Origin of the sequence: Microbacterium sp. T2.11-28, from assembly GCF_950097975.1 — a bacterium.
In the GTDB taxonomy this organism is placed as follows: domain Bacteria; phylum Actinomycetota; class Actinomycetes; order Actinomycetales; family Microbacteriaceae; genus Microbacterium.
In genome coordinates this window covers 228,003-284,667 of the sequence record NZ_CATNHF010000023.1, presented here as the reverse complement: position 1 = coordinate 284,667, position 56,665 = coordinate 228,003, and the positions used below count along the sequence as shown (strand labels likewise).

General features: G+C 72.1%; 50 protein-coding genes (2 of these 50 only partly in view). 17 read left to right on the top strand and 33 right to left on the bottom strand.

Annotated elements, in window-relative coordinates:
* Window positions 1-583, bottom strand: partial view of a LacI family DNA-binding transcriptional regulator gene (locus QQZ13_RS10915; protein ID WP_284529178.1) — the 5' portion only. The gene continues 389 nt to the left of window position 1, outside the view; only the first 583 of its 972 coding nucleotides appear in the window; its start codon is at window positions 581-583; its stop codon lies off the left edge, out of view.
* A gap of 137 nt (window positions 584-720) precedes the next feature.
* Between QQZ13_RS10915 and galT the strand changes: the two genes are divergently transcribed.
* The 4 genes from galT to QQZ13_RS10895 all read left to right on the top strand — a co-directional run bounded on the left by galT (window position 721) and on the right by QQZ13_RS10895 (window position 4,761).
* Window positions 721-1,896 carry a galactose-1-phosphate uridylyltransferase gene (gene galT / locus QQZ13_RS10910; RefSeq protein ID WP_284529176.1) on the top strand — a complete coding sequence of 392 codons (1,176 nt, stop codon included), beginning with the start codon at window positions 721-723 and terminating at the stop codon, window positions 1,894-1,896.
* Window positions 1,893-3,077 carry a galactokinase gene (gene galK / locus QQZ13_RS10905; protein WP_284529119.1) on the top strand — a complete coding sequence of 395 codons (1,185 nt, stop codon included), beginning with the start codon at window positions 1,893-1,895 and terminating at the stop codon, window positions 3,075-3,077. The genes galT and galK overlap by 4 nt, the downstream gene beginning before the upstream one ends.
* A 150-nt stretch (window positions 3,078-3,227) precedes the next feature.
* Window positions 3,228-4,076, top strand: a complete 849-nt coding sequence (locus tag QQZ13_RS10900; protein ID WP_284529118.1) for an alpha/beta fold hydrolase — start codon at window positions 3,228-3,230, stop codon at window positions 4,074-4,076.
* A gap of 4 nt (window positions 4,077-4,080) precedes the next feature.
* Entirely contained in the window at window positions 4,081-4,761 is a 681-nt protein-coding gene (locus tag QQZ13_RS10895; protein ID WP_284529117.1) for a YdcF family protein, read from the top strand.
* A gap of 89 nt (window positions 4,762-4,850) precedes the next feature.
* On the opposite strand, the gene QQZ13_RS10890 is transcribed toward QQZ13_RS10895, so the two are convergent.
* From QQZ13_RS10890 to QQZ13_RS10880, 3 genes are read right to left on the bottom strand one after another with little or no spacing between them, the layout of a single operon-like run.
* A complete protein-coding gene (locus tag QQZ13_RS10890; protein WP_284529174.1) occupies window positions 4,851-5,864 on the bottom strand; it encodes a site-specific DNA-methyltransferase in 1,014 nt (337 codons plus the stop codon).
* The gene (locus QQZ13_RS10885; RefSeq protein WP_284529116.1) at window positions 5,864-6,913 is read right to left on the bottom strand and encodes a biotin/lipoate A/B protein ligase family protein; all 1,050 of its coding nucleotides are present in this window, start codon (window positions 6,911-6,913) and stop codon (window positions 5,864-5,866) included. The genes QQZ13_RS10890 and QQZ13_RS10885 overlap by 1 nt, the downstream gene beginning before the upstream one ends.
* Window positions 6,914-6,959: 46 nt before the next feature.
* Complete coding sequence (locus QQZ13_RS10880; RefSeq protein ID WP_284529115.1) at window positions 6,960-7,826, bottom strand: alpha/beta hydrolase; 867 nt, start codon at window positions 7,824-7,826, stop codon at window positions 6,960-6,962.
* Window positions 7,827-7,917: 91 nt separating this feature from the next.
* Here QQZ13_RS10880 and QQZ13_RS10875 point away from each other — a divergent pair, with 91 nt between their 5' ends.
* The 5 genes from QQZ13_RS10875 to QQZ13_RS10855 all read left to right on the top strand — a co-directional run bounded on the left by QQZ13_RS10875 (window position 7,918) and on the right by QQZ13_RS10855 (window position 14,160).
* Window positions 7,918-8,382: a MarR family winged helix-turn-helix transcriptional regulator gene (locus QQZ13_RS10875; protein WP_284529113.1), complete on the top strand. Its 465-nt coding sequence runs from the start codon at window positions 7,918-7,920 to the stop codon at window positions 8,380-8,382.
* Window positions 8,379-9,719: an MFS transporter gene (locus QQZ13_RS10870; protein ID WP_284529112.1), complete on the top strand. Its 1,341-nt coding sequence runs from the start codon at window positions 8,379-8,381 to the stop codon at window positions 9,717-9,719. Before QQZ13_RS10875 ends, QQZ13_RS10870 begins: the two co-directional genes overlap by 4 nt.
* A gap of 237 nt (window positions 9,720-9,956) precedes the next feature.
* Window positions 9,957-11,564, top strand: a complete 1,608-nt coding sequence (locus tag QQZ13_RS10865) for a carboxyl transferase domain-containing protein (protein ID WP_284529111.1) — start codon at window positions 9,957-9,959, stop codon at window positions 11,562-11,564.
* A 5-nt stretch (window positions 11,565-11,569) separates the two neighbouring features.
* Entirely contained in the window at window positions 11,570-13,660 is a 2,091-nt protein-coding gene (locus QQZ13_RS10860) for a biotin carboxylase N-terminal domain-containing protein (protein ID WP_284529110.1), read from the top strand.
* Complete coding sequence (locus tag QQZ13_RS10855) at window positions 13,657-14,160, top strand: MaoC family dehydratase (protein WP_284529109.1); 504 nt, start codon at window positions 13,657-13,659, stop codon at window positions 14,158-14,160. The genes QQZ13_RS10860 and QQZ13_RS10855 overlap by 4 nt, the downstream gene beginning before the upstream one ends.
* A 125-nt stretch (window positions 14,161-14,285) precedes the next feature.
* On the opposite strand, the gene QQZ13_RS10850 is transcribed toward QQZ13_RS10855, so the two are convergent.
* Window positions 14,286-14,867 (bottom strand): TetR/AcrR family transcriptional regulator, encoded by a 582-nt coding sequence (locus QQZ13_RS10850; RefSeq protein ID WP_284529106.1) that lies wholly within the window; start codon window positions 14,865-14,867, stop codon window positions 14,286-14,288.
* 103 nt (window positions 14,868-14,970) lie between these two features.
* On the opposite strand from QQZ13_RS10850, the gene QQZ13_RS10845 reads away from it, so the two are divergent.
* On the top strand, window positions 14,971-15,120 hold the full coding sequence (locus QQZ13_RS10845; RefSeq protein WP_284529101.1) for a hypothetical protein: 150 nt from the start codon (window positions 14,971-14,973) through the stop codon (window positions 15,118-15,120).
* Window positions 15,121-15,250: 130 nt separating this feature from the next.
* Here QQZ13_RS10845 and QQZ13_RS10840 read toward each other — a convergent pair whose 3' ends face one another.
* The 8 genes from QQZ13_RS10840 to QQZ13_RS10805 form a co-directional block, all read right to left on the bottom strand.
* Window positions 15,251-16,132, bottom strand: a complete 882-nt coding sequence (locus QQZ13_RS10840; RefSeq protein WP_284529097.1) for a transglutaminase family protein — start codon at window positions 16,130-16,132, stop codon at window positions 15,251-15,253.
* The gene (locus tag QQZ13_RS10835; RefSeq protein WP_284529096.1) at window positions 16,129-17,061 is read right to left on the bottom strand and encodes an alpha-E domain-containing protein; all 933 of its coding nucleotides are present in this window, start codon (window positions 17,059-17,061) and stop codon (window positions 16,129-16,131) included. Before QQZ13_RS10835 ends, QQZ13_RS10840 begins: the two co-directional genes overlap by 4 nt.
* Window positions 17,055-18,782, bottom strand: coding sequence for a circularly permuted type 2 ATP-grasp protein (locus QQZ13_RS10830; protein WP_284529095.1), 1,728 nt, complete (start codon window positions 18,780-18,782; stop codon window positions 17,055-17,057). Before QQZ13_RS10830 ends, QQZ13_RS10835 begins: the two co-directional genes overlap by 7 nt.
* A 143-nt stretch (window positions 18,783-18,925) precedes the next feature.
* Entirely contained in the window at window positions 18,926-20,146 is a 1,221-nt protein-coding gene (gene rocD / locus QQZ13_RS10825) for an ornithine--oxo-acid transaminase (protein ID WP_284529094.1), read from the bottom strand.
* Window positions 20,143-21,045, bottom strand: coding sequence for a dimethylargininase (gene ddaH, locus QQZ13_RS10820; RefSeq protein WP_342395266.1), 903 nt, complete (start codon window positions 21,043-21,045; stop codon window positions 20,143-20,145). Before ddaH ends, rocD begins: the two co-directional genes overlap by 4 nt.
* Before the next feature lie 157 nt (window positions 21,046-21,202).
* A complete protein-coding gene (locus QQZ13_RS10815) occupies window positions 21,203-22,198 on the bottom strand; it encodes an NAD(P)-dependent alcohol dehydrogenase (protein ID WP_284529093.1) in 996 nt (331 codons plus the stop codon).
* Window positions 22,195-22,422: a helix-turn-helix transcriptional regulator gene (locus tag QQZ13_RS10810; RefSeq protein ID WP_284529092.1), complete on the bottom strand. Its 228-nt coding sequence runs from the start codon at window positions 22,420-22,422 to the stop codon at window positions 22,195-22,197. The genes QQZ13_RS10815 and QQZ13_RS10810 overlap by 4 nt, the downstream gene beginning before the upstream one ends.
* Entirely contained in the window at window positions 22,422-22,868 is a 447-nt protein-coding gene (locus tag QQZ13_RS10805) for a hypothetical protein (RefSeq protein WP_284529090.1), read from the bottom strand. Before QQZ13_RS10805 ends, QQZ13_RS10810 begins: the two co-directional genes overlap by 1 nt.
* Window positions 22,869-23,005: 137 nt before the next feature.
* On the opposite strand from QQZ13_RS10805, the gene QQZ13_RS10800 reads away from it, so the two are divergent.
* Window positions 23,006-23,746, top strand: a complete 741-nt coding sequence (locus QQZ13_RS10800; RefSeq protein ID WP_284529088.1) for a hypothetical protein — start codon at window positions 23,006-23,008, stop codon at window positions 23,744-23,746.
* 184 nt (window positions 23,747-23,930) lie between these two features.
* On the opposite strand, the gene QQZ13_RS10795 is transcribed toward QQZ13_RS10800, so the two are convergent.
* The gene (locus QQZ13_RS10795; protein ID WP_284529087.1) at window positions 23,931-25,172 is read right to left on the bottom strand and encodes an FAD-binding protein; all 1,242 of its coding nucleotides are present in this window, start codon (window positions 25,170-25,172) and stop codon (window positions 23,931-23,933) included.
* A gap of 187 nt (window positions 25,173-25,359) precedes the next feature.
* Complete coding sequence (locus tag QQZ13_RS10790) at window positions 25,360-29,052, bottom strand: bifunctional proline dehydrogenase/L-glutamate gamma-semialdehyde dehydrogenase (protein ID WP_284529086.1); 3,693 nt, start codon at window positions 29,050-29,052, stop codon at window positions 25,360-25,362.
* Window positions 29,053-29,184: 132 nt separating this feature from the next.
* On the opposite strand from QQZ13_RS10790, the gene QQZ13_RS10785 reads away from it, so the two are divergent.
* Genes QQZ13_RS10785 through QQZ13_RS10775 form a run of 3 tightly spaced genes read left to right on the top strand, consistent with a single transcriptional unit; the run spans window position 29,185 to window position 31,369 of the window.
* Window positions 29,185-30,069: a LysR family transcriptional regulator gene (locus tag QQZ13_RS10785; RefSeq protein ID WP_284529085.1), complete on the top strand. Its 885-nt coding sequence runs from the start codon at window positions 29,185-29,187 to the stop codon at window positions 30,067-30,069.
* 53 nt (window positions 30,070-30,122) lie between these two features.
* Entirely contained in the window at window positions 30,123-30,776 is a 654-nt protein-coding gene (locus tag QQZ13_RS10780; protein ID WP_284529084.1) for a hypothetical protein, read from the top strand.
* Window positions 30,773-31,369: a hypothetical protein gene (locus tag QQZ13_RS10775; protein WP_284529083.1), complete on the top strand. Its 597-nt coding sequence runs from the start codon at window positions 30,773-30,775 to the stop codon at window positions 31,367-31,369. The genes QQZ13_RS10780 and QQZ13_RS10775 overlap by 4 nt, the downstream gene beginning before the upstream one ends.
* Window positions 31,370-31,740: 371 nt before the next feature.
* On the opposite strand, the gene QQZ13_RS10770 is transcribed toward QQZ13_RS10775, so the two are convergent.
* Both QQZ13_RS10770 and QQZ13_RS10765 read right to left on the bottom strand, forming a co-directional pair.
* Window positions 31,741-33,078: a hypothetical protein gene (locus QQZ13_RS10770; RefSeq protein ID WP_284529082.1), complete on the bottom strand. Its 1,338-nt coding sequence runs from the start codon at window positions 33,076-33,078 to the stop codon at window positions 31,741-31,743.
* Window positions 33,079-33,209: 131 nt separating this feature from the next.
* Complete coding sequence (locus tag QQZ13_RS10765) at window positions 33,210-33,770, bottom strand: thioesterase family protein (protein WP_284529080.1); 561 nt, start codon at window positions 33,768-33,770, stop codon at window positions 33,210-33,212.
* Between the two features lie 132 nt (window positions 33,771-33,902).
* Between QQZ13_RS10765 and QQZ13_RS10760 the strand changes: the two genes are divergently transcribed.
* On the top strand, window positions 33,903-34,406 hold the full coding sequence (locus tag QQZ13_RS10760; RefSeq protein WP_284529078.1) for a GNAT family N-acetyltransferase: 504 nt from the start codon (window positions 33,903-33,905) through the stop codon (window positions 34,404-34,406).
* Between the two features lie 70 nt (window positions 34,407-34,476).
* Here the strand turns inward: QQZ13_RS10760 and QQZ13_RS10755 are convergent, their stop codons facing one another.
* The 5 genes from QQZ13_RS10755 to QQZ13_RS10735 form a co-directional block, all read right to left on the bottom strand.
* Window positions 34,477-35,883 carry an amidase gene (locus QQZ13_RS10755; RefSeq protein ID WP_284529076.1) on the bottom strand — a complete coding sequence of 469 codons (1,407 nt, stop codon included), beginning with the start codon at window positions 35,881-35,883 and terminating at the stop codon, window positions 34,477-34,479.
* A 118-nt stretch (window positions 35,884-36,001) separates the two neighbouring features.
* Window positions 36,002-36,589, bottom strand: a complete 588-nt coding sequence (locus QQZ13_RS10750; protein ID WP_284529075.1) for a TetR/AcrR family transcriptional regulator — start codon at window positions 36,587-36,589, stop codon at window positions 36,002-36,004.
* Between the two features lie 93 nt (window positions 36,590-36,682).
* Window positions 36,683-38,449, bottom strand: coding sequence for a cytochrome b/b6 domain-containing protein (locus tag QQZ13_RS10745; protein WP_284529073.1), 1,767 nt, complete (start codon window positions 38,447-38,449; stop codon window positions 36,683-36,685).
* Window positions 38,449-39,420 carry an electron transfer flavoprotein subunit alpha/FixB family protein gene (locus tag QQZ13_RS10740; RefSeq protein ID WP_284529071.1) on the bottom strand — a complete coding sequence of 324 codons (972 nt, stop codon included), beginning with the start codon at window positions 39,418-39,420 and terminating at the stop codon, window positions 38,449-38,451. The genes QQZ13_RS10745 and QQZ13_RS10740 overlap by 1 nt, the downstream gene beginning before the upstream one ends.
* Window positions 39,421-39,430: 10 nt before the next feature.
* A complete protein-coding gene (locus QQZ13_RS10735; RefSeq protein ID WP_284529070.1) occupies window positions 39,431-40,207 on the bottom strand; it encodes an electron transfer flavoprotein subunit beta/FixA family protein in 777 nt (258 codons plus the stop codon).
* 108 nt (window positions 40,208-40,315) lie between these two features.
* On the opposite strand from QQZ13_RS10735, the gene QQZ13_RS10730 reads away from it, so the two are divergent.
* Window positions 40,316-40,825, top strand: coding sequence for a MarR family winged helix-turn-helix transcriptional regulator (locus QQZ13_RS10730; protein WP_284529069.1), 510 nt, complete (start codon window positions 40,316-40,318; stop codon window positions 40,823-40,825).
* On the opposite strand, the gene QQZ13_RS10725 is transcribed toward QQZ13_RS10730, so the two are convergent.
* The 8 genes from QQZ13_RS10725 to QQZ13_RS10690 all read right to left on the bottom strand — a co-directional run bounded on the left by QQZ13_RS10725 (window position 40,812) and on the right by QQZ13_RS10690 (window position 54,883).
* Complete coding sequence (locus tag QQZ13_RS10725) at window positions 40,812-41,588, bottom strand: enoyl-CoA hydratase-related protein (RefSeq protein WP_284529068.1); 777 nt, start codon at window positions 41,586-41,588, stop codon at window positions 40,812-40,814. The genes QQZ13_RS10730 and QQZ13_RS10725 overlap by 14 nt on opposite strands.
* A gap of 42 nt (window positions 41,589-41,630) precedes the next feature.
* Window positions 41,631-42,830, bottom strand: a complete 1,200-nt coding sequence (locus QQZ13_RS10720; RefSeq protein WP_284529067.1) for an acyl-CoA dehydrogenase family protein — start codon at window positions 42,828-42,830, stop codon at window positions 41,631-41,633.
* Between the two features lie 190 nt (window positions 42,831-43,020).
* Complete coding sequence (gene pulA, locus QQZ13_RS10715; protein ID WP_284529066.1) at window positions 43,021-48,999, bottom strand: pullulanase-type alpha-1,6-glucosidase; 5,979 nt, start codon at window positions 48,997-48,999, stop codon at window positions 43,021-43,023.
* 177 nt (window positions 49,000-49,176) lie between these two features.
* Window positions 49,177-50,349: a thiolase family protein gene (locus QQZ13_RS10710; protein ID WP_284529064.1), complete on the bottom strand. Its 1,173-nt coding sequence runs from the start codon at window positions 50,347-50,349 to the stop codon at window positions 49,177-49,179.
* A 122-nt stretch (window positions 50,350-50,471) separates the two neighbouring features.
* A complete protein-coding gene (locus QQZ13_RS10705; protein WP_284529062.1) occupies window positions 50,472-51,662 on the bottom strand; it encodes a bifunctional 2-methylcitrate synthase/citrate synthase in 1,191 nt (396 codons plus the stop codon).
* Complete coding sequence (gene prpB, locus QQZ13_RS10700) at window positions 51,659-52,585, bottom strand: methylisocitrate lyase (RefSeq protein WP_284529061.1); 927 nt, start codon at window positions 52,583-52,585, stop codon at window positions 51,659-51,661. The genes QQZ13_RS10705 and prpB overlap by 4 nt, the downstream gene beginning before the upstream one ends.
* Before the next feature lie 130 nt (window positions 52,586-52,715).
* Window positions 52,716-54,257, bottom strand: a complete 1,542-nt coding sequence (locus QQZ13_RS10695) for an MmgE/PrpD family protein (RefSeq protein ID WP_284529060.1) — start codon at window positions 54,255-54,257, stop codon at window positions 52,716-52,718.
* Window positions 54,254-54,883 carry a GntR family transcriptional regulator gene (locus tag QQZ13_RS10690; RefSeq protein ID WP_284529058.1) on the bottom strand — a complete coding sequence of 210 codons (630 nt, stop codon included), beginning with the start codon at window positions 54,881-54,883 and terminating at the stop codon, window positions 54,254-54,256. The genes QQZ13_RS10695 and QQZ13_RS10690 overlap by 4 nt, the downstream gene beginning before the upstream one ends.
* 177 nt (window positions 54,884-55,060) lie before the next feature.
* Between QQZ13_RS10690 and QQZ13_RS10685 the strand changes: the two genes are divergently transcribed.
* Window positions 55,061-55,594 carry a ribonuclease H gene (locus tag QQZ13_RS10685; protein ID WP_284529057.1) on the top strand — a complete coding sequence of 178 codons (534 nt, stop codon included), beginning with the start codon at window positions 55,061-55,063 and terminating at the stop codon, window positions 55,592-55,594.
* Window positions 55,595-55,609: 15 nt separating this feature from the next.
* On the opposite strand, the gene QQZ13_RS10680 is transcribed toward QQZ13_RS10685, so the two are convergent.
* The 3 genes in view from QQZ13_RS10680 to QQZ13_RS10670 are tightly spaced (at most 37 nt apart) and all read right to left on the bottom strand, a layout consistent with a single transcriptional unit that may run on beyond the window.
* Window positions 55,610-55,972, bottom strand: coding sequence for a VOC family protein (locus QQZ13_RS10680; RefSeq protein WP_284529056.1), 363 nt, complete (start codon window positions 55,970-55,972; stop codon window positions 55,610-55,612).
* Window positions 55,973-56,009: 37 nt separating this feature from the next.
* Window positions 56,010-56,489, bottom strand: a complete 480-nt coding sequence (locus QQZ13_RS10675; protein ID WP_284529054.1) for an NUDIX domain-containing protein — start codon at window positions 56,487-56,489, stop codon at window positions 56,010-56,012.
* 20 nt (window positions 56,490-56,509) lie between these two features.
* Window positions 56,510-56,665 carry the final stretch of an aldo/keto reductase family protein gene (locus QQZ13_RS10670; RefSeq protein WP_284529053.1) on the bottom strand. It continues 858 nt past the right edge of the window, so 156 of the gene's 1,014 nt are visible here — the last part of the coding sequence; the start codon falls outside the window, past its right edge; its stop codon occupies window positions 56,510-56,512.

Below are 56,665 nucleotides of genomic sequence, written 5' to 3'. Positions count from 1 at the left end.
GCTCGCGCTCTCCCGCGGCGAACGAGGTCTCGGGCCCGGCCAGATGCCACACGGTGTCGTGCCCGCGAGCGAGCAGGTGCGAGGTCGCCGCGGCGGCGCCGCCGCGATGGTCGGACTGTACGGTCGCGAACGCGGGCGCGGCGGCCGGGGCGGGTCGCGGCGAGTCGACCGCGACGATCCGCAGGCCCTGCGGCAGGGCCGCCTCGCCGGCGATCGCGGTCGCCTCGTTCAGCACGATGGCGCCGTCGACACCCTGCTCCCGCAGCTGGGCGAAGGCGCCTGCCACGCCCTCCCGCCCGGCGAGGGTGACGACGGTGAGAGCGAATCCGCGACGGGCCGCGGACGAGGCGACGGCCTCGAGCATCCGCGAGTTGCCGACGGTGGCGAGGGTCGCCACGACGACCCCGATGGTGTGGAAGCGGCCGGTCCGCAGCGCCCGCGCCGTGCGGTTGAGCTGGTACCCGAGCTGAGCCATCGCATCCTCGACACGCGCCCGGGTGGCGGGATCGACGCGGGGGCTGTCGTTGACGACGCGCGACACCGTCTGCGCCGAGACGCCCGCGACCGCGGCGACGTCTCCCATCGAGACCCGACGTTCCATCGCCCCTCCTCTGCCTCGGCCGTGCCGGCACCTGTCGCCGCTCCGGATCGGCTCCCGACTCCGGAAGAACCGGCCGTGTTGACGATAACACGCCGAGCGGCTACCGTGTTATCGTGAACATGCCGGAGATGCGCCCAACCGACACCACCGTTGAGACCCTCGGCGCCGGAGTGGTGAAGCGCACGACCCGCCTCGCCGACGGCCGCGAGCTCCTCTACTTCGACGATCCCGGCACCTCGCTCGGACCGGAGCGCGCCGTCGACGCCCGCGACCTCGGGCCGCGCCCCGAGACGGCGACCATGCGTCAGGACGTGCTGACCGGCGACTGGATCTCCGTCGCCGCCGCTCGCCAGAACCGCGCCTTCCTGCCGCCTGCCGAGCTCGATCCGCTCGCGCCGCAGTCCCCGACGAACCCGTCGGAGGTGCCCTCGCTCTACGACGTCGCCGTCTTCGAGAACAAGTCGCCGTCGTTCGGTCCCGCCCTGGCCGCCGCCACCGGCGACGCCCCCGCGGCCGCCGACCCGCCGCGCGGGCTCGACGACCTCGCCCACCTCGGGCTCGGCCGCACCCGCACGAGCGTCGGCCGGTGCGAGGTCGTGTGCTTCTCGCCGGATCACGCCGGCTCCTTCGGCACCCAGACGGTCACCCGCGCCCGCACCGTCATCGAGGCCTGGGCCGACCGCACCGCCGCACTGTCGGCCCTCCCGGGCGTGGAGCAGGTGTTCCCGTTCGAGAACCGCGGCGAGGCCATCGGGGTCACCCTTCATCACCCCCATGGGCAGATCTACTCCTACCCGTACATCACCCCGCGGACCACGCGGCTGCTCGAGTCCATCGATCGCACCGCCCCCGACCTGTTCGCGCGCATCCTCGCGTTCGAGCAGGACGGCCCCCGCGTGGTGCTCCAGGGCGAGCACTGGACCGCCTTCGTGCCGTTCGCGGCCCGCTGGCCGATCGAGGTGCATCTGCTCCCCCACCGCCAGGTGCCCGACTTCGCCGCCCTCGACGAGGCGGAGCGCGACGAGCTCGCGCCCCTGTACCTGCGTCTGCTCCGCGGCATCGACGCCCTCTACGACAGCCCGACCCCGTACATCGCGGCCTGGCACCAGGCCCCCGTCCACGTCGGACGCGACACCGTGCGTCTCAACCTGCAGATCACGAGCCCCCGCCGCGCGGCCGACAAGCTCAAGTTCCTCGCCGGCTCCGAGTCGGCGATGGGCGCCTGGATCGGCGACGTGCCGCCCGAGGTCGCCGCCGACCGACTCCGCACCGCCATCGAAGGGATCGTGCTGTGACCTCCGCCACCGACCTGTTCCGGGAGCTCACCGGCTCCGAGCCGCTCGGCGTGTGGTCCGCGCCCGGGCGCGTCAACCTCATCGGCGAGCACACCGACTACAACGGCGGCTTCGTGTTCCCCTTCGCGATCGAGCACCGCACCTCGGTCGCGCTCGGTCTGCGCGACGACGGGCGCATCCGCGTCGTCTCGACATTCGATCCGGTCCCTGTCGAGGTGGCGCTCGCCGACCTCGACGCGCTCTTCCCGGCCCGCCGCGACGAGATCGTCGAGTGGGCGCGCTATCCGCTGGGCGTGGCGTGGGCCCTCCTGCGCGACCGGGTGCTGCTGAAGGACGCCGACGGCGGGACCGGCGTCACGGGCGTGGACCTGGCCTTCGCGTCCGACGTGCCGGTGGGCGCCGGGCTGTCGTCGTCCGCCGCCATCGAAGGGGCCACGGCATCCGCGCTCGACGAGATCTGGAACCTCGGCAACGACCGCGTGAGCCTGGCCCGGGCGGGGCGCCTGGCCGAGAACGAGGCCGTCGGAGCCCCCACGGGGATCATGGACCAGATGGCGTCGATGCTCGGCCGGGCCGACGCCGGCATCTTCCTGGACTGCCGCTCGCTCGAGGCTCAGGTCGTCGAGCTCGGCTTCGCCCCCGCGGGGCTGGAGCTGCTCGTGATGGACACCGGGGTGAAGCACGCCCACTCCACCGGCGGCTACGGCGAGCGCCGTGCGTCGTGCGAGAAGGGCGCGGCCCTCATGGGCGTCCCCGCGCTGCGCGATCTGTCGGTCGACGACCTCGCCCGCGCCGAGGAGCTGATGGACGACGTCACGTTCCGCCGCGTCCGCCACGTCGTCACCGAGGACCAGCGCGTGCTCGACGCCGTCGCGACCCTCCGCTCGGAGGGCCCCCGCGCCATCGGCCCGCTGCTCGACGCCTCGCACGCGTCGATGCGCGACGACTTCGAGATCTCGGTGCCCGAGCTCGACCTCGCCGTCGACACCGCCCGCGCGGCCGGCGCCGTGGGCGCCCGCATGACCGGGGGCGGCTTCGGCGGCGCCGCGATCGCGCTCGTCGACCAAGGCCTCGTGGCCTCGGTCGCCCTCGCCGTCGAGCGCGCCTTCGCCGACGCCGGCTTCGCGCCGCCGCACATCTTCGGCGTGCGCCCGGCGGACGGCGCCCGCCGGGACGCCTGACCCCGGCGCCCGAGCGAGGGCTCCCGCCGATCGCGGGTGGTGCGCCGGTGAACGCGGGATGACAGGACTGTCAAGGCCTGGATGCCGTCGCGCCCGCGTCGTAACGTCGGTGATGGCGGCGGAACCCGTCCGCGGCTGGAAGGAGCCATCGTGGCGTTCATCACCGTAGGAACCGAGAACTCGGCCGACGTGGAGCTGTTCTACACCGATCAGGGCGAGGGACCCACCGTCGTGCTCATCCACGGCTTCCCCCTCGACGGCGAGTCGTGGGGCAAGCAGCAGGCGGCGCTCCTGGATGCCGGCTATCGCGTGATCGCCTACGACCGGCGCGGCTTCGGGGCGTCGTCGAAGGCCGGATCGGGCTACGACTACGACACGTTCGCGGCCGACCTCCACGCCCTCATGGAAGACCTCGACCTGACCGACGTCACCCTGGTCGGCTTCTCGATGGGAACCGGCGAGATCGCCCGCTACCTGTCCCGCTACGGCGCCACCCGCGTCGCGCGCGCGGCGTTCCTCGGCTCCCTCGAGCCGTTCCTGCTCATCACCGACGACAACCCCGACGGCGCCGGCGACCAGGCCTTCTTCGACGGCACGTCGCAGGCCGTGCGCGACGACCGCCACGCCTTCCTCACCGGGTTCTTCCACGACTTCTACAACCTCGACGACACCCTCGGCAGCCGCATCTCGCAGGAGGCGCTCGACGCCTCGGTGGCCACCGCCCGTCAGGCCGGGAACACCGCGATCGCCGCGGCGCCGCTCACCTGGGCGACCGACTTCCGCGGGGACATCCCCGCCATCACGGTGCCCACCCTGATCCTCCACGGCACGGCCGACAACATCCTGCCGATCGACAAGACCGCCCGGAAGTTCCGCGAGCTGCTCCCCGAGGCGACCTACGTGGAGATCGAGAACGCGCCGCACGGACTCCTCTGGACCCACGGCGACGAGGTCAACGCCGCGCTGCTCGAATTCCTCGGAGCGTCGCCCGCCGAGTGACCGCGTGAACCGCGCGCCCGAGATGCAGGTGGCGCGGCGCGCGGCGGCCGTCGCGATCGCCGCGGCGGCCGTCGCCGCCTGCGCCGGCGTGGCCGCGGAGGTGCACGCGTGGGCTGCGTCGCGGAGCCGCTATCCGCGCGTCGCGGAGCACGGCCCCGCGGCGGGGCGCGACGTCGTGCTCGTGCTCGGCTACCGCTCGCGCGACGACGGCCGGATCAACGCGCTGCAGGCCTGGCGGGTGCGGATCGCCCTGCGGTCCGCACCGGCCGGAGGGCTCTTCGTCGTCTCGGGCGGCGCCGTCCACGGGGAGCACGCCGAGGCCGACGTCATGGCGGACTACGCGATCGTGCGCGGCGGCATCGCGGCGTCGGACATCGTCCGCGAGCGGACCGCGCGATCGACGCGCGAGAACATCGCGCGGTCGCTCCCCTGGCTCCGCGAGGCCCGGACGATCCGCATCGCCTCGAACACGCTCCACGCGCGGCGCGCGCGAGGCTATCTGCGCGAGATCGCCCCGGACCTGTACGCCCGCCTGCGGCCGACCCGCGACTTCGTGCCCTTCGAGATCGGGCCGCTGCGCCTGCCCCTCACCGCCTACGACGCGGTGGCGTCTCTCGGCGCCGCCCGCGCCGGTCGGCGCGAGCGCCGGCGCTTCTCGGCCGGACCGGGGGCGAAAGCAGGCTGAACCGGCCCGATCCGGCCCCGACACTCTCCTCGCGCCGGTTCGGCCTGCTTTTGCCACGCCGGCGGCGGTTGACGGCCGGCGGCGGTCGGTCAGTCGAGGCGGACGACGGCGGCGGGCATCCGCTTCCGCATGACGGCGAGCGCCTCGGGGTTGTCGTCGACGAGCACCGCGTGCCGGCCGAGGGCGGCGGCCACCGAGCCGGTGGTGCCGCTGCCGGCGAACAGGTCGAGCACCCGGTCGCCGGGCCGACTGGAGGCCTGGACGATCCGGCGCAGGATTCCCTCCGGCTTCTGCGTGGGGTAGCCGGTCTTCTCCCGTCCGCCGGTGGGGACGATCGTGTGCCACCAGACGTCGGTCGGGAGCTTGCCGCGGGCGGCCTTCTCGGGCGTCACGAGTCCGGGCGCCATGTACGGCTCGCGGTCGACGGCGTCGGAGTCGAACCAGTAGCGCGCCGGATCCTTCACGTACACGAGGATCGTGTCGTGCTTGGTGGGCCAGCGGCGCCGGCTCTTCGCGCCGTAGTCGTAGGCCCAGATGAGCTCGTTGAGGAAGCTCTCCCGCCCGAACAGGGCGTCCAGCAGCACCTTCGCGTAGTGGGCCTCGCGGTAGTCGAGGTGCAGGTAGAGCGTGCCGTCGTCGGCGAGGAGACGCCAGGCCTCGCGCAGCCGCGGCTCGAGGAAGTCCCAGTAGTCGTCGAACCTGTCGTCATAGGCGCGCAGGTCGCCGCGGAGCCGCGCGTAGGTCGTGCCTCGGAATCCGGCCTTCACGGGCGCGTCGCCCGTCTCGGTCCCCGAGCCGACGGACGGGCGGCCATAACTCCGGTGATCCGTGGGGTCGCCGTGGCGGGTTGCGCGGGATTCCGCGGGCGGAGGCCCGCCAGCCTCCGGTTCTGCCGGAGTTGTGTGCACGCCCCGGACGGCACTCTCGACGGCCTTGCCCTGCACGCGGCCCGTGTTGAACGGGGGATCCAGGTAGATCAGCGTGAACGACGCGGCCGGCAGCGTGCGTGCGACCGCGAGGTTGTCGCCGTGATGGATGGTGACGGACCCCTCGACGGGCTCGGACCCCGGCGCGGGCTCGGGGACCGGGACGGCGTCGGGGATCACGGGACGCGGTGCAGCCACGCGTCGGTCGAGAACTTCGACGCGACCAGGGCCTCGGCCTCGGCGTACTCCTCGTCGGAGATCGTCCCCGGCTCGGCGGCGTAGAGCTTCGTGAACGTCTCGATGAACCGCTCGATGATCGCCTCGCGCGGCAGACCGGTCTGGCTGCGGAGCGGATCGACGCGCTTGGCCGCCGAGACCGTGCCCTTGTCGCTGAGCTTCTCCCGCCCGATGCGCAGCACCTCGGTCAGGACCTGGCCGTCCATGTCGTACGACAGCGTCGCGTGGTGGAGCACACCGCCGTTCGCGAGCCGCTTCTGGGCGGCGCCGCCGATCTTGCCCTGTGGCGAGGCGATGTCGTTGAGCGGCTGGTACACCGCGTCGATGCCGAGCGACCGCAGCGCCTGCAGCACCCAGTCGTCGAGGAAGGCGTAGGAGTCGGCGAACGTCATCCCCGCGACGAGGGATGCCGGGACGTACAGCGAGTAGGTGACGATCGAGCCGGCGGCCATGAGCATCGCGCCGCCGCCGGAGATGCGGCGGACGACGTCGAACCCGTGACGGGCGGCGCCCTCGGGGTCGACCTCGTTGCGGTACGACTGGAACGAGCCGATGACGACGGCGGACTCGTCCCACTCCCAGATGCGGAGGGTGGGGCGGCGCCGGCCGTCGCCGACGCGCGTGGTGAGCACCTCGTCGAGGGCGAGGTTCATCCGGGGCGACACCGCGCGCTCGTGGACGACCTCCCACTCGAAGTCCCGCCAGCCGGGCGCGGTCACGAGGGCCCGGCGCACGGCCGTGCCCACCGACTCCGGCGTGAAGCCGAGCAGCTGCGCCCCCTCGGGCAGGGCGGCGCGGACGGCGGCGGCGATCGTCGCGACGTCGGACTCGACCGGCATCCCGTTCACGGCGGCATCGATGTCGAGGAGCGCGTCGTCGGGCTCGAGGAAGAAGTCGCCGGCGAGGTGGAAGTCGGCGATGCGACCGTCCCGGACCTCGAGATCGACGACGACGAGCTTGCCGCCCGGAACCTTGTACTCACCGTGCATGATCACAGCCTACGAGCCGCGGGGAGCCGCGGCGCGGGGACCCGCGTCAGCGGCGGGCGAAGCGCGCGTCGAGCCAGGCGAGCAGGTCGGCACGGACGTCGGCCTGCATGGTCTCGTTGAAGATCTCGTGACGGGCGCCGGGATAGACGAGCGTGGTCACATCGGTCAGGCCCGAGCGGGTGCGGTAGGCGTCGGCGAGCTTGTGGACGCTGCGGGGGCCGCCGACGGTGTCGTCCTGGCCGACCATGAGGAGCGCGGGCAGGTCGCGCCCGAGGTTGCGTCGCGGACGCCCGTACAGCCGCGCGGCGTCGATCACACCGAAGAGCTTCAGCAGCGGCTCGGACGTCGTCAGCGGGTCCGCCAGGAACGCGGGACCGACCTCGGGATCGCTCGAGAGCCATTCCGCGCCGTGGGCTCCGGGCGTCTTCCACGGGGCGTTGAGGTCGCCGGCGTTGAGCGTGCCGGGCCAGCGCAGCGCCGACCCCGACAGCACGAACGCGTCGTAGGCCTCGGGCCGGTCGTCGACGAGCATCTGGGTGAGGAACGACCCCCACGAGTGCCCGATGACGATGAGCGGCAGATCGGGATGGTCGGCGCGGATGATGTCGGTCAGCTGTCGGCACGCGGCCAGCGTGGCCGGCATCCCGCCCGCCCCGAGCCGGCCGAGCCGGCCGGCGTCGCCGCCGTGCTGCGCCATTCCGGTGCGGCCGTGGCCGCGGTGGTCGTCGGCGTAGACGGTGAATCCGTCGCCGGCCAGCGCGTCGATGAGTGCGCGGTAGCGTCCGGCGTGCTCGCCCACGCCGTGCAGCAGCTGCACGACGCCCCGCGGGGTGCCCGCCGCGGGACGCACGTCGTAGTAGATGACGACGCCGTGGGCGTCGGTGAAGGTCCGCTCTTCGGCGAGTTCGGGCATGCCGCAGAGTCTACGGCGGGAAGCCGCGCGCCCGGCGAAATCGCTTAGCAAGGGTAATGAGCCTGGATAATGAGCTAAGCTAATGAATTGAATGAGCACCACGACCCCCTCCCCCTCGTCCCCACCCGCGCCGTCGTCGACCGAGGCCTCTCTGGCCTCCGATTTCCGCATGGCCACCTTCCGCCTGGCCCGGCGACTGCGCTCCGAGCGCGCCGTCGACTCCATGAGCGACGGGCAGTTCGCCGTCCTCGCCGCGCTCAAGGTCCACGGCCCCCACACGCTGGGCGAGCTGGCCGACCGCGAGCGCGTCACGGCGCCCTCGATGAACCGCACCGTGAACGCCCTCGAGGAGTCGGGCTACCTCAGCCGCACCGCCGACGCCGACGACCGCCGCAAGGTCAACATCCAGCTGACCGAGGCCGGTCTCGCGGTGGTCGAGGAGACGGTGCGCCGCCGCGACTCGTGGCTGGAGCACGCCCTCGACGAGCTGACGCCCGAGGAGCGCGATGTCCTCGCCCATGCGGCCGCCATCATGCGGGAGGTGGCAGGCCGATGAGCGCCATGTTCCGCTCCTTCTCGGTCTTCAACTACCGCGTCTGGTTCATCGGCGCGCTCGTCTCGAACGTCGGCGCGTGGATGCAGGCGACCGCCCTCAGCTGGGTCGTCCTCACCGAGCTCACCGACAACGACGCCGGCGCGATGGGCGTCACCATGGCATTGCAGTTCGCCCCGCCGCTCCTGCTCGTCGGGGTCACCGGCTGGGTCGCCGACCGCTTCGACCGCCGGCGACTGCTGATGATCACGCAGTCCGTGCTCCTGCTCCTCGGGGCGGCCATCGGCGTCCTCATCCTGTCGGGCGTCATGACCCTCCCCCTCATGTACACGTTCGCGCTGGCGCTCGGCGTGGTCGCCGCCTTCGACAACCCCGCACGGCAGGCCTTCGTCTCCGACCTCGTGTCGCGCGAGACCGCCTCGAACGCCGTCGCGCTGAACGCGGCGTCGTTCAACGGCGCGCGGATGATCGGGCCCGCCGTCGCGGGCGTCGTGATCGTCGCGGTGGGCACCGGCTGGGTCTTCCTCGTCAACGCGGTGACCTTCCTCGCCATGATCGTGGCGCTCGCGATGATCCGGATCGACGAGCTCATCCCGCGGGTGAAGGCCTCGGGAGCGGCGCGCCTCGCCGACGGCGTCCGCTACGTGGCACGACGGCCCGACCTCGTGGTCGCCTTCTCGATGGTGTTCCTCCTCGGAGCCTTCGGCATGAACTTCCCGATCTTCGCGTCGACGATGGCGCTGGAGTTCGGGCAGGAGGCCGACGGCTACGGCCTGCTCAGCTCGATCCTCGCGATCGGCTCCCTCGCCGGCGCGCTGCTGGCTGCCCGCCGCGACCGGGCGCAGATCCGCTTCGTCATCGCCGGCGCCGGGATGTTCGCCGCGGCCGCCCTGGTGTCGGCGTTCATGCCGACGTACTGGCTGTACGCGGTGACGCTGATGTTCACCGGCTTCGCCGTGGTGACGACGCTCACCACCGCCAACGGCTACGTGCAGACCACCACCGATCCCGCCCTGCGCGGTCGCGTGCTCGCCCTGTACATGGCGATCCTCATGGGCGGCACCCCGATCGGCGCCCCGATCGTGGGCTGGGTGGCGGCGCAGTTCGGTCCGCGGGCCGCGATCCTGCTCGGCGCCGTGGCGGCCCTCGTGGCGTTCGGCATCGGCCTCACCTGGCTGCTCGTGTCGGGTCGCCTCCACCGCCACGCGTCGCGGCGGTTCGCGCTGTCGCTCGACGAGACGCGCCCGATCACGGTCGTCGCCCCCGAGGAGTTCAGCGACGAGGTGGCCTCGACCACCCCGATCCGCATGCCCGGCGACCTCCCCCGCGCCCCGCGCTGATCCCACCTCCGCTGACCCCACCTCCGCCGATCCCACCTCCGCCGAGCCGACACGCTTCGTGCGAGCCGACACGCGAGATGCGGTGCGAATCGTGTCGGCTCGCACAAAGGGTGTCGGCTCGCGAAGGCAGGAAGGGAGGCAGGGAGGCAGGGCGGGCGGCGTCCGCGCCCTCGACAATCCGGTTAGCGAGCGATAACCTGAATCGAGTTATCCACCGATAACCGAAGCGAGGATGCCGTGTCGACGACGACCGCCCCGGACTACCGCGCCCTGGTCGACGACCTGCGCGAGAGGCTCGACCGCGCCGCCCGCGGCGGCCCCGAGTCCTCCCGCGCACGCCACGTCGAGCGCGGCAAGCTGCTCGTACGCGAACGCATCGACGAGCTGCTGGACCGCGGCAGCCCCTTCCTCGAGATCGCCCCGCTCGCGGCCTGCGACCTCGACGCGCCGGACGCCGAGCCCACCTGGCCCGCCGCGGGCGTCGTCGCCGGCATCGGTCTCGTCCACGGGCGGCCGGTCATGGTCGTCGCGAACGATGCGACCGTCAAGGGCGGCACCTACCATCCGCTCACGGTGAAGAAGCATCTGCGCGCACAGGAGATCGCCGCCGAGAACCGCCTCCCCTGCATCTCGCTGGTCGACTCCGGCGGGGCCTTCCTGCCGATGCAGGACGAGGTCTTCCCCGACCGCGACCACTTCGGGCGGATCTTCTACAACCAGGCGCGGATGTCGCGCGACGGCATCGCGCAGATCGCCGCCGTGCTCGGCTCGTCCACCGCCGGCGGCGCCTACGTCCCGGCGATGAGCGATCAGACCGTGATCGTGCGGAAGCAGGGCACCATCTTCCTCGGCGGGCCGCCCCTCGTGAAGGCCGCGACGGGCGAGGTCGTCTCGGCCGAGGAGCTCGGCGGCGGCGACACCCACTCGAGGATCTCCGGCGTCACCGACCACCTCGCCGACGACGACGCGCACGCGCTGCAGATCGTCCGCGACATCGTCGCGACCCTCCCGGCACCCGCACTGTCCGGCGTGCTCGAGACGGTGGTCGGCGCAGGCCCGGTCGATCCGCCCGAGTTCGCACCGGAGACGCTCTACGACGTCGTCCCGGTCGACCTCACGACCCCCTACGACGCCCGCGAGATCATCCGCCGCCTCGTCGACGGCAGCCGGTTCGACGAGTTCAAGCGCGAGTACGGGGAGACCCTCGTCACCGGCTTCGCGCGCATCCACGGGCATCTCGTGGGCATCCTCGCCAACAACGGCGTGCTGTTCTCCGAGTCGGCGCTCAAGGGCGCCCACTTCATCCAGCTGTGCGATCAGCGCGGCATCCCCCTCCTGTTCCTCCAGAACATCACCGGGTTCATGGTCGGGCGCGAGTACGAGGCGGGCGGGATCGCCAAGCACGGCGCGAAGATGGTCAACGCCGTCGCCTGCGCCCGCGTGCCGAAGCTCACCGTCGTGGTCGGCGGATCCTTCGGAGCCGGCACCTACTCGATGTGCGGACGCGCGTACTCGCCCCGCTTCCTGTGGCTGTGGCCGGGCGCGCGGGTCTCGGTCATGGGCGGACCGCAGGCCGCGTCGGTGCTCTCGACGGTGCGCCGAGACCAGCTCGAGGCGGCCGGCGCGACGTGGTCGGCCGAGGAGCAGGCCGCTTTCGAGGCGCCGATCCGCGAGCAGTACGAACGCCAGGGCAGCCCCTACTACTCGACGTCGCGCCTGTGGGACGACGGCGTCATCGACCCCGCGCAGACCCGCGACGTGCTCGGACTGGCGCTCGGCGTCGTGGCCGCCGGTGCGGCAGCGCCCGCCCCCGACCCCGCCGGCTACGGCGTCTTCCGGATGTGAGCCCCATGCCGCCCCTGAGCCCCATGCCGCCTCTGAGCCCCCTGCCGCCTCTGTTCGAGACCGTGCTCATCGCCAACCGCGGTGAGATCGCGGTGCGCATCATCCGCACCCTCCGGCGCCTCGGCATCCGCTCGGTCGCCGTCTACAGCGACGCGGATGCCGGCGCGCTCCATGTGCGCCTCGCCGACGCCGCGGTGCGGCTGGGACCCTCTCCCGCCGCGCAGAGCTACCTCGGCATCGACCGCGTGATCGACGCCGCCCGGCGCACCGGCGCGCAGGCGATCCACCCCGGGTTCGGGTTCCTCGCCGAGAACGCCGACTTCGCCCGGGCGTGCGCCGCAGCCGGGATCGTATTCATCGGACCGAGCCCCGAGGCCATCGCGGTGATGGGCGACAAGATCTCCGCCAAGCAGACGGTCGAGGCCCGGGGCGTGCCGACCGTGCCCGGCCTCGCCCGCCCCGGTCTCTCCGACGACGAGCTCGCCGCGGCGGCGCCCGGTATCGGGTTCCCGGTGCTGATCAAGCCGTCGGCAGGCGGCGGCGGCAAGGGCATGCACGTGGTGACGGATGCGGCGGACCTCCGCCCCGCCCTCGCGGCGGCGCGCCGGGAGGCGGCGGCGAGCTTCGGCGACGACAGCCTCTTCCTCGAGCGCTACGTCGCCTCCCCGCGCCACATCGAGGTGCAGGTCGTCGCCGACGCCGAGGGACGCGTGATCCACCTCGGCGAGCGCGAGTGCTCGCTGCAGCGGCGGCACCAGAAGGTGATCGAGGAGGCGCCCTCCCCGCTGCTGGAAGGTCTTCCCGACGGCGCCGAGATCCGCCGGCGACTGGGCGAGGCGGCGTGCGAGACCGCCCGCAGCGTCGGCTACGCGGGCGCCGGCACCGTCGAGTTCATCGTGTCGGCCGATGCCTCGGGCGAGTTCTTCTTCATGGAGATGAACACGCGCCTGCAGGTGGAGCATCCCGTCACCGAGCAGATCACCGGGATCGACCTCGTCGAGCTGCAGCTGCGGATCGCCGCGGGGATGCCGCTGCCGCTCGCTCAGGACGACGTCGTCCTGTCCGGGCACAGCATCGAGGCCCGGGTCTACGCCGAGGACCCGCGCGCCGGCTTCCTTCCTACTGGCGGCCGCGTCGACCGGGTCGTGCACCCCGGGGGAGAGGGCGGGGGCATCCGCGTCGACACCGCACTGGAGGACGGCCTCGACGTCGCGATCGACTACGACCCGATGCTCGCGAAGATCATCGCGTGGGCGCCCGATCGCGATGCCGCCCGCCGCCGCCTCGTGCGCGCCCTCGCGGACACCGCCGTGCTCGGGTTCGAGACGAACCTCGAGTTCCTGCGTCTGCTGCTCGAGCATCCCGACGTCGTCTCGGGCGATCTCGACACCGGCCTCATCGCCCGCGTCTTCGACGCCCTGCCCTTCGCCGACGCCGACGCCCGCGTCTTCGCCGAGGCGGCGCTCATCCGCGATGCCCGCCGGACGCCGTCCCCCGGCGGGCATCCCTGGGTCCGCGGCGACGGCTGGCGACTGGGCGACGCCCCCGGCGTCCCGCGCGCGGCACCGCGCCGCTACGACCTCGTCGCGGGGGCGGCGACCGCCGCCGTGCGGATCTGGGGCACCCCGGAGGCCGCTCTCGTGAAGGTCGACGGCGGGGCGACCCAGACGGCATCCGCCGTCCTCCACGGCGACGCCGCGACCATCGTGCTCGACGACGCCGGACGCACCGTCCTCGCCCGGGGCGATGCGCTCAGCGCCGACGGGGCGACGTTCCGGGTGACCGAGCGGCGCGCCGAGCGGGCGGATCGCGATGCCGCGAGCGCGTCGCCGCAGCTGGTGTCGCCCATGCCCGGCACCGTCGTCGTGGTCACGGCGGCGGACGGCGCGCACGTCGAGCCCGGCGACCCGGTCGTCGTCGTCGAGGCGATGAAGATGGAGCACGTGCTGCGCGCCGGGGTCGCCGGTACGGTACGGATACGGGTGGCCGTCGGAGACCAGGTCTCCCGCGGCGGGGTCGTCGCGACGGTCGATCCCGACGGCGGCGACACCGAGGACGGCGACGCCCAGACGCAGGGCCGACAGGAGGACCGATGAGCGACGACCGCCGCATCACGCAGCGCGGCCTCTACTTCGACGAGCTGGAGGAGGGCGTCGTGTACGCCCACAGTCCCGGCCGGACCGTCACCGAGGCCGACAACGTGCTGTTCTCGACCCTCACGATGAACCCGCAGGCGCTCCACCTCGACCAGGCATGGGCGGAGGGCACGGAGTTCGGCGAGCGGCTCGTCAACAGCATGTTCACGCTGTCGACCCTCGTGGGACTGTCGGTGGCCCAGCTGACCCAGGGCACGATCGTCGCCAACCTCGGCTTCACCGACGTCCGGTTCCCCGCCCCCGTGCGCGTGGGCGACACCCTGTACGCCGAGACGCGCGTGGTCGGCAAGCGCCTCTCGCGGTCGCGGCCCGAGCAGGGCGTCGTCGACTTCGCCCACACGGCCCGCAACCAGCACGGCGAGGTGGTCGCCGAGGCCACCCGCACGACCCTGATGCGGCTGTCGCCCGGCGCGGCGGTGCCGCCGGCCGCAGGTTCGTAACTCCGGACACGCGTCGGGCCGCCGGTCATGCGGGGCCGGATCGGCGCGGCCGACGCACCGCGGGGCTCCGGATTTCCGGAGTTGTGCGCAGCGAGGTGGGCGCACCTCGCCCGGGAGGCGGGCGCTCAGCCGAGCAGCGCGCGCTCGGCCATGCCGGCGAGGATCGCCGCGGCGTCGGCACCCGACGCGGCGGCGCTGTGGGGCGTGGAGTTGAGGATGCCGAAGGCTCCGAGCAGGCGGGTCTCCCGCTCCGCCGCCGTCAGATCCGGCCGTGCGGCGGCGAGCACCGCATCCCACTCCGACACGTAGGTGCGCTGCAGCGTGCGCACCCGGCGGCCGACGTCGGCGGGAAGCCCGGCGAGTTCCCGGTCCTGGATGCGGATCACGTCGGGAGCGGCCACCGCGAAGCCGACGTGGAAGGCGACGAGCTCGCGCAGCACCTCCGCCGGGTCGGACGCCGCGCCGGTTCCGAGGATGCGGCGTCCTCCGGCGAGCAGTCGCTCACTGGCATCCACCAGCAGTTCGGCGAGGATCGCGTCCTTGCTGGCGAAGTGCTTGTAGAGCGCCGGGCCCGACATCCCGACCGCTTCGCCGAGCTCGGCCGTGGTGACGGCGGCGAAGCCGCGCTGGGCGAAGAGGGCGGCGGCCCGCTCCAGCAGCAGGGCGCGGCGGTTCGCCTTCTGGGTCTCGCGCCACGTCGCCGTCACGCGCCCATCGTAGCGTTCGGTGAACGCTCATTCACCGGATTCCGCGTCGGGGCACCTGTCAAGGCCCCTGACCGGCACGTCGCACGGGCGTAGCGTCGCGATCATGGCACACGAGACACCGTCCGACGACGCATCCACCGAGCAGCAGGCCCCGGTCGGGGGCGACGAGACCACCGAGGACGAACTCCAGGCCGACAACGCCGTGGAGGCCGACACCCTGAAGACCCTCGACCCCGACGACGCCCCGGCCTGACCCTCCGCCGAGCCGACACGATCCGCGCGAACCGACATCATCCGCACCGCGCGGACCGTGTCGGCTCGGCGGAATCTTGTCGGCTCGGCGAAGGAGAAGGGCAAAAGGAGGGGAGAGGGACCCGGCGGGGTCACGCCTCGCGCGTGATGGTCACCTTCACGTGCAGATCGCTCTTGAAGGGGCCCGCGTACACGCCGCGCAGCGGCGGGACGTCGTTGTAGTCCCGCCCGCGCCCGACGAGCACGTGGCGGTCGCCGATCTCGACGCCGTTGGTGGGATCGAATCCCTGCCAGTCGCCGGCGAACCACTCCACCCAGGCGTGCGACTCGCCCGACACGGGCACGCCGATCTCGGGGTTCGCCTGCGGGTGCAGGTAGCCGGAGACGTAGCGTGCCGGGATGCCGACGTGACGGAGTGCACCGAGGGTGATGTGCGTGATGTCCTGGCAGACGCCCTTGCGCTCCACCCACGCATCGGCCGCGGTCGAGTGGACGCCGGTGATGCCGTGCATGTACTCGACGGCGTCGCCGATGGCGCGCGCGATCGCCAGGGCGGCGTCGGCGGGCCGGTCGTGCTGGTCGGCGATCGAGCGGGCGATGCCGGCGACCTCGGGGTGCGGCGCCGTGCGCGAGGTCTGGCCGAGCATCTCGACCGTCGCGATCTGACGCTCGGCCTCCTGGGCCAGCTGCGCCCAGTCCATCCCGCTCGGCTCGAAGGGCCGCGGGCGCACCTCGACCAGCGAGCGCGCCGTGATGTTGAGCGCCGAGTGCGCGGCGAGCACGTCGAACGCGGCGACCCGCGTGCCGAAGTAGTCGACGTACTGGTTGACGCTCGTCGACGGCTCGATGTCGAGCTGCGAGCTCAGCACGAACTGGCTGTCGGTCGAGCTCGGCAGCATGCGCGCCTCGTTGTACGACGCCCCGACCTCGCCCTGGTAGGTGAAGCCGGTGGCGTGCTCGATCCGCAGCCGGCGCGGCCCCTGCACGGACTCGGGTCCCAGGCGGAAGGTCATGAGGTCTCTCCGATCCAGCTCGGCTCGGCGTGCGTCGGGAAGAAGCGCCCACGGATGGCCTCCGAGGCCTCCCGCGTGACCTTCTGCACCTGCTCCATGTGGGCGGGAAGCTCGTCCAGGACCTCTCCGATCGGCCGGTACTCCAGGTCGTTGCGGATGCGTCCGAGGGCTCGCAGGACCGTGTTGGAGTGACCGACGCGGTCGGCGACCGGGTCGATCGCCCGCATGCAGTCCTCGGCGCGCTGGATGGAGTGGATGATCGAGCGCGGGAACAGCCGGTCCAGCAGCAGGAACTCGGCCGCGTTGCGCGCGCTCGGCATGCCGCGGTAGGTGCGCAGGTACGCCTCGTACGCGCCGCAGGAGCGGAGGATCGTCGTCCACGACGGCCCCGACGCCTCGGTGAGGGAGCGGGTGGCCAGCAGGCGCGCCGTCATGTCGGTGCGCTCGATCGAGCGGCCGAGGGTGAAGAACTGCCAGGCCTCGTCGCGGCTCGTCGACGAGTCCGAGATGCCCACGGCGAGCGCCGCGCGCTCGCGCACCCACTGGAAGAACTCGTGCACCTTCTCGTCGTTGAGCCGCCGCGGCATCCGCGAGTACGTGGTGTTGAGCGTCTCCCACAGCTCGGTGGAGACGATCTCCCGCGCGCGGCGCGCATTCTCGCGCGCCGACTGGAGCGCGTAGGCGATGCTCGACGGGTTCTGCCGGTCGACGGCGAGCCGGGTGAGCACGTCGCCGCGCGTCACGCGCTCCACGTCGTCGGGCGTGGGCGATCCCATCACGCCCATGAGCGAACGGCACGCGGTGTCCTCGTCGATCCACGGGTCCTCCAGCAGCAGCTGCAGGTGGACGTCGAGAATGCGGGCGGTGCCGTCGGAGCGCTCGATGTAGCGCCCGATCCAGAACAGGCTCTCGGCGATGCGGCTCAGCATGGCGTCACCCCCGTTGCGTCTCGCTGCGCTCGCTCGACGACCGGGAGGTCCGCGCCCCCGGTCTGCTGCTGCTGTTGCTGCTGCTCCTGCTGCTCGCCGGTGGTCGCCGGGCGGTCCTGCGGGGAGTGGTCCGGCTCGTGCTGCGGGTCGTAGACGATCGAGATCGCCTCGGTGATCGAGGCCTGCTCGGCCACGAGGCCGGCGAGGTTCTGCCGCTGCCCGTACTCCGTCGTGCGGGGCGCGTCGCCGCCGACGATCCACGTGTCCTTCGACCCGCCGCCCTGGCTGGAGTTGACGACCAGCTGGCCCTCCGGGAGCGCCACGCGGGTGAGGCCGCCCGGGAGCACCCACACCTCGTCGCCGTTGTTCACCGCGAACGGACGCAGGTCCGCGTGGCGGGGGCGCATGCCGTCCTCGACGAGCGTCGGGATCGTGGAGAGCATGACCACCGGCTGGGCGATCCACCCGCGCGGATCCTTCTGGAGCTTCTTGCGGAGCTTGTCGAGCTCGGCGGGGCTCGCGTCGGGGCCGACGACCAGTCCCTTGCCGCCGGACCCGTCGACCGGCTTGACGACCAGCTCGTCGAGCCTGTCGAGCACCTCCTCGAGGGCGCCGGGATCCTCCAGGCGCCAGGTGTCGACGTTCTTGAGGATGGGCTCCTCGGCCAGGTAGTAGCGGATGAGATCGGGCACGTACGTGTAGAGGAGCTTGTCGTCGGCGACGCCGTTGCCGACCGCGTTGGCGATCGTGACGTTGCCGAGCCGGGCGGCGAGCATGAGACCCGGCGCCCCGAGCATGGAGTCGGCGCGGAACTGCAGCGGGTCGAGAAAGTCGTCGTCGACCCGCCGGTAGATGACGTCGACGCGCTTGGGGCCTCGCGTGGTGCGCATGAAGACCTTGCCGCCCATGCACTGCAGGTCGCGTCCCTCGACGAGCTCCACGCCCATGAGGCGCGCGAGCAGCGTGTGCTCGAAGTAGGCCGAGTTGTACACGCCGGGGGTGAGGACGACGACGTTCGGATCCTCGATCCCGGGAGGCGCGGCGGCCTGCAGCGCCTGCAGGAGCTTGTTCGGGTAGTCGCCCACGGGGCGCACCCGCATCGAGACGAACAGCTCCGGGAGGGTCTGGGCCATCACCCGGCGGTTGGAGATGACGTAGCTGACGCCCGAGGGCACGCGCACGTTGTCCTCGAGCACGCGCATCTCGCCGTTCTCGTCGCGGATCAGGTCGATCCCCGAGACCTGGATGCGCACGCCGTTGGCCGAGCGGATGCCCGCCGCCTGACGGTAGTAGTACTGCGACGACGCGATCAGCGCCGCGGGGAGCACGCCGTCGCGGACGCAGTGCTGGTGGCCGTAGGCGTCGTCGAGGAAGGCCTCGAGCGCGCGGACCCGCTGCTGCACGCCCTTCTCGATGCGCGACCACTCGTCGAACGCGATGATCCGCGGCACGGCATCGAGCGGGAACGGACGCTCCTCGCCCGCGAAGTCGAAGGTGACCCCCTGGGCGAGATAGGAGCTGGCCAGCGAGTCGGTGCGTCCGCGCAGCTCCTCCTGCGTCATCTGCGCGAGGGCCTGGTACAGCTCGCGGTAGGCCGTGCGCGACTCCGCCGTCTCGCCCGGATGCCGGGGCTGCCCGAACATCTCGTCGAAGGCGGGCACGCCCGACGCGGTCTTGCGCGGCGCCAGCGTGGAGCCGTATCCGTCGAACAGGTCACCCATGTCACGAGCCTAGTCCGGGGCGTGTTTCATGAGTGTGTCGGCCCGGCCCGGCGCCGCATGTCCCACTTTCGGTCGTTCCGAAGCGCCCCCATCAACCGAATGTGGGACATGCGTCACGGAAAGTGGGACACACCCCGGTGGCGTCAGCCGGCGAGGACCACCCTCAGCTGCTCGACGGCCCAGTCGAGCTCGGTCGCGCGGACCACGAGCGGCGGCGCGATGCGGATCGTGTGCCCGTGGGTGTCCTTGACGAGCACGCCGCGGGCGATCAGCCGCTCCGCGACCTCGCGGCCCGTGCCCACGGCGGGGTCGATGTCGATGCCCGCCCACAGGCCCGCGACGCGGACGGCCGTGACGCCGTGCCCGACCAGGCCGGCGAGCTTCTCCTCCAGGTGGGCGCCCAGCGCGACGGCCCGCGACTGGAACTCGCCGGACGCGAGCATGTCCACGACCTGGCGGCCCACGGCGCACGCCAGCGGGTTGCCGCCGAAGGTCGACCCGTGCTCCCCCGGACGGATGACGCCCAGCACGTCGCGATCGGCGACGACCGCCGACAGGGGCACGATGCCGCCACCGAGCGCCTTGCCGAGGAGATAGATGTCGGGGACGACGTCCTCGCGGTCGCACGCGAACGTGGTCCCGACGCGGGCGAGTCCGGACTGGATCTCGTCGGCGATGAACAGCACGCGGTGCCGGTCGCAGATCTCGCGGACGGCGCGCAGGTAGCCCTCCGGCGGGATGATGACACCGCCCTCGCCCTGGATGGGCTCGATGAGCACCGCGGCCGTGTCGGCGGTGATCGCCGCCTCGATCGCGGCGGCGTCGCCGTACGGCACCGAGACGAAGCCGGGGGTGAAGGGCCCGAAGTCGTCCCGGGCCTGCGGGTCGTCGCTGAAGCTCACGATCGTCGTCGTGCGGCCGTGGAAGTTGCCGTCCGCGACGATGACCGTCGCGGCGTCCTCCGTCACGCCCTTGACGCGATAGGCCCACGCGCGCGCGACCTTGATGCCCGTCTCGACGGCCTCGGCCCCGGTGTTCATCGGGAGCACGAGGTCCTTGCCGCACAGGTCGGCCAGCGCCGCCGCGAAGCCGCCGAGCTGGTCGTTGTGGAACGCGCGGCTGGTGAGCGTCACCCGTCCGAGCTGCTCGGTCGCCGCGGCGACGAGGGCGGGATGCCGGTGGCCGAAGTTCAGCGCCGAGTAGGCCGACAGCAGGTCGAGATACCGCTTGCCCTCGACGTCGGTCACCCAGGCGCCCTCGCCGCGGGAGACGACCACCGGGAGCGGGTGGTAGTTGTGGGCGACGTGCGCGTCCTCGGACTCGATGAGGTGGGCGGTGGTCGCATCGACGGTGGGCGTGGTCATCGGGATCCTCGCAGTTCGAGCGTGCAGCACTTGATGCCGCCGCCGCCGAGCAGGAGCTCGGACAGGTCGACGGGGACGGGTCGGTATCCGCGCTCGCGCAGCTGCTCGGCGAACCCGGTGGCGCGCGGGGAGATGAAGACGTTGAGGCCGTCGGAGGCGGCGTTGAGGCCGAACACGGCGCCGTCGGCGTCGGAGACCCGGATGGCGTCCGGGTAGCGCTCCTCGAGGATCGCCCGCGAGGCGTCGTCGAACGCCGACGGCAGATAGGCGATGTTGGCGCGCTCGACTCCCCCGGGGCCCTCGACCGGATCGAGGACGGCGATGGCGGTGTCGAGGTGGTAGAAGCGCGGATCGGTGAGGCGCAGCGAGACCACCTCGCGCCCGAAGACCTCGCCGAGCTCGCGGTGGCTGTCGCCGACGGAGCGGAAGCCGGTGCCCGCGAGGATCGTGTCGCCGACGAGCAGGAAGTCGCCTTCGCCCTCCTGCACCTCCACCGGCTCGACCACCTCGAACCCGTGCGCGGCGAACCAGTCCATGAACGGGCGCTCCTCGCCGCGGCGCTCCTCGACGCGGAAGCGCACGCCGAGCGCCCTGCCGTCGATGACGAAGCCGCCGTTGGCGGTGTAGACCATGTCGGGGAGGCCCGGGACCGGGTCGATGAGCTCGACCTCGTGGCCGAGCTCGACGTAGGTGTCGTGCAGCACCTGCCACTGGGCGAGGGCCTTCGCGGTGTCGGTCGGGTTCGCCGGCTCCATCCACGGGTTGATGCGGTAGCTCACCGTGAAGTGCTCGGGCCGGCACATGAGGTACCGCCGGTGCTGGGCGACGCGACCGGACCCGGACGGGTCTGCTGCCGGCGCGGCCGCGACGGGCGCCTGATCCTGGGACAGGGGGGACATTTCGCTCCTCGGGACGAAGGGCGGCGGACGCTGTCCTGAGGCCCGGCGGCCCTTCGACCCGCGCTCACGCGGAGGGCGGGGAAAGGTCGTGGCGGGCACGCCGAGGCCCATTCTGCCAGACGGCCCTCGGCGACGCCGGTGCGCGCCGCCGCGGCGTTCAGCGAACGACGACCACTTTGCCGACGGTGTGCCCGGCGTCGACGTGGGCCATCGCCGCGCGGGCCTCGGACAGGCTCCAGGTGCGCTCCACCGGCGGCACGAGCTCGCCCGACGCGGCGAGCGCGAGCAGGCGCGCAGTGATCTCGGGACGCGCGACCGCCGCGAGCGGACGCAGCGCGCGCCGGGCTCCGATCGACAGGACCGCGGCGCGGAGGATGCGGCCCAGCGGGCCGGTCACGCGGTTCGAGCCGCCGGACACGAGCGCCACGGCGCCGCCGGCCCGGACGAGGCGCCGCAGGGTGCGCAGCGGCGTGGATCCGGCGATGTCGATCACGGCGTCGTACGCATCGGCCTCCCACGCGGCGAGGTCGGCGCCGCGGTAGTCCTCGGCGCGCCGCGCCCCGAGTCCGGCGATCACCGGCACCGCCCGCGCACCGCACAGCGCGTCGACCTCGGCGCCGCGCAGCACGGCCAGTCGCACCGCGAAGGTGCCGACCCCGCCCCCGGCGCCGACGACCAGCACACGCGAGCCCTCGCCGACGCGGGCGAGGTCGAGCGCCTGCCAGCCCGTCCCGCCGGCCAGCGGGAGGGTGGCGGCGACGGCGAGGTCGAGGTCGTCGGGCACCGCGACGAGCCTGTCCGCGGGAGCGGCGACCGCGTCGCCGAGGCCGCCGCCGCTGAGCTCGCCGGCCACGCGGTCGCCCACCCTCCAGGCGGTCACTCCCGCGCCGACGGCCGAGACGACGCCGGCGACGTCGCGACCGGGCACGGCGGTCCGCGGGCGCCGCAGGCCGAAGGCGAGGCGCACCAGGAGGGGATCGCCCCGCATGATCCGCACGTCGGCGGAGTTCAGCGCAGCGGCGGCGACGTCGACGACGACCTCGCCGTCGCCGGCGACGGGGCGCGCGACCGTCGCGGCGGTCAGGACCTCGGGACCGCCGTAGCGCGACTGGCTCCAGACGGTCATCGTGGTGGCGGGGGCGTGGGCGGTCATGATTCCTCCGTGGAGTCCGGGTATTGGAAGACGTCGTCGAGGCGCACCCCGAGGACGCGGGCGATCTGGAAGGCGAGCTCGAGCGTCGGCGAGTAGCGGCCCTGCTCGAGGGCGATGAGTGTCTGGCGGGTGACCCCGATGCGGGAGGCGAGCTCCGCCTGGGTCAGGGCGGCCGCCTCGCGGAGGGGGCGGATGACGTTGGTGACGCGCGTGGGCCGGACCATCAGGCGAGCCCTCGGCGGTAGGCGACCAGGCGGGCCACGCTGCCGATGGTCGCGGTCAGGAAGAAGCCCGCGAAGATCGCGTTGCCGATCCAGAACGCCTCGCCGCCGACCATGGCCAGCGCGAGCGCGACGAGCCCGCCGATCACCGAGAACGCCTGGCCGACGCGATCGCCCATGCGTTCGATGTCGCGGTCGCGCACGTCGGCGCGGTGCTCCGTCTCGGGATCACGCATCCCCGCCGCGATGCCCCAGACGATGCTGGCCACGATGGCAGCGACCAGCGCGCCCGCCACGCAGAAGATCATCGGCCACTGCCAGTCGATCTCGGCGACCGGCCGGTCGCCCAGCTGCGGCAGCACGATCGCCGCGTACACCGCCACGCCGGCGACGCTGGCGACCAGGCCCGTCCAGACGTTCCGCTCCGCATATCCCATGACGTATCCCATGACATCCTCCGACGTGTGTGTCAAAGATTCTTTACACGGAGTGTAGGAGCGGCGAGGACGCGATGTCAAGAATTCTTTACTTCCTCCGGATCCACCCCTTCACACGCGTCGGGCGCGACATCTGCGATGCTGTCCCCATGGTCCGTCGAACGGGGGAGGAGACCCGGGCACTCCTGCTGCGGGTCGGCATGCAGATGCTGATGGAGCGCGGCGTGACCGCCGGCGTCCAGCACATCCGGATCCAGGACGTCCTGCGAAGAGCGGGCCTCACCACCGGGGCGGCCTACCGCCTGTGGGTGGACCAGACCGACTATCAGCGCGACCTGGCCGTCGCCATGGTGCGCCTGCGCCTGAGCGGGCCGGCGGACCACGCGCGTGCCGCGGTCGAGGATCTCATCGCCGCCGGCGCCAGCGGCGACGACATCATCCGCGCCGCCTCCGCCGCCCACCTGCGCAGCGCATCCGCCGACACCGACGACCCGGCCGACGCGATGGATGCGCAGTCCTTCCTCATCGCCCTCGCCCTGCGCACGACCGCGCAGACCTGGCCCGAGCTGACCGAGGCCAGCCGCGAGCGCCACCGCGAATCGATCGCGGCGTTCGCGGAGTTCTATGCGCACGTCATGGCGGCCTACGGGCTGCGGATGAAGGAGCCGCTCACCATCGAGGACTTCACCGAGGCGATGGCCGCCCTCGGCGAGGGCTTCGCGGTGCGTGCGCTCGAAGGGATCGATCACCCCACCTACGTCGCCGGCCCGGAGGCGGAGATCCCCGAGGGCCCGTGGACCCTCTTCGCCCTCGGCGTGCGAGCGCTCGTGAACGAGTTCACCGTGCCGGTCGAAGGCGGCGAACGCCCTCCCGCGGACCGCGCGCCGTGAGAGCTCTGGGGTCGAAGACATCGACCCCAGAGCGACACTCCCCCCGTGTGTCACGTCGGCCATCGGCTCCGCCGAGCTGGAACTGGCCTCCGCTGCGCGCTCCCCAGCAGCGCCCTTTCATGGTCACCCGTGGCCTGCTCCCCGGGCTAGAAAGATAAGTTGTTTCTCGTGACGGCGGCGGTCGTCACACGCCCAGCCGCGCGGTCCAGGCGTTCGCGAATCGCCGGTGGGGATCGCGCCGTGCGCGGAGGGCGACGACGTCGTCCCAGCGCGGGTAGCGCGCGGCGACCGCGTCGCCGGCCAGCGCGAACAGCTTGCCCCAGTGCGGACGCGCCGACGGAGGCAGGGCCGCTTCGATCTCGGGGAGGAGCGCCATCACGGCGGACTGATCGCGGACCCAGGTGAAGTGGATGCCGACGACGTCGGTCCCGAAGGCGGGGCTCAGCCACAGATCGTCGGCCGCGACCGTGCGCACCTCGCAGACGAGCACGAGCGGTGCGATCCGCGACGAGAGCCCTCGCACGGCCTCGATCGCGGCGCGCGCGTCGTGGCGCGGCACCAGGTACTCGCTCTGCAGCTCCTCCCCCGCCGATGGGGTGAACGCCAGGCGGAAGTGCGGGAGGCGGTCGAACCACGGTCCGCGCACGCCGAGCTGCGGCGTGCACGGCTCCGCGTCGATGCCGGGAAGAGGGTGGCGGGGACCATCCGCCAGCCGCGCTCCCAGTGTCGAGAGGTCGGGCGCGGCCCCGCGGGTCTTCATCCAGATCTGGTCGACGGCGTCGGCGTCCCGCCACGTCGTGAACAGGCTCACGCTGTCGCCGCTGCGCTGCACGTCGTCGAAGCGGGCCAGCACGTCGTCCCACCGCGCCCCCTCGAAGACGGTCTGCGCCATCTCGAACGCCGGCTCCGTGTCGAGCTCGAGCGCGGTCACCACGCCGAGCGAGCCGAGCGACACCACCGATCCGTCGAAGTCCGGATCGCCGCGCTCGACGCGGACGAGCTCCCCCTCCCCGTCGATGAGCTCCATCGCCGACACCTGGGTGGCGAGCGAGCCGATCCGCTCCCCCGACCCGTGAGTGCCCGTGGCCACCGCTCCGGCGATCGAGATGTGCGGCAGTGAGGCGAGGTTCGCCAGGGCGCGGCCGCGGTCGTGCAGCCAGGGCGCGAGGTCGCCGTAGCGGAGCCCGCCGGGCACCCGCACGACGCCGCGCGCGCTGTCGAGCTCCGGCCCGCCCTCGAGCGCGGCGAGCGACAGCAGCGTGCCGTCGGTGTCGGCGATGTCGCTGAACGAGTGGCGACTGCCGACCACCCGCACCCGCTCCGCCGAGGCGACAAGGCTCGCGACCTCGTCGACGGTCGTCGGCGCAGCCACCGCCGCGGCCGAGAAGGCCACATTGCCCGCCCAGTTGGTGCCTGCCTGGCTCACGTCGGCTCCTTCGCATCCCGCCGGCCCGCCGGCGCTCGCTCCGGGGATCAGCCCAGGGCGAGTGCCGTCCACGATACGGGAGGAAGCGTGACGGTCAGCGTGGCCTGCACGACTCCCCCGAACCCGGCAGCCGCCGTGCACCGGCCCCGCGATCCAGGGCCGAGCCGGCCCACGAGCATGGCGGCCCTCAGATCACAGCCTCGCTCCACCGGTCCGGATTGCCGAAGCGGTGCGCGGTGATCGTCACGGACTGCTCGTGCAGGAACGGCAGCAGCTCGAGGCGACCCGCGGTGGTCACCTCGTTGTCGTAGACCGCGATGTCCGGGTCGCCCCCGGTCGCCTCGGCCAGCGCGGTGTGCGCCGCCGCCACCGCCTCGGCCGATCCGACCAGCCGCACCCGATGCGCGTCGCCCGCGCCGAGACGGGCGATCCACTCGGCGTCCGTCTCGACGAACACGGGGACGTCGACGCCGGCGAGGGCGTGGCGGACGGCGGCGGGGATGCCGACGGGTGCGCTCAGGGTGAAGGTCGCGCCGGCGCGCACCCCGGCCACGACGACCCGCAGCACGGCCTGCCACGACGCGTCCGACGTCGCGCGGATCGACACCGGCACCGGCCGGTAGCGGAACAGGTTGCGCTCGACGCCGAGCGCCGAGACGTCCCGCACCCGCCCGAACTCGCGGTCCCACGCGACCGCGTCCGACAGCGCGCCCCGGCGCAGCCACTCGAAGGAGTCGTAGTCGAGGGTCGGCTGGGCGGCCTCGATGACCGCGGTGATGCGGCTGTCGAGTCCGCGCAGGTGCAGCGTCGACGACTGCGCGGCGCCGGCGGTGGCGCGCCAGGAGCCCAGCCCGATGAGGTAGTTCGGACCACCGGCCTTGGCGCCTGCCCCGACCGAGGAGCGCTTCCAGCCGCCGAACGGCTGACGCTGCACGATGGCGCCGGTGATGCCGCGGTTGACGTAGAGGTTGCCGGCTTCGACGCGGTCCAGCCAGAGGGCCAGATCGTAGGGGTCCTGGGTGTACAGGCCCGCCGTCAGCCCGTAGGCGACCGCGTTCTGCAGCTCGATCGCCTCGGTCAGCGATCGGGCGTGCATGACGCCGAGCATCGGACCGAAGAACTCCTCGAGGTGCGTACGCGAGCCCGGTCGCACGCCCACGCGGATCCCCGGCGTCCAGAGCCTGCCCTCGGCCCCGGGCGCGTCGACCTCCGACGGCTCGACGAGCCAGCGCTCCCCCTCCTCGAGAGAGTTCCCCGCTGTTCCCAGAGCCCAGGCGAGCTTGCCCTGCGGCGGCTCGATCACCGGCCCGACCTCGCTCAGCGGATCGGACGGCATCCCCACGCGCAGCGAGCGCGTGGCGTCGACGAGCTGCCGCGCGAAGCGCTGGGAGCGGCCGACCGAGCCCACGAGGATCGCGAGCGACGCGGCGGAGCACTTCTGTCCGGCGTGCCCGAAAGCGCTCTTCACGAGGTCGGCCGCCGCGAGGTCGAGATCGGCGGAGGGCATCACGATCATCGCGTTCTTGCCGCTGGTCTCGGCCAGCAGCGGCAGATCGGGGCGCCACGAGCGGAAGAGGGCGGCCGTGTCCCACGACCCGGTCAGGATCACGCGGTCGACGTCCGGGTGCGAGATGAGCCGCTGTCCGAGAGCGCCCTCGTCCACGTCGACGAGCGTGACGAGCTCCCGCGGGAGGCCGGCCTCGTCGAGCGCGTCCCAGATCGCCTCGGCGACCACCGCCGCGCACCGCCGCGCCTGCGGAGCGGGTTTGAACACGACCCCCGACCCGGCGGCGAGCGCGGCCAGCACGCCGCCCGCCGGGATCGCGACCGGGAAGTTCCAGGGCGGGGTGACGAGCGTCAGCCGCGCGGGCACGAACACCGCACCGCTCACCCGGTCGAGTTCACGGGCGGTCGCCGCGTAGTAGTTCGCGAAGTCGACCGCTTCGCTCACCTCGACGTCGGCCTCCGCGAACACCTTTCCGGTCTCGGACGCCGCCACTTCGATGAGCGCCCCGCGCCGCTTCTCGAGGGCGCGCGCGGCGGACTGGAGCACGGTGCTGCGCTCGACGGCCGGCGTCGCCCCCCACGCCGCGGCGACCTCGCGCACGCGCGCGACGGCGGCCTCCAGCGTCTCGGCGTCGTCGATGCGCGCCGCGGCGATGGTCTGGTCGCCCTGCGTGGAGGTCGTGACGCGTCCGAGGATCTCCCGCGCCCACTCCCGGTTGCCGGGCAGGGCGGGATCGGTGTCGGGCGCGTTGCGGAAGCCCGGCGCACCGCCGCGTCGCAGCGGCGACCGTGACGCGGCCGACTCGTGCGAGGCGAACACCGCCGTCTCGACGAAGGCATCGTCCTCGTCGGCGCCGATCGTCAGCACGGCCTGGGTCAGCGCCGACTCCGCCGCGGGTCGCGGGAGGGGGACCGTGGCGGCATCCACCCCGGCGTCCGGATCCGACGCCGTCTCGGCGGGACCGGCGTCGTCCACCCAGGAGCCGCGACGATCCTGCTGCCGGTTCGGCGTGTCGGGGAGCATCCGGTCGCCCGCGCGCTCCACCGACTGCACGAACCGGTCCCGCTCGCGGGCGAACATCTCGGGGTCGTCGGCGAGATCGAAGGCGGCCGAGAGGAAGTTCTCGCTCGATGCGTTCTCCTCCAGCCGTCGCACGAGGTAGCTGATGGCGACGTCGAACTCGTCGGGGCGGACGACGGGCACGTAGAGCAGCACGTGGCCGACCTCGCGCGACACCGCCTGCACCTGGCCCTGGGCCATCCCGAGGAGCATCTCGAACTCGACCGCGTCGCGGACGCCGCGCTCACCGGCCAGGAGCCACGCATAGGCGATGTCGAACAGATTGTGCCCGGCCACGCCGATGCGGACGGCCGCCGTGTTCTCGGGGCGCAGCGCCTCGTCGAGGCACCGGAGGTAGCCGGCGTCGGAGTCCAGCTTCGATGCGTGCGTCGCGAGGGCCCAGCCGTGCATGACGGCGTCCACGCGCTCCATCGCCAGGTTCGCCCCCTTCACCAGGCGCACCTTGATGCGTCCGCCGCGCGCGGCGACGCGCTCCCGCGCCCACGCGGTGAGCCGCCGCAGGGCCGGGAGCGCGTCGGGCAGGTAGGCCTGGAGCACGATGCCCGCTTCGAGGCCCGCCAGCCGCGGGTCCTCGAGGATGCGCGTGAACACCGCGATCGTCAGGTCGAGGTCGCGGTACTCCTCCATGTCGAGGTTGATGAACGTGGGCGCCGCGCCGTCGCCCCCTGCCGCCGTGAGGTACAGCGGCAGCAGGCGCTCCACGACCGCGTCGACGACCTCGTCGAAGGCCCACATGGAGATGTGGCTCGCGATCGCGGACACCTTGACCGACACATAGTCGACATCGTCACGGCGGATGAGGTCGTGGATGCCGTCGAGGCGCCGCAGCGCCTCGGACTCGCCGAGCACGGCCTCGCCGAGGAGGTTGAGGTTGAGGCGCGCGCCCGTCTCGCGCAGCCGTGCGATCGCGGGCCCGAGCTTCTCGGGACGCGCGTCGACGACGAGGTGACCGACCATCTCGCGCAGCGCCCGGCGGGCGATCGGCACGGTGGGCGCGGGCAGCACGGGCGCGACGGCACCGCCGGTGCGCACCGCCCCGCGCAGGTACCAGGGCAGGAAGTCCGGCACGAGGGGAGCCACGCGGCTGAGGTTGGCCGCGGCGGCCGTCAGGCTCTCGGGGCGCATCACGCCGTCGACGAAGCCGATGGTGAAAGGCAGCCCGTTCGGGTCTTTCAGCACACCGGCCAGCCGCTCGGCCGCGGGGTCCACGTCGGCCTCCGCCGACTCCGCCACCCAACGCTGCGCCAACGCGATCGACTGCTCGACCAGTTCGGTGATCGCCTCCCCTGCCATGTCCGCCCCTTCCGCCACGACTCCAGCCTGCCCCGAGTTCATCCCTTCAGGGTGAGGCACCACCACGCTTCGAGAAAAGCGACCATCTACGATGTTTATCGTTCGTTCCTATCGATCGTTTGAAAGGCACACGTGTTCGAGCTGCGACGGCTGCGTCTTCTCCACGAGCTCGCCCTGCGCGGGACGCTGTCCGCCGTCGCCGAGGCGCTCGCCTACAGCCCGTCGACGGTGTCGCAGCAGCTCGCCCAGCTGGAGCGGGAAGCGGGCGTCCCCCTCCTGGAGCCCGACGGGCGACGCGTCCGCCTCACCGAGCACGGCGCCGCCCTCGCCGCCCACGCCGCCCGTGCCCTCGCGCTCGACGAGCGCATTCGCGCCGAGCTCGAGACGCTGCGGCCGGGCGTCGCCCCCGTCCGCATCGCCGTCTTCCAGACCGCCGCCCGCGCCCTCGTGCCGGCGGCGCTGACCCTCCTCGCCGAGCGCGCGCCGCAGCTGCGCGTCGAGGTCGCCGAGACCCCGCCCGAAGAGGGCCTGTTCGAGCTGTCCGCCCGTGGCTTCGACCTCGTGATCGCGGAGCAGTACCCGGGTCACACCCGCGAGCACCGCTCCGGCCTCGAGCGCCACCTGCTCGGCACCGACCCGGTGAGGGTCGCCTCCGCCGACGGCGCCCGCGATCTGGCGTCCCTCCGCTCCCGCCCGTGGGTGCTCGAGCCGCGCGGCACCGCCGCCCGCGACTGGGCCGTGCAGCAGTGCCGGGCCGCGGGGTTCGAGCCCGATGTGCGCTTCGAGCTCGCCGATCTCACCGCGCACGTGCCGCTCATCGCCGCCGGTCACGCGGTCGGGCTCCTTCCCGACCTGCTGTGGGCCGGCGAGCGCCCGCCGCTGCGGCTGACCGACCTCCCCGGCGCGCCCGTCCGCGAGGTCTTCACGGCCGTCCGCCGCTCCGACGTGGAGCGCTCGGGCATCCGGATCGTGCGCGAAGCCCTCGCCGATGCCTTCGCCGCCCGCGCCCGCGCCTAGCCCCGCCCGCCCCGGCTGGCTCCCCCGCCCGCGCCCTCCCCTAGGCTGTCGGCGTGACCGAACCCGTGCAGGCCCCGCGCCCCAACCGGTTCGCGCGGCTGCGTGCCGCCACCGACCGCGTGCCGACGAAGTGGTTCGCCACGATCGGGACGGTCCTGTTCCTCGCGGCCACAGCGGCGTTCGGCGGCCTGAACGACGTCCCCGCCGAGGCCAAGGTCCTGGACGAGCTGACGGTCGGCGAGACGCACACGAGTCCACAGCTGGCCATCACCGTGGAGCGCGGCGTGCTCATCGACTCGCTGAGCGGCACCGGCGCGTTCCCCGACGAGGAGAAGGGTGAGCGCCTGCTCGTACTGCTCGTCGAGGTCGAGAATCGCTGGGACCGCCCGCTCGCCACGTTCGGCAGCGAGGGGGTGCAGCGCGCCGTGCTCTTGGAGGGGGATGCCCGCGCCGCGGACGGGATCGTGCGCGAGGACGATCAGACCGTGACGCCGTGGCTCCAGCCGGGCGTCCCGGCCCTCCTCGCGTTCAGCTGGGTCGTCCCGGGGGACGCCTACGCCGACGGCGATGCTCTGAAGATCGTCCTCGGCGACGCCACGCTCTACCAGGCGCAGCTGCTCTCGTCCGGGGAGAGCTGGGTGGATCGGGCGCCGGCCGCCGTCGTCACGATCCCGCTCGAAGACGTCGGAGCGGGAGCGGAATCATGAGAGGGTTCCGCGGCTGGCTCGTCGGCATCCTGCTGCTGGTCGCCGCGTGGTTCGTCGCCGCCGCGACGCCCGACGGCGAGGCGCGGATGACCGACCCGTTCCGCGTCACGGCCTCGCTCGGGACACCGGCCGTCGGCGACAACCTCGCCGTGACCGTCCGCGATGTCGTGGTGTCCGACGGGGTGACGGCGAGCGGCGGCTGGCAGGCCAGCGGAACGTGGGTCGTGGTCGACCTCGACGCCTGGACCGTTCGCACCGAGAGCCCTGGCGCGATCGGCGTCGCCTACCTCGTGCTCCCCGACCGCACGATCGCGGCGAGCGAGCGCCCCCTCACCCTCGACCGCACGGCGACCCTCCTCGATTCCCGCCTCCACGTGGACATCCCGCAGGCGGGCTCGCTCGCCTTCGAGGTGCCGGCGGATGCCATCACGGGCGCCGCCGTCCTGCAGATCGCCCAGGACAACGGCGCGGGGCCGGGCGATCCGGCGCTGAGCCTCGAGGGCGACTCCGTCATCGAGCTCCCCCTGTCGCTCTCGGACCTGCCCCGGGTGTCCGATCGCGCGCTCATCCGCACCGGATGGGTCAGCCCATGACCCGCGCGTGGTGGCGCCGGAACGCCGTCGCCCTCGCTGTGCTCGTCGTGCTCATCCCGGCAGGCCTCTTCGCTCTCGACACGCTCGAGTTCGGGACGGTGCGAAACGCCGAGCGGCCGGTCGCCGCCGGCGCATCGACCTCCATCGCGGACTGGGACTTCGGTCCGGTGACGATCAAGCCTGTCGACGCCGCCGAGGTCGGCGCGCCGAGCGGGACCGAGCCGGTCGTCGTGACGATCCGCGTCGATCGCGGCCACCGCTTCCTCGGATGCCAGGCGCCGAGGATCGTCGAGCCCGCGACAGGTCGCAGCTGGATGAGCGTCACCACCCTCGACTGGGCGCCGCCGGTCGGCGCTCAGACGACCTGCACCTCACGCACCGGCATTCCGTACGACCTCGTCGCCCTTGTCCTGCTCCCGAGCGGCGTCGGCGACGACCTCGTCGTCGAGCTCTCCACCGGGAGCACTGCCGCCGGCGGTCTGGACCTCCGCTTCGCTGTCGACCGCTGACAGCCGATCGAGCGTCTCGTCGTACGAGGCGGCGACGACGCTCACCCGCAGCGGCTCGATGATCACCGACACGCCCAGCGTCAGCGCGACGAACACGGGCCCCCAGAACGAGCGGTAGTCGTGCGGGCCGAGCAGTCGCGAGATCCCGATGAGCCCCCATTGCTCCGCGAGCGTGACGACGGTGCTGAGCAGGACGTACGACCCGATCAGCACCGGCCCTGCCCGCCACATCAGCACGAGGGCGCGCCCGATCGGACGGAAGCGGCCGATGAAGCTCTCGCCGAGGTCGGCGAGCCGGCGACGGAGGCGTTGCGGGATGGTGCCGTAGCGGCTTCGCCACCGCTCCACCGTGCGCCCGCTGAGCTGCGGCGCCGCGGCGCGGACCGCCTGCCCGTAGATCACGCCCGCGATCGTCAGCCACGCGACCGGCAGGAGGATGAGGCCGCCTGCTTCGCCGAGCAGCCACTCGACCCCGTCCCAGAGGAAGCCCAGCGGCGCCAAGACACCCACGAGACCCTCCCGGAGGTCCGCGAGCCAGACCATCGCCTGGCGCCCGTCGACCCACGCGGTGAGAAGGCCGAGGGCGTCCTTCACGAGATAGGCGGCCAGGTAGACCCACAGCGCCTCGAGGTACACCGCGGCCACGCCCGTCCATCCGGGGAGCCGCGCACGGTAGCGCTGGTGCAGCCACCGCGCCACGAAGGCGCCGAGGAGGAGCGAGAGCGTGAAGGGATCGAAGCCGAGATCGTCGATCGTTCCGGACGTGTCGTAGTCCGCGCCGGCGACGGCGGCGCTCAGGCCCCACTGGAACTGCCAGGCGAACGCACCGTTGATGTACGAGACGACGTCCTCGCGCATGAACCCCCACGCGGTGTAGAACGCCACGAAGGGGAGGATGCCGCCGAGGATGCCGTCGAGGAACGCCTTCCGTCGCGCGCGCGCATCCTCCGGCAACGGCGCCAGGCTCCGCAGCTTCCGCATCCCGTCCCGCAGGACGAGGAACATCGCGACATAGGCCACGAGAAGGCAGAGGGCCGCGAGCGGAAGGAGGAGGATGCCGCCCAGCGCGGTGCGCGCTCCCACGAGCGACGCGAGCTCCAGCACGAGATAGTGCGCCAGCGTGCCGCCGAGCATCCACGCCAGCAGCGCAGGCCAGTGCGCGGCCAGGAGGCGCGCGCTGCGCACGACGATCGCGATCACGCTCACACGCTAGCGGGTGCCGCGGTCGAGGCGCCGCTCGAGCGGACCGCAGCTTCGGAGGTCTGCACCGGATTCGGAGGATGCGGTCGGCCGGATCCGAATCCGGTGCGATTCTCCGAATCCGCGCCCGCTCACTCCCAGAGACTCGGCGCGGGAGCCTTCGTCGAGGGGAGCGCCGCGCCGACGGCCCAGTCGGTCACCCACGAGGGCAGCGGCGGCAGGTCGTCGGGCCGGTGGAGCGCCTCGAACAGCTCCTCGGTGTTGACGACGCCACCCGTTCGCCGGAGGAACCGCGCGCGCACGATCATCTCGGCGTAGACCTCGCCATCCACCACCGCGCGGTGGATCTGGTAGACCGCCTTGTCGTCGTGGCCGTACAGTCGCGACTCGACCGTGAAGCGCTGCCACAGCTGCAGAGACTTGCGGAAGGTCACCGTCTCGCTCGCGACGACCGCGTACCACCCCTGCGCGTTCATGGCATCCCAGATGCCGGTGCGGATGAGCAGGTCGAACCGGCCCAGGTCGAACAGCGACGCGTAGCGGCCGTTGTTCATGTGCCCGAGGAGGTCGATGTCGGTCGGCAGCGTGCGCAGCCGCACCCGTCCGACCGAGGTCGGCGCGATGGGTCCGCGGCGGCGCAGCAGCACCTTCGCGCGCCAGATCGTCAGGAGGGTCCGCCACCACACATTCACGAAGCGCGATGCTAGCGATGAGACCTACGTGAATACGAAATCCGTTGTGGGATATCGACAGGCGACGGACCGCTGATTGACACGGCTCGCGCCGATTTCGTGATTGCCCGGGCCGGACGTAGAGTCGGCCCCATGGAAGCCGAACCGCTGACCGACACCGTCGTCCGTCCTGTTCGTGACGTGGATGCCGAGGCTCTCGGCCGCGTGCACGCGACCTGCTGGCATGAGACCTACGATCACCTGATCAGCAAGGCCGCCCTCGAGAACGTCTCCCCCAAGCGCCTGGCCGAGCTGTGGACCCACTGGGCCCAGCAGGGCGAGGGCTTCACGATGGTCGCCGCGCTCGTCGAGGGCGAGATCGTCGGCTTCGCCGGCTCCGGCCCCGCGCGCGACCGCGACGCCCCGCGCAACCGCGAGCTCTACTTCATCTACCTGCTGGATCGCTTCCACGGCACCGGCATCGGGCAGAAGCTGTTCGACGCCGTCGCCTCCGACCCGGAGCTCTACCTCTGGGTCGCCGAGGACAACCCCCGCGCGCACCGCTTCTACACGCGCAACGGCTTCACCCTCGACGGTGCGACGCACACGGAGCCCTTCCTCGGCGAGACGCTGACCGAGGTGCGCTTCGTCCGCTGACCGCGATGTTCACCGTCGAGGAGCGTGAGCTGCTGCGGGGCGCAACCCGCAGAGCCCACGCGACCCCGCCTCACAGGTCGGGGTGAATGTCGCGCACGCTGCTGCGCGACTCCAAGATCGAGGCGATGTTGAAGACCGTGGATTCCGCATGCCACGCTGCGGCGATCTGGACGCCGATCGGCAGTCCCTCCGAGCTCGTGCCGTATCGCATCGACAGCGCCGGCATGCCGGTGATGTTGAACTGCACGGTGAACGTCTGGATGTGGACGGCGTCGACTGTCTGCCCATCGATGATGAACTGCGCTTTGTCGTGCTCGTGCGCGGGGATCGGCAGGACGGGGAGCAGGAGCGCGTCGAACCGGGTGAGCAAGTCCGCATATGCGTCGCTAAGTCGTTCCGCGCCCTGCTCCGCGGCGACGTAGTCCGCCATCGAGGTGTCGGGGGTGGCGAGCATGGCCGTGGACATGGTGAACCGCTCGCCTTCGTGGCCCGCTGTGGCTTCTGCCATCGCGGGCTTCAGTTCCATGACGTGCTGCTTGTTGAAGAGTGCGAGGGGGTTGTCCCGGCGGAGGGCGGGGATGTCGACCTCCACGACCTGCACCCCCGAGGCGGCCAGCGCGTCGGCGGCGTCACGGACGGTACGCGCGACTTCCGGATCCACGGGGCCCAGGCCGGAGTCCGTGAACCAGCCGACACGCAGTTGCGTCGGGGGCGCGTCGCGCTTGCCCGCATCGAACTCCGCGGGGATGACAGCGAAGCCGTCCTCCCCATCCGGTCCCCGCAAGATCTCGTAGCTGAGCTCGAGATCGCGGATCGTGCGTGCCATCGGGCCCACGTGCCAGTCGCGGCGCGGGGCGCGGGGCCACACGCCCGTCATCGGGATGCGGCCGTGCGTGGGCTTGATGGCGACGATCCCCGTCTGGGCCGCCGGGCCGCGCACGGAGATCGCGAGATCGGTACCGAGCCCGATGGGGCTGAGCCCCGCGGCGATCGCCGCTGATTCGCCCCCACTCGATCCGCCCGGCGTCCGGTCGAGGTCATAGGGGTTGTTCGTGCGACCGGACAGCAGGTTGACGCTCTCCGTGGAGTACGAGAACTCCGGCAGGTTGGTCTTCGCGAGGAGAATGGCACCGGCAGCCTTCATCCGTGCGACGCTGGTCGCGTCCTGCTGAGGGATGCGGCCGCGGAAGATCGGGGAGCCGCGCTGGGTCAGGACGCCCTCGGTGTCGATGGAATCCTTGACCGTGAACGGCACGCCGTGGAGCGGACCCATCTCCCGACCCGCGGCACGTGCGTCGTCCGCCGCCCTCGCCTCGTCCAGCGCATTGTGATTGACGGTCACGACCGCGTTGATCTTCGGGTCGATGGCACTGATTCGATCCAGATGAGCTTGGACGACCTGCACCGAGGTCAGACGACCGCTGCGGATATGGGACGCCAGCGCGGTGGCGTCCAGGCGGAAGATGGTGTCAGACATGATGAGCTCCAATTGGTAGTAGACCGGTCGTCTAGTTGAGTGAGTCGTTCGTACGAGAGGAAGAGGATGGGGTAACCGCGGAAGATGAGGAAGGACGCGCGCAGTATGGGTCGTGTGCTCAGGCGTGGAGACGGTGCGACGTGAGGTCGAGGGCGCGCTGCAGAGGCGCCGGCGATCGCTGGACCTTTGCGATGATGCTGGCGCCGAGCCAGGATTCGTAGAGCTCATGGGCCAGCGTCCGCGGGACGACGGGGGTCTCGACGGAGCCGTCTCGCACGCCGGTCGAGATCATTTGCTCGAGGTGGTCGATGATGCCCGTGGTCCCCTGCGCCAACTGCAGCCGCATCGACTCGGACAGATCCGATACTTCTGCGGCGAGTTTCACCACGAGGCACTTGCCCTGACAGTCGTCGAACGATTGCAGCTCGTAGAAGCGCTGCCAGTACTCCTGCAGCTGCTGAGCACCCGTCTTGCTGACGTCCCGCGCGATGCGGTCCATCGTGGCGAGGTAGTCGGCGAAGTAGCTTCCCATCAGCGCGGCGCCGAAGTCTTCCTTCGATGAGAAGTAGTAGTAGAACGACCCCTTGGGGACGTCTGCTTCCGCGAGCACCTCGGAGAGGCCGACGGCGGTGTACCCCTTGCGCGCCATCAGACGAGCGGCAGTGTCGAGGATGTGCTGCCGGGTATCGGTGGGGGTCGCGGCCATGACCCGACCCTAACATCTAGTAGACCAGTCGTCTAGTACGCTCTCGCTCCGTCGGAGCGGATGCCCGACCGCTGAGCCGGGTCGAGGTCCTGCTCAGCGGCCGCTGACGGTGCCGAAGAGCTTGGCGATCGGCGCGATGACGAGCGGCCGCGCCGCGATCCAGCCCCCGGCCATCACCGCGACGGAAGCCACGAAGATCCAGAAGCCGGCCCAGTTGTCGGCGTAGGCGACGCCGTCGACCGAGCCCTGCGCGGCGTACATGTGGTTGAGGTTGCGCAGCGCCCCCGTCGCGAACACGAGCGCGACGTGCACGATGATGAACGCCACGAAATAGAGCATCACCGGGAAGTGGACCTTGCGCGCCCACTCGATCGGGTACGCGGCGCTCAGGCGCGCACTCTTCTTGGGCCACACCGCGCTCATGCGGAAGCCGGTGATCGCCGCCAGCGGTGCCGCGAGGAACACCGTTGAGAAGTAGGCGAGCTGCTGCAGCGAGTTGTAGTTGACCCAGCCGTTCTCGGTGGGCCAGTCCAGAGACACGTACTGGAGCGCGGCCGACAGCGCGTTGGGGAACACCTCCCAGCTGGTGGGGACGATCCGCATCCACTGCCCCGTGGCGAACAGCAGCACGACGAAGACGGCGCCGTTGACGAGCCACAGGAGGTCGAGCGCCTGATGGAACCAGATCGTGAGGCTCGTCTTGCCCTTCTTGTTGCGCCGGGGCGTCCAGAACACCGCCGGCCGCTTCTCGGTGCGGATCTGCAGCCCCGTGCGGATGATCAGCAGCATGAAGAAGGCGTTGAAGAAGTGCTGCCAGCCGATCCACGCGGGGATGCCGACGGGCGCCGACTCGGGCAGGTGGTACTCCCCCGGATAGGCCGCGAGGAAGTCCTGCATCGCGGGCAACGACAGGACGACGCGCACCAGCGCGACCGCCATGGCCGCGACGACGAGCAGACCCGCGCCGCCGACGAGCAGGGCGCCCGCCCACTGCCCGCGGGTGAACGGCCCGATGCGCGTGGGCTCGGGCTTCGCCGGCGGGCGGTGGAAGGCGGCACGACCGGGCCACACCGTGCGAGGAGCGGTGAGCGGCATGCGCTCGGCCGCGGGGATGACCACTGTGCCGGGTGAGGCGACGGTCGCCGGGGCGGCAGCGGTGACCGTCGGCTCCGACGCGGCGACGTCGACGGTGGGCGACGGCGCGGCCGGAGCGGCGGCCGGGATCGGACCGGCCGGGCCGACTGCAGGGCTGGGGGCTGCGGGGCGCGGGGCGTGGATGCGGATGTCGAGCGCCGGCCAGGGCGCGCCGCCCGCCACGCGGGGCAGACCGCGGCGGACGCCCGTGTTCGCGGCATCCGCGTCGGCATCCGCCGCCACGGGGTCGGGCGCCGCGGGCGCCGTGGGCGCCGTGGGCGTCGTCGACGGTCCCGGGGCGGAGGCGGTCGGGGCGGAGGCGGGCGTCGGACCGGTCGTGGCGGCCGCGGGCGTCGACGACGCCGCTGACCCTACCGCGGGCGCCGGAGTCGCTGCCGGGCCCGCTGTGTCCCTGGAGGGCGGCCATGCGTCGCCGCCGGGCGTTCGGGGCAGACCGCGCCGCAGGGCGACAGGCGACCCTGCCGGAGCCGCGGTGCCGATGTCCCCGTCGTGCGTGAGCCCGGCGTCCGACGGCGGGGCCCCCTGCTCCGGCGTCACAACCGGCGGTGCCGCGGGGACGGCGTCCGGCCCGGGCCCCGGGACGGCGTCCGCCTCCGAGGCCGCGTCCGGCTCGGGTGCGGCGCCGGCGGGCGGCCAGGACTCGCCGCCGGGACGGCGCGGCAGACCGCGCCGGATCGAGGGCACTCCCGGACCGCGTGTCGCCATCAGGACTTCTTGGCTTCGAGGGCAGCGATCAGCTGCGGGACGACGGTGAACACGTCGCCCACGATGCCGAAGTCGGCGATGTCGAAGATGGGCGCGTCGCCGTCTTTATTGATCGCGACGATCGTCTTCGCGGTCTGCATTCCCGCCTTGTGCTGGATCGCTCCGGAGATGCCGAGAGCGACATACAGCTGCGGCGAGACCGAGACGCCGGTCTGGCCGACCTGGTGGGCGTAGGGGATGTACCCGGCGTCGACGGCCGCCCGCGAGGCGCCGACCGCCGCGCCGAGCGCGTCGGCGAGCTGCTCCACGAGCGCGAACTTCTCCTGGGATCCGAGCCCGCGGCCGCCGGCGACGACCCGTGTCGCCCCTCGCAGCTCGGGGCGCGAGGAGGTCGCCACGACGGCCTCGAACGAGTCGACCGTCGCGGCCGGAGCGCCGGAGGCCGCGACCTCCAGCGCCTGCACGCGCGGCTCCTGCGCCTCGGCCCGTGCGTCGACCGCGCCCTGGCGCACGGTGATCACCGGGGCGCCGAAGGTGGGGGCGCTGGTGACGTTGTAGGCCCCGCCGTAGACGGAGTGCTGCGCCAGCACGCCCTGGTCGTCGCGGACGACGCCGACGGCATCGACCGACAGCGCCAGCGACTGCCGCGCGGCGAAACGGCCGGCGACGTCGCGGCCCTCGATCGAGTTCGACACGAGCACCGCGTCGGGCTGCACGAGGGCGAACGCGGCGGCCACGGCGTCCACGATCGGCGTGGTCAGCGCGCCCGCGTCTCCCGCCGCGGTGAGCACCACCGCGGCACCGAGCTGCCCGGCCGAGGCTGCCGCACCGTCGCCGCCGCCCACCACGAGCGCCACCGGAGTGCCCACCGCGGCGGCGGCGCCCAGCAGGCCGGCGGACGACGAGGCGAGCTCGCCGCCGGGGGTCACGTCGAGCACGACCAGGATCGAGTCATCTGCGAAGTCGGTCATCGTCGTCTCCTCACACCAGCCGGTTCTCGATGAGGTACGCGGCGAGCCTCTCGCCGGCGTCGCCCTCGTCGACGAGCTTCACGCCCGCACCGCGCGGGGGCTTCTCCGTGACCGCCGTCATGATGGTCTGGGGCGCGACGCCGGGGTCGACGTCCACCCCGAGATCGGCCAGCGACAGCGTCTCGAACGGCTTCTTCTTGGCCGCCATGATGCCCTTGAAGTTCGGGAACCGCGCGTCGGGGAGCGCCTCGGTGATCGAGATCACCGCGGGCAGCGGCGCCGTCACGTGCGCGGCACCGCCGTCGGCCGCACGGGTGCCGGCCACCGCGGTCTCGGAGATCTCCACCGCCGACAGCGCCGTCGCGTGCGGCACGCCCAGGTGCTCGGCGAGCATCGCGGGGAGCACGCCGGCGGTGCCGTCGGTGGACAGGTTGCCGGTGATGACGAGGTCGAAGCCCGCCCGGCGGACGGCCGCGGCGAGCACCCTCGCCGTCACGCCGAGGTCGGCGCCGGCGAGCGCCTCGTCGACCACCTGGATCGCCGACGACGCGCCCATCGCGAGGCCCTTGCGGATGGTCGCGGTCGCCGCCTCCGGAGCCATCGACACCACGACGACCTCGGTTCCGGCGTGCGCGTCGGCGTAAGAGAGGGCCACTTCGAGGGACCGCTCGCCGATCTCGTCGAGCACCCGCTCCGACGCGTCGCGCTGCGACAGACCGGTCTCGAGGTCGAGCTTGCGGTCACCATAGGTGTCCGGGACTTCCTTGACCAGCACCACGATTCTCATGACGTCCTCCGACCTTCGAGTCTATTGAGCGCGCCCGCACGCCGACCAGCGCGCAGGAGGAAACCGACTAGCGTGATCCCCGACGGCAGGAGGCGCATTGTGGCCCGCGTGACACCCCCGGCAGGCGATCCCATCGCCGAGGCGCGACGCCAGTGGATCGCGCACGGCTGGACCGATGCCGCCGCCGGCATGACGGCGGTGACCTCGATCATGCGCGCCCACCAGCTGCTGCTGGCGCGTGTCGACGAGACGTTGAAGCCGCTCGGGCTGAGCTTCGCGCGGTACGAGCTGCTGACCCTGCTGAGCTTCACCCGGGAGGGGCGGATGCCGGTGGGCTCCGCGGCGCGGCGGCTGCAGGTGCATCCCACGAGCGTGACCAGCACCGTCGACCGGCTGGAAGCCGCGGGGCTCGTGCGCCGCGAGCCCCATCCGACCGACGGCCGGGCGACGCTCGTGGCGCTCACCACCGCCGGGCGGTCGCTCGCCGAGCGCGCGACGACGGCGCTCAACCGCGACGTGTTCTCGCGGCCGGGGCTGGGCGACGAGGACCTCGACGCGCTCATCGGTGCGATCGCGCGACTGCGCGCCGCGGCGGGCGACCCCGTCACCGGTTCGTGAACTCGGGCGGGCGCTTCTCGCGGAAGGCGGCCATGCCCTCCTTCTGGTCGTCGAGGGCGAACAGCGACGAGAACACCTGCTTCTCGAAGCGCAGCCCCTCCGCCCCCGTCGTCTCCTGCGAGGCCCGCAGCGCCTCCTTGGCGGCGTAGACGACCGGCAGCGACTTCGACGCGATCGCCTCGGCGACCTTGCCGGCCTCGTCGAGGAGCTCGGCGGCCGGGACGACGCGCGAGACGAGGCCGGCGCGCTCGGCCTCGACGGCGTCCATCATGCGTCCCGTGAGCACCAGCTCGGCGGCCTTGTAGTAGCCGATCGCCCGGGGGAGCCGCTGCGTGCCGCCGAGACCGGGGATGACCCCGAGGGTGATCTCCGGCTGGCCGAACTTCGCGGTGTCTGCGGCGAGGATGATGTCGCACGTCATGGCCAGCTCGCATCCGCCGCCGAGGGCGTAGCCGGCGACCGCGGCGACGACCGGGGTCCGCACCCGGCTGAACGCCTCGAGACCGACGAAGGGGTTGTCCATCGCCATGTCGCGGGAGGACTTCGACTCCATCTCCTTGATGTCGGCGCCGGCGGCGAACGCCCGCTCCGACCCGGTGAGGACGATGCAGCCGATGCCCTCGTCGGCGTCGAAGGCCGCCGCGGCGGCGGCGAGCTCGGCCACCAGCGTCGAGTTCAGCGCATTGAGCGCTTCGGGGCGGTTGAGGGTGATCCAGCCGACGCGTCCGCGCGTCTCGGTCAGGATGGTCGCGTAGTCGGTCATGTCGTCATGCTTTCATCTCGCGGGGCGGGACGCACGACGCGATCACCGTGCACCCTCGGCGAGCACGTGCCGGCCGATGATGACCCGCATGATCTCGTTGGTCCCCTCGAGGATCTGGTGGACGCGGAGGTCCCGCACCACCTTCTCGATGCCGTAGTCCTGCAGGTAGCCGTATCCGCCGTGCAGCTGCAGTGCCTCGTTGGCGATCGTGAAGCCGGCATCGGTCGCGTAGCGCTTGGCCATCGCGCACTGCACGGTCACCTCGGCGTAGTCGGAGCTGCCCGGGGTCGTCTGATCGAGGGCCAGCGCCGCGCCCTGGACGAGCGCGCGCGCCGCACGGAGCTCGGTGGCCATGTCGGCGAGGCGGAAGACGATCGCCTGCTTGTCGGCCAGCGGCTCGCCGAACGTGAACCGTTCGTGCACGTACCGCACGGCCCGGTCGAGGGCCCACTGCGCTCCGCCGAGCGAGCACGCGGCGATGTTGATGCGCCCGCCGTTGAGTCCGCTCATGGCGATCGCGAAGCCGCCGCCGAGCGAGCCCAGGATCGCGGATGCCGGCACGCGCACCCGGTCGAGGATCACCTGCCGGGTCGGCTGGGCGTTCCATCCCATCTTCTTCTCGTGGGGTCCGAACGACAGGCCGTCGGCGTCACCCGGCACGAGGAAGGCGGTGATCCCCCGGGCGCTTCCCGCCCCGGAACCGGTGGCAGGGTCGGTGCGCGCCATGACGACGTAGACACCGGCCTCGCCGGCGCCGGAGATGAACTGCTTCACGCCGGTCAGCACGTAGTCGTCGCCGTCCGCGATCGCCGAGGTCGTGATCGCGGCCGCGTCGGAACCCGCTCCCGGCTCGGTCAGGCAGTAGGCGCCGAACTCGGTCATGGCGACCAGCCGGGGCAGCCATGCGTGACGCTGGGCGTCGGTGCCGTAGCGGTCGATCATCCACGCGACCATGTTGTGGATCGTGATGTAGGCGGCGATGGTGGGATCGCCGACGGCGAGCTCCTCGACGATCGCGACCGCGTCGCTGCGGCTGAGGCCGCTGCCGCCGACGTCCTCGCGCACGTAGATGCCGCCGAGGCCGAGCTCCCCCGCGATCGCGAGCACATCGCGCGGGAAGTGGCGGGTCTGATCCCACTCCAGCGCGTTCGGGGCGAGGTGGGTCCGGGCGAAATCGCGCACGGCATCCAGGATCGCTTCGCGTTCCTCCGCGGAGAGGGATTCGGTGACGGTCATGCTCATGTGTTCACGTCCTTGTGAGGCATATCGACGGCATCGTCCGTGCCTTATGGGCACAGTGATCATTTTACATGGATGTCCATCTATCTCACGCCGGAAGGTGGAACGACGGCAGTCGTTGCCGCCTCACGGATACGGAGGCGGCAACGACTGCCATGTGTCTCGGTCGGGGGTAGACGATTCAGGCCGCGGATCAGTAGACGAACAGCGGACGCACCCCCGAGCGGGAGTCGCGGTGATCGCCGGCGCCGGTGAACGAGGTCCGCAGCAGGTGGATGCCGCGCGGCAGCTTCGGCAGCGTGACGTCGATCCGGCCCTTCGCGGATGCCGGGAGGGCGACGGTGGCCACGACCTTGCCCGCGTCGGTCACCGTCAGCGTTCCCACGGGCGCACTGCCGTCGGCGGCGACGACCTTGCCGGTCACCTTGACCGGCGTCCCCTGCTTGGCGACCAGCCGCGTCGGAGCGGCGGTCGTGCTGGTCTTCACCGCGGCGGCGTCGACCAGGACCGCGACCGTGCGCGCCGGCACCGTGACGGTGCCCGTCCCCGCATTCCAGGTCGTCGTCTTCACGACGGGGTCCGCGCCCTTGGCCTGGGCGGCCGTGAGCGCGAAGCCGCGGCCGGCGAGATCGTCGATCGTCTGCGTCGTCGCATCGGGCGACGCGTTGAAGACGACGAGCGCCCCGTCGAGGGCGGGATCGGCATCCGGCCCGACGAGGTCGTCGATCTGCATGACGATGACCCCCGGCGTCGCATCCGGTCCGCTCGCGGGGAACGTCACCTTCTGCGAGATGAGGTCCGCGGACCCGAGACGCAGCAGGCCGACGTCCGAGCGCACCCGCAGCAGGTCCAGCGCGGCCGCCTCGGCCGCCGCCATGTCGGAGGCGCCCGGCTTCAGCGCGGGATCGGCCAGCAGCGGCTCCATGATGTCCCACTTCTCCTCGTTGTCGGCCGCCCGCGGCAGGCCCGAGCCGAACGTGGACTCCTGACCGGTCCAGTCGATGCGGTTGAACCAGTCGCCCGAGTTGTAGCTGTTGCGATCCAGCGACTTCGAGCGGAGGAGCTCGGTGCCGGCGTGCCAGAACGACGGTGTCTGCGACAGCGTCACGGTCGCCAGCGACAGCGTGTTCATCCGCACGCGGTCGGCCATCCGGGTGTCCTTCGGCAGCTTCAGCACCGACAGGTCGTAGAGCGTCTCGTTGTCGTGCGCGTCGACGTAGGTGACGATCTCATCCGGCTCGTCGGCGTATCCCGCCGGCTGACCGTTGTAGTCGAGCTCGGAGCCCTTCTTCACGTCGCCGTCGGCGGTGATGAGCTCGTAGTCGCGGAGGTTGCCTGCGAGGCCCAGCTTGACGAGGTCGGTCTGCCGCGCGAGGTCGGCGAGCGCCTGCTCGCTCGTGCCGTTGATGGGGTCGCCGTTGGGGTCGGTGCCGAGGCCCGTGCCATAGCCCTGCCGGAACGTCGAGCCGCTGTCGACCGGGCTGCCGCCGTGGACGGCGTCCCGCAGCCGATCGGAGAAGGTCCCGATGCCGGTGCCGCCGAGCTGCCCCTGCGTCGCCTGCTCGAACAGCGCGTCGTCGGCGACCTCGCCGAAGTTCCAGCCCTCCCCGTAGAGGTAGATGCGCTCTCCGTCGACGCCGTCCTTCTTCAGGGTCAGCTCGTCGAGCGCGGCGCGGATCGCCAGCATGTTCTCCTTCGAGTGGTGGCCCATGAGGTCGAAGCGGAAGCCGTCGACCTTGTAGTCGCGCGCCCACGTGACGACCGAGTCGACCATGAGCTTCTGGGCGACCTCGTGCTCGGTGGCGACGTTCTGGCAGCAGGTCGAGGTCTCCACGGCGCCGGCCGCGTTGAGCCGGTGGTAGTACCCCGGCACGACGCGGTCAAGCACGGAGCGCTCCGCCTGACCCGACGCCGCGGTGTGGTTGAAGACCTGATCCAGCACCACCTGCAGCCCCATGCCGTGGAGCGCTCCGACCATCGAGCGGAACTCGCTCACGCGCGCTCCGCCGTCCGCGTCGACGGCGTACGATCCCTCGGGCGTGGTGAAGTGGAACGGGTCGTAGCCCCAGTTGAACCCGTCGGTGTCGGCGACCGCCTCGACGCACGCCTGCTGCTCGGTGGAGGACGGACCGAACGACGCCAGATCGCAGTCGGGCGTCTGCTGGGCGGCACGGTCCTCCTCGATCGTCGCGATGTCGAACGACGGCAGCAGGTGCACGGTGTTGATGCCCGCTTCGGCGAGCTGACGCAGCTGCGCGGTGCCCGCGCTGTCGCGCGTGAAGGCGCGATACGTGCCGCGCTCCTGCTCGGGCACGGTCTCGTCGGTGATCGAGAAGTCCCGGATGTGGAGCTCGTAGATCGCGCGGTCGACCGCCCGATCGATGCGCGGCGCCTTCGTCTTCTGCCACTGCTTCGGCATGAACGCCCGGTCGTCGAGATCGATCGCGACCGACCGCTCGGAGTTGAGCGTCAGGGCGACCGAGCCCGGATCGGTGACGACGTTGGTCTCGATCGCATCGGTGCTCGGCGCGTAGACGACGACCTCCCAGAGGTACTCGTCGCCGCGGAGCTCGCGTCCGCCGGCGGCGGTCCACGTGCCGGCCGCCGCGTCGAAGGTCGCCTCGCGACGCACCGGGTCGGCGTCCGAACCTGCCTCCCACGTCAGGAGGGTCGCGGACTGCGCGGTCGGCGCCCAGAGCCGGAAAGTCGTCGTGGCCTTCCGTCCCGCGCCGGCGAACGAGACGCCGAGGGAGTCGTCCGCGACGTCCGACGCGTAGAGGTCGTCGAGCACGCCGGGGATCTGCACCCCGGTGAACGCGGTCAGTGCGCCGTCGGCACCCCATTGCGCCACGCGCAGCTGGCCGCGCAGAAGCTGCGCCCCGTCGCCGCGGTCCGCACCGGCGACGCGCAGGGCGGTGAAGCCCTCGAGCGCGGGGAACTGCTCCACCTGCTCCGCGGTGAGCCCGCCCGCCACCAGCTCGAGCTCCTGCGGGTCACCGCCGGCGACCTCGCCGTCCGCGAGCGCCAGCGAGGCGTCCGGCGAGGAGAAGAGCGCCCACTCGGCACCCGCGGCGGAGGTGCCGAGGTCGTCGGGCCACGCGATGGTGTCCGCGTCGATCCAGTGCGCACGCGACTCCCCGGTGCCCGGCAGCGGCGGGTCGGCCGCCACGATCTCGAGCACGTGGGTGGCGAGGTCGTAGCGGAAGACCACGCGCTTGCCCTCGGTCACGCTGAACGCGATGTTGGCGCCGCCCGGCGCTCCTCCGGCGCCGTAGTTCTCGTCCCAGCCGAGGCCGTGGGCGACCTTCACCTCGTAGGAGCCGGTGGGGATGCGCGAGGTCGCGAACTCGTAGACGCCGTCGCGGTCGCCGTCGAGCATGAGGCTCCGCAGGCAGTCCGGCGACCAGTCCGCGGCGCACCCCAGTTCGCTCTGGAACGAACCCGGAAGCGTCACCACCGGGCCCTCCGCCGTGGACTGGGCGCGCTTGGTGACGGGGTCGAAGTAGAAGGTGATCGGCCCGCCGTCGTGGGTGATGGCGATGTTCGCGCCGCCGGGCGCACCGTCGGCGCCGTAGTTCTCGTCCCAGCTCTTCTCGGTGGCGACCTTGTACTCGTACGTGCCCGCGGGAAGATCCACGGTCAGCCGCCAGATCCCGTCGACGAGCGTCATCTGCGCCTCGTCGCAGTCCGGCGACCAGTCCGCGGCGCAGCCCATCTCGCTGTTGAGACTGCCGGGGATGCTCACGAAGTCGTACGGCGTGGGCTCGGTCGGCTCCTCGGGCTCCTCCTCTTCGACCAGGGTCACGCGGTTGCCGACCGACGCGTAGGTGGAGGCGGCCGAGCGCTGCCCCGCCGCATCCGTCGAGACCGCGCGGTACTCGACGAGTGTGCCCGTCGCGAGCCCGTCGACGTCGTGGAACACGCGCGGCGCAGTGTCCTCCGCGGTGCCGAGCGGCTGCCACTCGTCGGAGCCGGTGACCCCCGCACCGGCCTCGGGAACCGAGACCGTGAGCCCGGCCGCCTCGGCGGGCGCGGTCACGGTCGAATCGGCGCGCAGCACGACGGCCGACAGCGCCGGCACCGTCACAGTCGCCTGCGCCGCGCCGTCCGAGGCGACCGGATCGCCGCCGCCGTAGACCGGCGCGTAGGACGCGTCGGCGGTGAGCGTCGTGAGGTCGACGGCGGAGGCCGAGGTCGTGTTGTTGAGCGCGACGAGGTACTCGATGCGCTCCGCGGGGTCGACGCGCGAGAAGGCGTACACCCCGTCGGCGGCGTACCGCTCGATCTGGGCCCCGTCCACCAGCGCCGGGTGGTCGGCGCGCAGCTGCGCGAGGTCCGCGATGTGCGTGTAGAGCGGGGTGTCGGTGTCGAAGCGGTCGACGCCGCCCACCGTCTCGCCCGTGATCAGCGTCTGGTCCCGGTACTCCGCCACCTCGCTGGCGAACAGCGACTGACGGGCGCTCTTGTCGTTTCCGGCGCCGACGCCGGTGAAGCCCTGCTCGTCGCCGTAGTAGACCACGGGCTGGCCGCGGCTCAGGAACAGCAGGTCGTGGGCGAGGAGGTCTCGTTCGAGGGCGTCGCCGCTGTCCTTGAGGAAGTAGCCGACACGGCCCATGTCGTGATTGCCGAGGAAGGTGGGGAGGGCGGTCGCCGACGAGTCGGTCGTCGTGTACCGGTCATCGCCCGCGAAGAGCTTCTCGAGGGTCGACACGTTCCCGCCCTTGGCGAAGCTCGTGGCCGCGGACTGGAAAGCGAAGTCGAGCACCGAGTTCATGTCGGTCTTGCGCACGTACGGGGCCAGGAGGGCGGGGTCGGCGTCGTACACCTCGCCGAACATGAAGAAGTCGTCCTTGCCCTGCGCGTGCGCGTAGTCGAGCACGCGCTCCGTCCACTGCTCCCAGAACGGGAAGTCGACGTGCTTGGCGGTGTCGATGCGGAACCCGTCGATGCCGAGGTCGATCCAGTCCTGGTAGACCTCGACGAACCCGTTCACGACGTCGGGATGCTCGGTCATGAGGTCGTCGAGCCCGGCGAAGTCGCCGTACGTGGTGGACTCGCCCGAGTAGGTCGAGTCGCCGCGGTTGTGGTACAGCGTCACGTCGTTGAGCCAGGCGGGCACCTTGATGTCCGCCTCGGCCTCCGACACGACGGGCGTATAGGGGAAGCTCGTGTCGGCGTCCAGCGCCGGGAAGTCGCCGGTACCCGCGTAGTCGGCGGGGTCGAACGCGGTGCCGTCCGCGTCGCGGTACGGCGAGGTCTCCTGGTCGATGTAGGAGTAGTCGCCCTCGGCATAGGAGATGACGTCGGCGGTGTGGTTGGTGATGATGTCGAAGTACACGTCGATGCCCTCGGCGTGCGCCTCGTCGATGAACGCCTCCAGCTCGGCGTTCGTGCCCAGGTGCGGATCGATCCGGGTGAAGTCGGTGATCCAGTAGCCGTGGTAGCCGGCGCTGGCCGCATCGCCCTCGCCCTGCACCGGCTTGTTGGCGAAGCTCGGCGTGAGCCAGATCGCGGTCGTGCCGAGCCCCTTGATGTAGTCGAGGTTCGCGCGCAGGCCGGCGATGTCTCCGCCGTTGTAGAAGCCCGACGACGCCGGGTCGAAGCCGGTCGCCAGCCGATCGCCGTCCAGGCCGCCGCGGTCGTTGGCCGCGTCGCCGTTGGCGAACCGGTCGGTCATGACGAAGTAGAACTGCTCGCCCGCGCCGGCCTGGCGGACCGGCTCGGAGGCGAGCGCGTCGTCCTCGGCCCCGTAGCCGCCGCGGAGCGAGAGCACCTCCACGCCCACCCGGTGGGCGGCGTCGTCGAAGAGGAACCGTAGGGTGGCGGGCCCGGCCACGGTGAGCGGGATGTTGTCCCCGCCGCCGTCGAGGCCGTACGCCTCGTCCCACGCGTCGTCGACGGCGACCTTGTACTGCCACGAGCCCGCAGGCACCTCGAACTCCGCAGCGAAGACGTCCGGATCGCCCGTCGGCGCCAGTTCGGTCTGCGTGCAGTCGGGCTGCCAGTCGGCGGAGCAGCCGAGCTCGCTCTGCAGGTCGCCGACCAGCGCGAACGTGCGCGGCTCAGCGGCGACGGCGGCGGGCGGAGCGGCCAGCGCGACCCCTCCGAACCCGGCGGCGACGAGCGCGACGGCGCTCACGACGGAGACGAGTCTGCGGACCGCGGCGGACATGTGGGCTTTCGAGACGGCGACGTTCGACACTGTGACTCCCCGAGCGTTCGCGGGCACGGCATCGTGCCCGGTCAGTCCTGCCGACGATACTCAGACCGGTCACAGTCGCGAGTGAGAATGCCCTCATCTGAGTCTCCGGCGCCGCGACGACCGGTCCCTGCGGCCGGAGGGTGAGCGCTACAGGCGCTCGATGATCGTGGCGTTGGCCATGCCGCCGCCCTCGCACATCGTCTGCAGTCCCCAGCGTCCGCGGGTGTGCTCGAGGTGGGCCAGCAGCGTCCCGAGCAGGCGCGTGCCGCTGGATCCGAGTGCGTGGCCGAGCGCGATCGCGCCGCCCCACGGATTCATGCGAGCCGGGTCGGCGCCCACCTCGGCCGCCCACGCGAGGGGGACGGAGGCGAACGCCTCGTTGACCTCGTACGCGTCGAGGTCGTCGATCGTGAGGCCGCTGCGGGCCAGGATGCGCCGGGTGGCGGGGATCGGGCCCGTGAGCATGAGGAGGGGGTCGGAGCCGGTCACGGCGAAGGCGTGGAACCGGGCCCGCGGGGTGAGGCCCAGGGCCGACGCCGTCTCCTCGGCCATGATCAGCACGGCGGAGGCGCCGTCGGTGAGCGGCGAGGAGTTCCCCGCGGTGATCCGCCAGTCCAGTTCGGGGAATCGCGCGGCGGCGGCGTCCGAGCGGAACGCGGGCGGCAGACCGGCGAGCGACGCGGTCGTGGTACCCGGGCGGATCGTCTCGTCGGCGGCGAGATCGCCCTGCGGCAGGAGCTGGCCGTCGAACAGCCCGGCCGCGGTGGCCTCGGACGCACGCTCGTGCGACTCCGCGGCGAACGCGTCGAGATCGTCCCGCGTGAAGCCCCAGCGCTCGGCGATGAGCTCGGCCGAGATCCCCTGGCCGACGAGGCCCTCGGGATAGCGGTCCCGCAGCAGCGGCGACCCGGGCGAGCCGGCGACCGAGCCCGCCGCACCGAGCGGCACCCGGCTCATCGACTCGACCCCGCCGGCGATCACGATGTCGTACTGGCCGCTGATGACCCCCTGCGCCGCGAAGTGCGCGGCCTGCTGGCTCGATCCGCACTGCCGGTCGATCGTCGCCGCCGGCACGGCCTCGTCGAATCCCGCCGCCAGAGAGGCCTGACGCGCGATGTTCGCCGACTGCTCCCCGACCTGGCTGACGCAGCCGAGGAGCACGTCGTCGACCTGCGAGGACTCGAGCCCGTTGCGCTCCAGCACCGCCCGGAGCACCCCCGCGGCCAGATCGACCGGATGGATGCCCGAGAGCCCTCCTCCCGGCTTGCCTCTCCCCGAGGGGGTGCGGACGGCGTCGACGATGACGGCGGTGCGACTCATGGCATCCATCATGCCGCCGCACCGGACCGCCGGCTCCTCCACCGGCACAACCGGCAGCTCGTGCGCGGGGAGAGCCGCGCGGCGAGTGAGGCGCTCCATCCCTCGCGCGCGGCCCTCACGCCTCAGCCGTCGGCCTCCGCCTGCCGGAGCGAGATCGCCGCGGTGCCCACGTCGTCGACGAAGCCGTCGATGTGGCGCTCGTCGTGCCCCACGTACTCGGACAGCGGGCGGATGAGCGCGTTCGAGGCGGTCTGCTCCATGATGTGGGCGGTCCACCCGACCACGCGCGCCGCGACGAACAGCGGCGTGAAGGTGAGGGTGTCGAAGCCCATGAGGCTGTAGGCCGGGCCGGACGGGTAGTCGAGGTTGGGGTAGATGCCCTTGCGGGCGACGAACTCCGACTCGAGCGTCGCATAGAGCGCCTCGACGTCGGGGCGGTCGTAGTGCGCGATGAGGGTGTCCAGCGCCGCCTTCATGGTGGGAACGCGCGAGTCGCCGCGCTTGTACACCCGGTGGCCGAATCCCATGATCTTGCGCTTCTCGGCGAGGGCGGCCTCGAGCCACGGCACGACGTTGTCGGCGTCGCCGATCTCGTCGAACACGTGCAGGACGGCCTCGTTCGCACCGCCGTGGAGCGGACCCTTGAGGGCGCCGATGGCACCGACGACCGCGGAGTAGAGGTCGCTGAGCGTGGAACTGATCACCCGCGCGGTGAAGGTCGACGCGTTGAACGAGTGCTCCGCGTAAAGGATCATCGAGCGGTTGAAGGCGTCCACGACGACGGGATCGGCCTCTTCGCCGAACGTCATCCAGAGGAAGTTCGCCGCGTAGTCGAGGTCGTCCCGCGGTGCGACGGGCTCCTGCCCGCGCCGGCGGCGCTGCCCGTAGGCGACGATGGCCGGCAGCGCCGCGAACAGGCGCACGCTGCGGGCGAGGTTGTCCTCGGGGGTCCCGCTCGCGTCCATCACCGATCCGGTGCCGGCGAGGTCGCGCGCGCCGAGCACGCTCACCGCGGTGCGCACCTCGTCCATGGGGTGCGCGTCGAGCGGCGTCAGGTCGATCGCCGCACGGACATCGTCGGCCAGCGCCCGGTGCGACCGCTCCTCCGTGCGGAGCGCGGCGAGCTGCGCGGCATCGGGGAGCTCCCCGTGCCACAGGAGGTAGGCCACCGCCTCGGCGGGCTGGGTGGCCGCCAGCTCGTGCACCGGGTAGCCGCGGTAGAGCAGCGAGTTCGTCTCGGGGTTGACCTTGCTGATGGCGGTGACGTCGGCGACGACGCCGGCCAGCCCCTTCTTGATGTCGGTGTCGGTCATGCCGTGCTCCCTTGCGTTGCCTGCCGGTCGTCGAGCTCGAAGGTGAAGACGTCGGAGTCGAACCGGCTGTAGCCCTCGTAGTCGATGAGGTCGTACAGGTCGGCGCGATGCTGCATCTCGCCCAGCCGCGACGTGAGGTGTCCTTCCTCCGTCAGCGTATCCAGTGCACGGCCCGCCGCGCCCATCGCCAGTCGCAGGAGCGACACCGGCCAGATGACGATGCTCACCCCGGCGCTGCGCAGCTGCTCCACCGAGAAGAGATCAGACTTCCCGAACTCGGTCATGTTCGCCAGGATCGGCACGTCGATCGCCGACGCCATCGCCTCGAACTCGGCGAGGTCGCGCATCGCCTCGGGGAAGATCGCGTCGGCCCCGGCATCCACGAGCGCCTTCGCGCGGTCGATCGCGGCATCGAGCCCCTCGACGGCGCGGATGTCGGTGCGGGCGATGACGAGGAAGTTCGGATCGCGGCGCGCGTCGACGGCGGCGCGGATGCGTTTGAGGGCGGTGCTCTCGTCCACGACGGCCTTGCCGTCGAGGTGACCGCAGCGCTTCGGATTGACCTGGTCCTCGATGTGGGCTCCCGCAAGACCGGCGTCCTCGAGGGTCTGGATCGTCCGGGCCACGTTCATGGGCTCGCCGAATCCGGTGTCGGCGTCGATGAGGGCCGGAAGGTCGGTCATGCGGGCGATCTGCTGCCCGCGGGCGGCCACCTCGGTGAGGGTCGTCAGGCCGATGTCGGGGAGGCCGAGATCGGCCGACAGCACCGCGCCCGAGATGTAGACGCCCTCGAAGCCCTTGCGCTCGATGAGTCGCGCGCTCAGCGGGTTGAAGGCGCCCGGGAAGCGGATGAGCTCACCGGCCGCGAGCCGCTCTCGGAGCATGCGGCGCTTCTCGCTGGCGGGGATGGCGGAGTACAGCATCAGAGCACCTTTCCGTCGGGGAGCGACGTTTCGTCTCGTCGCTGCGCGCCTCGCTCAACGACCGGAGACCGGTCCCCCCGGTCGTTGAGCGAGCGGAGCGAGACGAAACGCCGAACCGCAGCGCGCGACATCAGAAGAGTCCCTTCGGGGCGGGTGCCCCGTCGAGGACGCCCGGGCGGGCGACGAACCCCAGCTGCCGCACCTCGTCGGCGCTCAGCTCGGGGAGCCGCTCGACGAGGGCCAGGAAGCGCTCGATCTCGGCCGGCTCGAGCACCGGCTCGGCCAGCAGCCGGAACTTGCGCACGTAGTCGGCGCGGGCGAACGGCCGCGCACCGAGCGGGTGGGCGTCGGCGACGGCGATCTCGTCGACGATCGTGGTCCCGTCCGCGAAGGTGATCACGACGCGTCCGCCGAACGCCTTCTCGGCGGGGTCGTCCGAGTGGTAGCGGCGCGTCCACTCGGCATCCTCCGCCGTCGTCACCTTCTGCCACAGTGCGACGGTGTCGGGGCGGGCCGCGCGCTCGGGCGCGTACGAGTCCACGTGGTGCCAGCCGCCGTCCTGCAGGGCCACGGTGAAGATGTACGGGATGGAGTGGTCCAGCGTCTCGCGCGACGCGGTCGGGTCGTACTTCTGCGGGTCGTTCGCTCCCGAGCCGATCACGTAGTGCGTGTGGTGGCTCGTGTGCAGCACGATCGATGCGACCTCGCTCCCGCCGGGGCCCTGAGCCTGTCGGAGGGACGGGTGCTCGTGGTGCAGCTTGCGCGCCAGGTCGATCCACGCCTGCGCCTGGTACTCGGCCGAGTGCTCCTTCGTGTACGAGTCGAGGATGGCGCGCTTGGGCTCGCCGGTCGCCGGGAGCGGCACGTCGTACGCCGCGTCCGGGCCGTCGAGCAGCCACGCGATGACGCCGTCCTCGCCTTCGTAGATGGGGTTCGGCGACGTCTGCCCCCGCATCGCGCGGTCCACCGCCTCGACGGCCATCTTGCCCGCGAAGGCCGGGGCGTACGCCTTCCAGGTGGAGATCTCGCCCTTCCGCGACTGGCGCGTGGCCGTCGTCGTGTGCAGGGCCTGGGCGACGGCCTGCTCGATCGTGGCGACGTCGAGGCCGAGGAGGGTGCCGATGCCCGCGGCGGCGGACGGGCCGAGGTGGGCGACGTGGTCGATCTTGTGGCGGTGCAGGCAGATGGCGCGCACGAGATCGATCTGGATCTCGTACCCCGTCGCGATGCCCCGGACGAGGGCGGCTCCGTCGGCGCCGACGTGCTGGGCGACCGCGAGGATCGGCGGGATGTTGTCGCCCGGGTGGGAGTAGTCCGCGGCGAGGAACGTGTCGTGGTAGTCGAGCTCGCGCACGGCGACGCCGTTGGCCCAGGCCGCCCACTCGGGGCTCGTCCGGGTCTGCGCCGGCACGCCGAACACGGTGGCGCCGTCGCCGCCTCGCGAGACGGGGTGGTCGAGCGCCTGCTGACGCGCGGCGCTGACCGGAGCGCGGGTGAGGGAGGCCGCGGCCACGGCCGCGTTGTCGATGAGCCGGTTGACGATCATGTCGACCACGTCGGCCTCGACGGCGACGGGATCGACGGCGACCTCGGCGATCGCGTGGGCGAGCTGCTGCTCGCGCGGCAGCTCCTCGTCGCTGCGGTGGACGCGGACGTGATGGGTGACGGTCATGCGGGGGCCTCCAGGGACTCGAGGATGCCGGTGAGGGCGTTGTGCAGGTGGACGTGGGTGGTGTGCGCGGCCAGGTCGGCGTCGGCGGCCGCGATCGCCGCGGCGATCATGCGGTGCTCGCCCGCCGAGGCCGCCAGGCGCTCCGGCTTGTCGCGGGCGAGCCGGCGGACGCGCACAAGGTGGGTGCGGACGGTCCGCAGAGCGCCGGCGAGATAGTCGTTCGAGACGGCGGCGTCGACCGCGGCGTCGAAACGTGCGATCAGCGCGTAGTAGTCGTCGGGGGCGCCCGCCGTGTCGATGGCGGAGAACTCTGCGGCGAGCGCCGCGAAGACCTCGCGGCCGCCGCGGTGGGCGGCCAGCCGGGCCGCGCTCTCCTCGAGCGCGCGGCGCAGCTCGAACAGCTCGCGGATGTCGTCGGCGTCGAGTTCGGAGACGACGGTCACGCGGGGCGAGGCCTGGATGACCAGGCCGTCGGCCGCGAGGCGGCCCAGGGCTTCGCGCAGCGGCGTGCGGCTCACGCCCAGACGCGCGGCCTGCTCCACCTCGCCGAGCACGGTGCCGGCGGTCAGGACGCCGGACTGGATCTCGTCGAGGAGCGTCAGATAGGCCCGCTCACCCGCTCGCATGCTCCCCCTTCGACCTGCCCATTGTATACACAAACACCCCCACACCCCCCTCCCCCTTCCCCTCCCTCGCCCCTGCGTATACATCCGGCGAGAATGTGGCGCATCCGGCGCACTCCGCAGCGGGGAGACCACCGTTCGCGCCACGTTCGCGTGGAGCGGATCGACTACCGTCGAGGGGTGACCGAATCCTCCCGCTACGTCGTGGCCACAGACGGCGCCTGCAAGGGCAATCCCGGCCCCACCGGCTGGGCGTGGGTCGGTGAGGACGGACACTGGGCGGCGGGGTCGCTTCCCGAGGGGACCAACAACATCGGCGAGCTGCTCGGGCTACTCAAGGCGATCGAGGACCACCCCGACGTGCGGGAGCTGGTCGTGCAGGCCGACTCCAAGTACGCGATCGACACCTACTCGTCGTGGATGGACGCCCACCGCCGGCGCGGCTGGAAGACGTCGACGGGCGCGCCCACCAAGAACCGCGACCTGCTCGAGCAGCTGATCGTGGCGCGCGACGCCCGCCGCGCCGCGGGCCTCCCCGATGTCGTCCTCGAGCACGTCCGCGGGCACCGCGGCCACGTGCTCAACGAATGGGCCGACGAGCGGGCCGTCCGCGCGTCCGAGCACGCGGCGACGGGCACGGCGAGCGCCTGGTCGTCGCTGAGCGGCCACCACGAGAAGCTCGACGTGTCGGCGGCACCCACCCGCAAGCGCTGATGGGGCACAGGCCGGCTAGATGCCGGTCGACCCCTCGAAGAGCCCGATGTGGTTGCCGTCCGGGTCGACGATGATCGCCCACCAGCTGGTGGCGGTGATGTTGTCCTTCGCCATCACCACCCCGCCGCCGGCGGCCTCGGCCTTCGCGATGGTCTCGTCGATCGAGTCCACCTCGACGTAGGAGCGCGGCTGGGTGAACCCTTCCGAACGCGGCGCGAGACCGCCGCCGCTGATCTGGTTCGGGGCCTGCCACATGGGGTAGCCCTCGAAGCCGGGGACCTCCGCGATCTGCCACCCGAACAGGTCGGAGTAGAACGCCGCCCCCTTCGTCAGGTCGCTGACCGGGATGTCGATGTGCGTGATGTCTCCGTGCGCCATGGCGTCGTCCTCTCGTCCCTGTGCCGACAGTGTGCCCTCAGGCTCCGACGTCCGCCAGCAGCTCTTCGAGGCGGTCCAGTGCCGGGCGCTGCCCCGCGACGAGGCGATCGCGTGCGTCGGGGATCGACATCCACTCGACGCGGTCGACCTCGGGGAACTCCTGCCGCCGGCCCGAGCGCGGCGGCCACTCGAGCTCGAACGTGCCGAACTCGAACTCCGTGGCGGTGAACTCAGCGCCGTCGGTGACGAAGACGGTGACCCGCTTGCCGGAGGAGTAGGCGAATGTGCCGAGTTCGGCATATTCGCCGTCGGGCGGGTCGATGCCGAGCTCCTCCCGGAACTCGCGGCGGGCGGCGTCGAGCAGCCCCTCGTCGCCGTCGACCTCTCCCTTGGGGATCGACCACGCCCCGTCGTCCTTCCGGGACCAGAACGGACCGCCCATATGCGCGACGAGCACCGACACCCCGCTCGCCCCGTCGAGGCGATAGAGCAGGATGCCGGCGCTCGTCGCGGGCATCGCGTCTGCGCGCCGGCCGATCAGGCCGGGCGGCCCTTCGGCGACACGGTGTAGGTCTGCTCGACGTCGGTCACGGCGACCGGCGCCAGCGCCGCGTCGACCGCGGCCTTGGTGTCGTCGTCGAGCACGACGCCCGAGGCCTTCACCGAGTCCTCGAGCTGCTCGGGACGCGAGGC

Bases quoted from the DNA above. Each gene is read 5' to 3' on its own strand.
- QQZ13_RS10855 (WP_284529109.1), top strand. From the start codon at position 13,657: ATGAGCGACGACCGCCGCATCACGCAGCGCGGCCTCTACTTCGACGAG.
- ddaH (WP_342395266.1), bottom strand. From the start codon at position 21,045: ATGTCCCCCCTGTCCCAGGATCAGGCGCCCGTCGCGGCCGCGCCGGCA.
- QQZ13_RS10775 (WP_284529083.1), top strand. From the start codon at position 30,773: ATGAGAGGGTTCCGCGGCTGGCTCGTCGGCATCCTGCTGCTGGTCGCC.
- QQZ13_RS10695 (WP_284529060.1), bottom strand. From the start codon at position 54,257: ATGACCGTCACCCATCACGTCCGCGTCCACCGCAGCGACGAGGAGCTG.
- QQZ13_RS10800 (WP_284529088.1), top strand. From the start codon at position 23,006: ATGGTCCGTCGAACGGGGGAGGAGACCCGGGCACTCCTGCTGCGGGTC.
- QQZ13_RS10705 (WP_284529062.1), bottom strand. From the start codon at position 51,662: ATGACCGACACCGACATCAAGAAGGGGCTGGCCGGCGTCGTCGCCGAC.
- prpB (WP_284529061.1), bottom strand. From the start codon at position 52,585: ATGCTGTACTCCGCCATCCCCGCCAGCGAGAAGCGCCGCATGCTCCGA.
- QQZ13_RS10875 (WP_284529113.1), top strand. From the start codon at position 7,918: ATGAGCACCACGACCCCCTCCCCCTCGTCCCCACCCGCGCCGTCGTCG.
- QQZ13_RS10755 (WP_284529076.1), bottom strand. From the start codon at position 35,883: ATGTCTGACACCATCTTCCGCCTGGACGCCACCGCGCTGGCGTCCCAT.
- QQZ13_RS10760 (WP_284529078.1), top strand. From the start codon at position 33,903: ATGGAAGCCGAACCGCTGACCGACACCGTCGTCCGTCCTGTTCGTGAC.
- QQZ13_RS10735 (WP_284529070.1), bottom strand. From the start codon at position 40,207: ATGAGAATCGTGGTGCTGGTCAAGGAAGTCCCGGACACCTATGGTGAC.
- QQZ13_RS10680 (WP_284529056.1), bottom strand. From the start codon at position 55,972: ATGGCGCACGGAGACATCACGCACATCGACATCCCGGTCAGCGACCTG.
- QQZ13_RS10805 (WP_284529090.1), bottom strand. From the start codon at position 22,868: ATGGGATACGTCATGGGATATGCGGAGCGGAACGTCTGGACGGGCCTG.
- QQZ13_RS10885 (WP_284529116.1), bottom strand. From the start codon at position 6,913: ATGCACGGTGAGTACAAGGTTCCGGGCGGCAAGCTCGTCGTCGTCGAT.
- QQZ13_RS10840 (WP_284529097.1), bottom strand. From the start codon at position 16,132: ATGACCTTCCGCCTGGGACCCGAGTCCGTGCAGGGGCCGCGCCGGCTG.
- rocD (WP_284529094.1), bottom strand. From the start codon at position 20,146: ATGACCACGCCCACCGTCGATGCGACCACCGCCCACCTCATCGAGTCC.
- QQZ13_RS10750 (WP_284529075.1), bottom strand. From the start codon at position 36,589: ATGGCCGCGACCCCCACCGATACCCGGCAGCACATCCTCGACACTGCC.
- QQZ13_RS10675 (WP_284529054.1), bottom strand. From the start codon at position 56,489: ATGCCCGCGACGAGCGCCGGCATCCTGCTCTATCGCCTCGACGGGGCG.
- QQZ13_RS10830 (WP_284529095.1), bottom strand. From the start codon at position 18,782: ATGGGTGACCTGTTCGACGGATACGGCTCCACGCTGGCGCCGCGCAAG.
- QQZ13_RS10745 (WP_284529073.1), bottom strand. From the start codon at position 38,449: ATGGCGACACGCGGTCCGGGAGTGCCCTCGATCCGGCGCGGTCTGCCG.
- QQZ13_RS10870 (WP_284529112.1), top strand. From the start codon at position 8,379: ATGAGCGCCATGTTCCGCTCCTTCTCGGTCTTCAACTACCGCGTCTGG.
- QQZ13_RS10690 (WP_284529058.1), bottom strand. From the start codon at position 54,883: ATGCGAGCGGGTGAGCGGGCCTATCTGACGCTCCTCGACGAGATCCAG.
- QQZ13_RS10725 (WP_284529068.1), bottom strand. From the start codon at position 41,588: ATGACCGACTACGCGACCATCCTGACCGAGACGCGCGGACGCGTCGGC.
- QQZ13_RS10790 (WP_284529086.1), bottom strand. From the start codon at position 29,052: ATGGCAGGGGAGGCGATCACCGAACTGGTCGAGCAGTCGATCGCGTTG.
- QQZ13_RS10880 (WP_284529115.1), bottom strand. From the start codon at position 7,826: ATGCCCGAACTCGCCGAAGAGCGGACCTTCACCGACGCCCACGGCGTC.
- QQZ13_RS10845 (WP_284529101.1), top strand. From the start codon at position 14,971: ATGGCACACGAGACACCGTCCGACGACGCATCCACCGAGCAGCAGGCC.
- QQZ13_RS10815 (WP_284529093.1), bottom strand. From the start codon at position 22,198: ATGACCGCCCACGCCCCCGCCACCACGATGACCGTCTGGAGCCAGTCG.
- galT (WP_284529176.1), top strand. From the start codon at position 721: ATGCCGGAGATGCGCCCAACCGACACCACCGTTGAGACCCTCGGCGCC.
- QQZ13_RS10710 (WP_284529064.1), bottom strand. From the start codon at position 50,349: ATGAGTCGCACCGCCGTCATCGTCGACGCCGTCCGCACCCCCTCGGGG.
- QQZ13_RS10860 (WP_284529110.1), top strand. From the start codon at position 11,570: ATGCCGCCCCTGAGCCCCATGCCGCCTCTGAGCCCCCTGCCGCCTCTG.
- QQZ13_RS10835 (WP_284529096.1), bottom strand. From the start codon at position 17,061: ATGCTGAGCCGCATCGCCGAGAGCCTGTTCTGGATCGGGCGCTACATC.
- QQZ13_RS10720 (WP_284529067.1), bottom strand. From the start codon at position 42,830: ATGAGCATGACCGTCACCGAATCCCTCTCCGCGGAGGAACGCGAAGCG.
- QQZ13_RS10810 (WP_284529092.1), bottom strand. From the start codon at position 22,422: ATGGTCCGGCCCACGCGCGTCACCAACGTCATCCGCCCCCTCCGCGAG.
- pulA (WP_284529066.1), bottom strand. From the start codon at position 48,999: ATGTCCGCCGCGGTCCGCAGACTCGTCTCCGTCGTGAGCGCCGTCGCG.
- QQZ13_RS10740 (WP_284529071.1), bottom strand. From the start codon at position 39,420: ATGACCGACTTCGCAGATGACTCGATCCTGGTCGTGCTCGACGTGACC.